Source organism: Mangrovibacterium sp. (assembly GCF_041596335.1).
In the GTDB taxonomy this organism is placed as follows: domain Bacteria; phylum Bacteroidota; class Bacteroidia; order Bacteroidales; family Prolixibacteraceae; genus Mangrovibacterium.
The window spans coordinates 115,343-173,013 of the sequence record NZ_JBFHIT010000004.1 but is presented as its reverse complement, the minus strand read 5'-3'; the positions used below and the strand labels follow the sequence as shown (position 1 = coordinate 173,013).

Here is a 57,671-nt window from a genome sequence, read left to right as displayed (position 1 = left end):
TTTTATAGGTTGCCAACATTACTTTCTTTCCAAAAGGCTTAACAATATCACCAAGTTCCGCCAGTCTTCCCGGTCCGTAAACTAATTTGGTGGTGAAATTCCATTCAAAATTATTCATCCGATCTTCTAATTAATTTTCGTATCTCTCATTATTTAAAGGAAACAATATCAGGATTCCTCATGCATTTAACTTGCTCTATCCGATCATGCTTCCATTCGTCCGCCGATGCTATGGAGCCGTTTTTCATCAAATTCCTGCCAGGCAAAGAACTTCGTTTTTGTGTTCTGAAACAAAAAGGTCTGAGATTCGCCTAAATCGAAAGCTAACTCAAAAGCTTCTCCAGTCAGGAACAACCACTCCGGCGGCGAAATTACGATCATTTTCGTCCAACGAGTAGATTGATGGAGTTAAAATGAAAAATACGGACAAAAATTAATCACCGAACCTTGCAAGCTTCAATTGTTGATCAATAAAGAACAGGCACTAACTCAGCCTATTTCGCCGGTTGTCCTGCAATGGTCTAAAACGCCGCTCCTACTCTTTTCTGCAAAGTTGCCATCTTTTTATAAGCAGAATTTCTGCTTATAAATATCGAAGGCCAGTGTCATCGGGCGTTCTGAATGATTTCCAGAGCTGATTTATGAGGTCTTCCTGCAGCCCGTTCGAAATCTGAATTCACATTAAAAGCATTGTTTTTCATTCCCTCGTAAATTCCACCGATTATGGTTCCTAAAAACTCGCCTAATTCTGCTTTCCGATCCTTTAGATAGTCGTCTACTGTTGCCGCACGATAGACCAATTTGGTTCCGTAAACCTCGTTTAAAAGCCCGGCAAGCTGTTCCTGGGTAATTGGCTCGCCTACCAAATTATATAGCTGACCGTTATGTTTATCTTCGATCAGCATTTTCGAATAGGCATGCGCCAATTCCGACCTGCTGGTATATGCACATAAACCAGAACCGGCACAATTGTAAATTTCGCCCTTTGCGATATAATTGTCGATGTACTCCAAATCGGGTTCAATGTAGATTCCATTACGTCCAATCACCCAATTCAGTCCCGAATTTTGTACATCGTTTTCTGTTTGCCGGTTGCTACTTACAACCGGGCTAAAGGCGTTTTTCTCGCTGTCGCCAACAATACTGGTATAAAAAAGTTTCTTTACCCCGTTGGCTTTTGCTCCTTCAATCACATTCCGGTGCTGCAAAATACGTTTTCCCGGTTGATCCATGCTCGAAACGATCAGCACGGCATCAATTCCTTTCAGTGCTGCATCAAAATCCTCCCGATTGTTATAATCCCCTTTTCGAATTTCAACCCCTAAAAATTCTGCTTTGTGAGGTGTTCGTGCAATTCCAATTACATTGCCGGCGCCTAAATCGGCTATAAGTTGCTTGACAATTGCCGACCCCAATTGTCCGTTTGCTGCTGTTACTGCTACTTTCATATCAATTATTGCTGTTTTAACTTCTGAAAACTACTTCTTCACCCACAACGAATTCACAAAATAGTCGCGTTTATCGGTAAACTGACTTTCGACCCCAAAGCCATGTTCTGCTGCGATGCGTTCAATCGTTGATTGATCGAATTTGCGTGAAAGTTCCATAAATATCGGTTCCCATTTGTCAAAATGAATTCGCTCATTTAAATCAGCTATGTAAACTGACTGAACCACAGTTGAAACAAGAAAACTTTTCGCGGCTCCGGTTTGCGGGTCATATACCGCCTGATGTTCAAAATTTTCAGGGTTGAAATTGGCGTTCAATTCTCTGTTTATCCGAATCAGATGATTTAGGTTGAAACGTCTGGTGTGCCCATGTGGATCGCTGTACGCTTTCATAATTACTTCGGGCGACTTTTTCAGGTCGAAACCAACGAGCAGTTTATCTCCCTTGTGGCAAAGGGTTGAGAGCTGACTAAAAAAACGGTCGATTTCATCGTCCGAAAAATTGCCAATGTTCGACCCCAGAAAAAGGAATACCTTTCGTAGCCCGGAGTAGCCATTCAGTTTTTCGACTTCCTGAAAATAATCTCCGGTTTTGGGAGATACATTCAGAACCGGCAATTCACTTTTCAAGCTGTTTAGCAGGTCTACATTGGCTTTATGACTGATATCGATAGGGATGTATCTGAAATCGACTGCGTTATTTACCAAAAACTGTAATAGAATCTTCGTTTTCAGTCCGTCTCCAGAGCCCAATTCAATCAAATCAAATGCCTGAACACCTTCGTGAAACGATTCAGAAATCTGTTTCCGGTAGGTTGTAAATATTTCAAATTCGCAATCGGTAAGATAGTATTCAGGCATTTGCATAATATCCTGAAATATTGCACTGCCGGCATCGTCGTAGAAGTACTTCGACAATAAATACTTAGGATCTGCAGTCAGACCTCTTAAGGTATCGGTTGCCAATTCATAATTGAGAATTTGTTGTTTCATCGGGCCTGTTTTTTTCTCGCGCAACGGAGCAACAATGCAGCCTATTATTATTCAATACGCATCTCCGTTTCTACCTAATCGGTATGGCGAGATATTTTCATTTGTAAGCTGAAGTGAGCATATTTTCGGGAATACCTGTTTCAAACGGATTATCAGGATCGTTACTCCACTCGAACCAACCGCCATCGAACACCGAAACCCGCGGCCAACCCATAAGCCAGGCATTGAACCACGCTTCGCTGCCACGCCATCCGGTGCCGCAATAAAAGGCCAAATGCTTGTCTGGTGTAATTCCAACCGCGTCCCAAATTGCGGCAACTTCCTGTGCTTCGCGAATGGTGTGGTCGGTATTTCTGTAATTCTCCATGTGGTAAGCATCGGAACCGCAATTTCCGAAAATGGCTCCCGGAATTCGTCCTGTTTTCTCGATATAATTGTATCCACTGACTTCACCGATATACTCGGGCCAGCTTCGTACACAAACAATATCAGCGTCATTGGATTTTATCATTTCTTTAGCCTCGGAGATGTCAACAATTATGGATGGATTAACCGGTATCCGGACACCAAAATCTGACACCGGTATTTTCGGAACATCATCGGTATCGACTGCATATCCGGCATCTTCCCACGATTGGAAACCACCGTTTAGCACGCGCACATCTTTAACTCCGGCGTACATCATGATCATGGCATTACGGATGGCGCCAATATCGCCTGCTGCACTTCCCGGAAACTCGTCATCATTATCAGGAAACATAAATTTCCCATATAAGACGACGGTTGTATCCGACGTAATTCCATGTTTTTCAAGGGCTTCTTTCAGCTCAGCGGGCGATCTTCTGTTCCAGGTTTCCGGAGCTTCAAGCGCCAGTGTGTCTATATCAATCGCACCCGGAATATGCCCTGACAAGTAGGCATCGCGATTGCGGTAATGCGTATGACAGATTACAACTTTTTGCCCCTCTATTTCAGTCGGCAAATTTCCCGAAACAACTTGGTTTACCCAACTTGCCGGTACCAGGTTTTTAAAATTTGGAAGGAAATCGATTGGCAAATCAGGGTTCGATGCCCATTCATCCACAAAATGATTATAAACACTAAGATGTGAATAACCAGCCTGTGAGAAACGAAGCGCCACCTTTTCGGCTTCTACTTGTGAATAGCCATACAAAACAAGATCATGCTCCGGTAAAACTCCTTTCGATCGGACAATTTCAATCCAATCGATATAATCAGCCCACTTGGCAGACAAGCTTTTTGCTCCTTTTATATGTCCGCCGCGATGTTCGTTCTCCAGTCGCCATCCATTGTAGGCATCCACTGGCCTAACATCGATGACTTTGGTCTTGTCGTTCGCTAAACGCAATTGTAATTCGTTCGTTGTTATCTCGTTGATTTTTCTCATGCAATCAGATTTATAGTGGTGTGCATACTTATCAGGTTATTTTCGCAATGCGATAACTTACACTTCCGTATAAAAAATGACTCACTAACGAAAGGTAATACTGAGAAGTGTTCACTTCGTGAAATAGTCCTGTTAACCAAATGTTTAATTCGCGGAATACCATCTGTTGACAGTTCCGGAACCATTTTGATTACAGGCTGCCAGGTACAAATAGAACTCTATTTTCCGAACCCTTTGCACAGCTGAATGGCATAGCTATTCATATAATTCCGACCGGTAGCCGTTACCATCGTTTTGGCAATTTCCATTAAGGCATCTGCTTTCAGGTTAATTATTTCGTTGTCATTGTTGTTTAGAGCAAGCAGATAATCACACAATTGAGCCGACCATTGAAAATCACCGGTTTCGAATGCCTCAATTGCAATCGCCCGAAGTTTATCTTTTCCCCCGGCCATTTTAGCCATTCGTTCAGCTTCCGGCTTCGGAGCGAGCTTATTCAGGTTTACCGGGTTCCCATCGAACCAGCCGAGGTACCCTTCAAAAATAGCACGTACAGCCCAATCAACACGTCCGTAATACTCGACCAGGTAAGGCTTCGACGCCAAGTTTTCCGGTAGTTTCACAGACTCAACCAACTGGTCGGGTGTCAGTCCTTTGTTCATGCCCTCAATGGTTTTGTCGAACACAAATTTTATGGCATCGCGGTAATTGCTGAGGGTTTCTTTTACATTTTCGTTACCAACTACCGGACGGGTATGACCGGGCAGTAAATAGTCAACTTCTTCGCTCAGCATTTTATCGATGCTTTCGTACCAGCTTTGCACATCGCGGTATTGCGAACCACGGATGGTATAAAGATTTGGGAATGATTTGTAATAGCTGTCGCCGCAAAAGAGGATTTTTTCTTCGGGCATGTAAACATACATGTTGTCGTAGGTTTCGCCAGTGGCGGCAACGAGCTCAAATTTCACACCATCAATTTCAATGAGTTTTCGTTCCTCTGTAAAGAAATGCGTGATAGTGAAAGCTGCTGTTTCTTTTCCACGGGTAAACATTGTTTCTTGCTTATTGGGGCGTGCAGCAACTCCATTGTTAATATGAATGGAATCGGGAAGAATAACCCCGGCTTGCCGTGCGCCGCGAACATTTCCATAAGTTAAACCGGCTTCTTTTGCCACATTTGCTTCGATGCTAAAACCGCCATTCTCGTCTTGAGTCGTCTTTCGTCCCCAAACCTGAGGATTGCTTCCTTCGTTTAAAAAAGCCTGAATTCCCCCATAATGGTCGCCATGCCCGTGGGTAATAATAATCCCTGTTATAGGTTTGTCGGTTATTTCGCGAAACTTCAAACGAAGTGTTTCCATCCGGACTGGTGACATACCGGCATCCACGATGATAATTCCGGTCTCGCCTTCAATCATAGCAATGTTACTTACGTCGTAACCAACGGCAAACCAAACGTTTTTGTCAAATTTGAATATTTCAGGAACAAACTCGTTGTTCTGCTCTTTTAGGAGACGGGTGGCCTCTGTATCGTGTTGCGCAACAACTCGTCCCAGACTTATAACAGAAACCAGAATAAGTACTAAAGTGATTCTTTTCACGGTGTTATATTTAAATCCATTTCTTGTTCACAGCAAAAGTATTGCACATTAGCGACCTGCAAAAGGTAGATCTGAAACCAGAAATGGTAAATCATGCCCTTTTCCGGTGGTGGTTTGTTTCGGAAGTGAAAATCCGGTTTCGTCCCCAACAGAGGAGCTTCGCCACTATGCAGCTGTTACCGAACAATCACACTTATCGAATCATGTGAGGTTGCCATGAAATAGCCCAGAACATCGGAGCCAAAGTTTGATTGAGGATTATACGGCGTAGATGAACCTCCCATCTCTGAACCTGAAATATCATTTAGCTGATTAAAATAGGTGTAAGAATCCTCGTCGATCGAGTACAATTTTACGAACACCCGATCGTTTTGTTCGAATTCAATCCGAAATGGTGAATACTCTACCACCTTATCGGTGGTATAATAACTATCTTTCAGGTAAATGTAATTGTCGGCGTACAAGGTATCGTTTATCCAAAATTTGATGAGATAGTAATTATCAGTCTCCGGATCATCGCTGAAATTGATCGTTAACTCATAGTTACTCGTTGTTTCACCCGGACGTTTGGCTTCCTGCTCTTCGAAGCTTACGGAATAGATTTTTGATGGAGCCATCAGCCGGGTCGCCGCCTGATAGGTACTCCCGGATTCTTCAACGCTTATGCGATAGTCCTCATTCACCTTTCCCTTTAAAATTTCGCCTTTGTACAAACCATCTCCGTAATAATTCAGTTTTTCTGACCTTCCTGATTGATCGTATAAAACAACGGTTGCATCTTCGGCATAAGTGGTCTGGTCGGTTGCAAAATAATCGGTCGTATAACTGAGTCTGATCCAGGCAACCGAATCTTTTTCGATTAAACCTTCAGCAACCAATTTAGGAGATGCACTATTTAAATCGATTTCAATTACCTCCTCGCACGAAGCGGAAAGGAACGCAAAAACAATCAGCGCCAGGTATTTCAGGCTTGTATACTGTTGTGTCAATTTTTTCATCTTTTATAGATTGTAGATGGATGATAATTTAATGGCATTTTCGTGGCAGTTTGTAACGCACAGGTTACAGCCAATGCACGACTCAGGATGGATGACAAATGACTTTGCCCTTCCTTTGATTTTTGTTTTTAGCCGACCTAAAAACGGTAACTGCCTATTCTCATCGTCAGTAATTTCGCGAATTGAAAAAACACCGTTTGGACATACGCGGGTGCATGCAGCATCACCATCGCATTTTATGGTGTCGATCGTTGGATAATATTTGGTATTCATGCCGAGTCGTTTTAAAATTTGAAATTCCAGGTTACTGCCGGCACAATGCCAAATAAGCTTAATTTAACTGCTTCGGTGGTTCCGGGAACTGTTTCACTTTCCTCGAAATTAATGGTATAGGCATTTTTCTGGTTATACAGGTTATAGAAGGAGAAGTCCCAGCTCGATTCATATTTTTTCGTTTTCTTCCCTTTCAAATGAAAGTTTAAATCGAGGCGATGATAGTCGGGCATCCGGTAGCCATTTCGCTCCGTATAATAGGGCAAGATTTGACCATCGTACTCATATTTTCCGCTGGGAAAAGTAACCGCGTTACCGGTATAGTAGACCCATGAAGTAGATACCGACCAGCGTTGATTGATTTGATAGTTCGCGACAATTGAAAAATCGTGTGTTTTATCGTATTTAGACGGATACCAGTCAGAATCGTTAATTCCGTCAATCCTGTTTTCGGTACGTGCAAGGGTGTAGCTAAACCATCCGTTCAACCGTCCAGCCTTTTTCTTCAGATAAAATTCGGCACCATAGCTTCGTCCGGTACCGGATAGAATATTGGCTTCAATATTTTCATTCAGCAATACATCCGTTCCGTCTTCGTAGTCGAGCACGTTCTGCATGTCCTTGTAGTATCCTTCCACCGAAAATTCATAGGTATTGTCGTTAAAGTTGCGGAAATACCCAACCGCATACTGCGAGGCGATGGTTGGTTTAATGTTTTGTGTACTTGGCATCCAGGTATCGGTTGGCTGCCCCGAAGTACTGTTCGACAATAGATGAAGATATTGTGCCATCCGGTTAAATGAAGCTTTTACAGAACTACTGCTGCCTAACAGATAATTCAATGAGATTCGTGGTTCGAACGATAGGTAAGTTTCCATCAATTCTCCGCTTTCATAAAAAGTCGAATCAATTTTCACGTTATTCTCATCATATTGATTGCTCCAACCGGCTCCCAGCTGGTTAAACATCGACAACCGGGCTCCGTATTCAGCAGAAAGCCGATCCGTCAATTTTTGATTATTTGAAAGGTACAAAGCACTTTCGATTGCCTGTTTCTTCTCCAGAATAATTTCGTCACTTTCAACATTGTCAAACAACAATTTGCCCGGGTTGAAAGTATGATAGGTTGAACTGAATCCGAATCGCAAGGTATTTTTAGGGTTTGAATACCAGGTAAAATCCTGTTTCAATCCGAAATCCTCAATGCCTGAACTCATTTCAATATCATCATCCACATTAAATCCATAATCATAATTACTGTATATGGCAGTGGTATTCGAGAACAACTTGCTGCTAAACAAATGGTTCCATCGAATGGTGCCGGTTGAATTCCCCCAACTCATTCCCACATCTTCAAATCCGAAATCATCCTTCCCGAAATATCCCGAAAGGTAAACGCGGTTATTGTCGTTAATAGTGTAATTGAGTTTAGCATTCAGATCGTAGAAATAGAGCGTCATTCCATTGTCAAAAAAGCCAGCTGCTTTGCCAATCAAATCGGCATAGCTTCGACGCCCCGATACAATGAATGACATCCTGTCCTTGATGATTGGCCCTTCGAGTGTAAGCCGCGACGAGATCAGCCCAATCCCCCCTGATGCCGAGAAATTCTGATTGTTCCCGTCTTTCATGGTAATGTCCAGAACCGATGATGCCCGACCTCCATACTGCGAAGGAATGCCGCCTTTGTAAACCGCCATATTTTTTAACGCATCGGAATTGAAGACGGAGAAAAAACCCATCAGGTGCGACGAACTATAAACCGGAGCTTCATCGAGCAGAATCAGGTTTTGATCGATCGATCCGCCACGAACAGTAAACCCACTGCCGCCTTCAGAAGCGGCACTGATCCCTGGTAGCAGCTGAATGGTCTTCAGCACATCTTTCTCGCCTAAAAGCACCGGAATGGTTTCCAGCTCTTTAACATCCAGTCGCTCCACCCCCATGTCTGTCGAGCTTACATTCCGGTCTTTTTTAACTGAAGTAACCACAACTTCCGCCAGGTCGGTTTCGGCGGGTATAAGTTTAAAACTACGACTGACATTTTCGCCCAGATCGATTTTGCTTGAGATGGACCTGTAGCCAACATAAGTGATCTGAATTTCGCGCGTCCCGCTTGGTAGTGTGAGCGAATAAAACCCGTAGTTGTTCGTAATTGTGCCGGTTGTTGTTCCCTGTTCATAAATCGTCGCTCCAACTAAATCTTCGCCGGTTGAGGCATCGGTAATTTTACCGCTAATTGTATATTTTTCTTGCGCTCGTGTTTGTGCAAAAAACAATAGAAAGAGAATGGGCAAACAGATTCTAAGCACTGTTTTTTCTGAAATCATGGTATTATTTTTCAATGAGTATGAGCGTTTATATGGTTTTTCAAAAATGGGAACTATTTCGATAGTCGCATGCATTTCTAAATTATTTTGCGTCCTGTTATTTCGTGGCGACAATCGGAGCCTTTTTCAGCCACCTTTTATTGTCAATTTCATCCAGCATAAAATCTGTCAGCTGATTAACATCGACGGCCATCCCCAGAAACTTATTCTCATCAACCGTAAACGCTCCATCAACGACTTCTTTTATCATTGGCGGGCGAATATTAGTCCAATTCAAACCACTCTCAAATAACAATTTAAGCTCCTTATCTTTAATATTAACAGTTGTTCTAGAGGTCGTTTTCAGCATCACACGCATCAGTTTTCGTGCTAATGGCAAATTCTCGTTCGGCAACACGATTCCGGCTCCGGAGATACTAATCAAACGAAACTGGTGATTGGCTTCCATTTGCTCGATCATATAAGCCATCGAGTTGATGTAGTTAGTTTCATCGGTGGCAGTTACCCCATTGCTGAGGGGTGGACCAATCGTTGACAGAATTGCAACCGAATCCTCCAATGCTTGCTTTAGTTTTCCTTTATCGAAATAGTTGCCCTCGATTACTTCTACTTGTGGTGTAAGACCCTTCAATTTATGGCTGTTGCGAACTAAAACCTTGACTTTATATCCCCTGCCGATGGCTTTTGCCAAGAGATTATTGCCCACCAAACCTGTGGCTCCCAAAATGGTTATCTGATTCATTTCTAACCTGTTTTAATTGATGTGTGCAAAGATGAAATGAACGCGACAAGCGGAAAAGGTTAATTGTAGCAATTGGATGGTAAATCTATAACCTAGGCCAATGTATTTCGAAATTCCACGGGGGTTATGTTGGTGTGTTTCTTAAAATATTTAAGAAAGTTGGTTGGTTCATCAAACCCAAGTTTAAAAGCGATTTCCTTTACTGAAAGCGAAGTGGAAACCAACATTCGTTTGGCTTCAAGAATCACATACCTGTCGATAAATGATTTTGCTGTAACGTTTGCAATTTCATTACAAACTTCATTCAGATGTTTATAGGAGATCGACAATTCAGATGCATATGCTTTGGCATCGCGGGTCTTTGAGAAATGTTCTTCGAGTAGCTGTTTAAAATGGCTAAAGAAATCCAGGTTTTTGTTGTCAATTGAAACCACCGTTGAACGATTGTTTTCTTCATTCAGTTTCAGCAGGTAAATACTGATTATTGAACCTACGATATTGGGCAGCGATGGTGAATTGCTTTTTAACTCCTCATTCAACACACGCAGAATAATGTGGTTGTGATACGGATTGGAGATTTTCTCCTGTCGGAGAAAATAGTTGTACAGATGGTTAATCTGAGCAATGGTTGACTGAGCCATATATTTTTGCATAAACGCTTCAGTAAAAAGTACCAAATAACCTTTGTATTTCGAAAATTCATCGAAAGCATGTATCTGTCCTTTTGACATCACCATAACATCTCCGGCACGCAAGGTGTGAATTTTGAAATCGACAATATGATTTACTTCTCCCTCGGTTATAATCAGGATAACGAAAAAACCCAGGCGGTGCGGTTGATACGGATTATGATCTCTGGGTTTCGCAATCGCCGACATCAAGTCCTCAAGAGCAACAAACTCAAAATCATTTACCTGAGTTGTCTTCTCGCTTCTAAATTGTACTTCCGGAATGCTTTTCATTAAATCATCGGGGTTTCGTTCACGTACGGCATATAAAATTGAAATCTAGTATAAAAATTGGGAAATAAAAACTTCTAATCCTCTACTGATCGGTATTCGCGCTGAAATTGTAAATCAATTTCGGCTGCTATAAATTGCAACGATGCAAAAATGAGGTCATTCAACCCAATTTGGACATTATTTTACTCATCTAAAATCTCAATTCATTCATTATTTTTCTGGCTTCATGCACTTTTTTATCGCCTTTCATACAATCCTAATCTACTTTAGCGCCCCAGAATAGAAAATAGATAACAAGAAAATAGATAGAAATTATGAAGGGACATTTAGTTAGTTTAGGAATCTTGCTGAGCCTCATTGCCATGATGACCTCGTGCAAACAGAAAACAACCGTGGAAGCAAAGCCGCGCATGGTGAAGGTAGCCAAAGTCAACCCGACAGAATCTAATGAAAGTTTAAGTTTCAGCGGGCAGATTAAGGAAAACCGGGAAATAAACTCGGCCTTCAAAGTGGGCGGTCAGCTTCTCAAATTAAAAGTAAATGAAGGAGATAAAGTTTTAGCCGGTCAGGTAATCGCGGAGATTGATCCGCGTGACTACCAGATTCGTCTGGATGGGGCTAAAGCTCAATACCATCAGGCTAAAGGAGAATATGAACGGTACCAACAGCTATTCGACAAAAACAAATTGCCTGTAAACACGCTCGAACGACTGGAAGCTGGCTATCTGGCCGCTAAAAGTCAGTACGAAGCTGCCGAAAATGCCATGAAAGACACGCGATTGACTGCCCCATTCAGCGGGTATGTTTCAAAAAGACATGTCGAAAACTACGAAAACGTAGGTTCCGGACAGGCTATTGTTTCCCTGATTGATCTTGACAATCTGGAAATTCGTTTTAACATCCCGGGTAGCTTGTTGGCTACCGTTCAAAAGGCCTCCGATTTTTACTGCGACTTCAACGTAAACGGTGAAAAAAGAGTAGCCGCCAAATTGCTTTCGGTGAATCAAAAATCGAATGAAACCGACCAATATGAAGTTCGCATCCAGCCTAATGTAAGCGGACAACACCTGAAACCCGGCATGACAGCCCGCATCACCGTGGTTGCCGAACGTGCGCAACAGCAGGCAATCACCATCCCGCTGGCCGCTGTTTATTATACCAACGAGAAACCGCACATCTGGACTGTAGATGCCAACGCTCTGGTAACCAAAAGCCAACCGGTAGAATTGGGCAACCTGCTCAACGATGGACTGGTTGAAATAAAGACCGGAATTTCGGGAAACGAGCTGGTCGTAATCGCCGGTGTAAACAGCCTGGTTGAAAACCAGCAAGTGAAGATATTGGGTCTGTAATCCTCTGAAAATTCATCTATGTTAGAAAATATACTATCCAAAAAAGCGGTATTATACTTCGTCTTTTTTGCTCTGATCGTAGGAGGAATTATGTCCTTCGACGCACTGCCAAAGCTGGAGGACCCTGAGATCCCGATTAAGGCAGCTGTAGTAACTACCGTTTACCCCGGCGCTAGTGCCGAAGAGGTGGAAAAAGAAGTAACTGATGTGCTTGAAAAAGCCATTCAGCGGCTGGAAAATATCGACTTTCTCGAGTCGAAATCCACGCCGGGAATGTCGCAAATTACTATTAATATCAAGTCCGGTGTTAAAACGGCCGACCTTCCCCAATTATGGGATCACCTGCGCCGGAAAGTGAACGATACCAGCAGCAGTCTGCCGCAAGGTGCCTACGCTCCAATCGTAAACGACGATTTCGGCGATGTGTCCGGTATTTTCTTCGCTATTACCAACGATGGGTACGACGAGCTGGAATTTAGACGCAAAGTGAACGACATCAAACAACGTTTATTGGGCATAAAAGGCGTAAAACGGATTGAAGAATATGGTGCGACACAGGAAGTGATCAACATCAAATTCAACAACGATTATTTTGCCACAATCGGCATCAACCCGGGAATGTTCTTCCAGTTTTTTAACGATCAGGGAACCTTGGTTAATGCCGGCAATGTTCATACCGGCGACGAACGTATTCGCCTGACCATTGGCAACAAATTTCAAAGTCTGGAGGAAATACGGAATTTCGAGGTGAAACTGCCTGATGGCAACCGCTATCGTCTGGGCGATATTGCCACCATTGAACGGGAAAAACAAGATCCGTATTACACAAAATTAAAGTATAACAACAAGGAGGCGATGAGCCTTGCCCTTTCCATGGAGAAAGGCGGCAATATTCTGAAACTGGGAGAAGTGATTGAAGCCGAGATGGCGCTGATACAACAGGATTTGCCTGTGGGTATCGATATGCATCCGGTTTTTTACCAACACGTTAAAGTGGATGAATCAATCAACAACTTCCTAATCAACCTGATTGAATCGGTATTGATTGTGATTGTGGTATTGCTGATTGCTATGGGATTCCGGGCCGGACTTCTGATCGCCAGCGGACTTCTGTTTACCATTCTGGCCACCTTCATTTTAATGAACATGGTTGGCGTGGAAATTCACCGGGTTTCGTTGGCTGCCATTATTATTGCCATGGGAATGTTGGTTGACAATGCCATTGTGGTTGCCGACGGCATATTGATCGACCTGGAACGTGGAATGAACCGTTCGAAGGCATTTCTCAATACGGCTAAAAAATCGGGCACACCGTTGCTTGGCGCTACCCTGGTTGCTATTCTGGCGTTTATGCCACTGGCCTTTAACACAACCGGAGCCGGTGAGTTCCTTCGCCCGCTGTTTTATGTATTAGCTATTTCGTTGTTTGTCAGCTGGATTCTGGCGATGATTCAAACCCCCTTTATGGCCCAGTTCTTTTACCGGGAGAAGAAGGATGGCGAAGAGAACGAAAAAGATCATCTTGCCAGTCCGTTCTACCAAGGCATCAAAAAAGCTGTGCAATTCTTGTTGTGGCATAAATCAGTTACGGCAGCTATGGTTACCGTCGTGTTTGTTGCAACCATCTGGGCATTCAGCTTTGCCAAAATGGACTTCTTCCCGGTAGCAACTTCCGATCAGTTTTTGCTGGAATACCGATTGCCCGAGGGAAAAGATATTTCAGCGGTAGAAAAAGACCTGAGCGATATCTACCAGGAAATTAGCCAATGGGATGAAATTGACTATATCGTAACATCAATGGGTGCCACTCCGGCTCGCTACACACTAATGCGCCCCGTGGCATCGCTGAGCCCATCGTACGGTGAGTTGATTATTGCCTTGAAAGACAAAGAATACGATTTCGACGTACGAGCCCGCCTACAGGATCATGTTCGCGAAAACTACCCTCAGGCCGAAGCCCGCGTGCGTCCGTACCAGGCCATTGGTGGTGACTACAAAATTGAAGTGAAATTTTCGGGTCCCGACGACCAGGTTTTAAGAAAACTTGCGGTTCAGGCTGAAAGCATCATGAAAGCCAGTGAGAACACTGATTTTGTGACCAACGACTGGCGCAACGAAGAAAAAATTCTGACCCCCTACTACTCTCAGGAAAAGGCACGTGGACTTATGATTAACCGCTCTGATGTGGCGAATGCTCTGGCCGTTGCATCAACCGGCGCACCCGTTGGCGTATTTTACGATGGCGAGTACCAGCTGCCAATCATGCTGAAGCTCGATCAAACGCTGAACGATGACATGAGCCTGCTGCCAACCCTGCCGGTATGGTCGGCCAATGCCGCGTCGAGTGTAACGCTTGCGCAACTGACAGATTCCATCGAAATTCAGTGGAATAATTCGATCGTCAGACGCTACGATGGCCAACGCGCCATTAAGGCGCAGTGCGAACCAAAAACCGATATCACGGCAACCGAAGTTTTGGCCGAGCTCCGTCCGGCAATCGATGAGATACCTTTACCAACGGGATACACCCGCGAATGGCTGGGCGAATTTAAGTCGAGCAACGAAGCAAACGCCGGGTTGGCAGAAAACTTTCCGCTGGCTATGCTGCTGATGATTATCATTGTGGTTGCTCTGTTTAATAATTTCCGGCAGCCCATTATCATCTTTATGATTATGCCATTGGCTTTTGTAGGAGTGGCAATTGGGGTACTGGTTACGAATACGAGCTTCGGGTTCTTCAGCATCGTAGGTACGCTTGGTTTATTGGGGATGATGATTAAGAACGCGGTAGTTCTGCTCGATGAAATCAACATACAGCTCGAAGAAGGTAAAAACCAGCTGCACGCTATTGTTGACGCTACCGTATCGCGTGTTCGCCCGGTAGTGATGGCCTCGCTGACAACCATCCTGGGGATGTTGCCGCTGTTGTGGGACGAGATGTTTAGCTCCATGTCTATCGCCATCATGTTTGGTCTGCTTTTCGGTACTCTGATCACCCTGTTGGTGGTTCCGGTGCTCTACGCGCTGTTTTACCGAATCGACACCAGACAATTACATCATACAGAGGAATAATCAGCTTTCCTTTCATACTATTTAATCGAATTCACCGTCGCTTTTAGGGTGACGGTGATTCTTAAACCGATTTTAAATGAAACGATACATCATCATATTTCTCCTGCTAATTGGCCTACAATCACAAGGCCAGCGCGTTTTAACGTTGCAAGAATGCAGGGATTTAGCAATCGACTACAACAAGAGCCTGCAAATGGCAGGAGTTGACGCGCAAAAGGCACAGGCTAACCAAAAGTTAGCTCGTACAGCCTACCTCCCTGCCCTCGACGGAACCGCTTCGGCAACTTATTTGCCTTCGTTGGATGACATCGAAATTCCGGGCATGTTTCTCCCAACCGCTGATGCCGATGGCAATACCACCGGCGACAGCGAAGCTTACTTCCCCGGACTAAGCCTTAACACCGAAAAACTGAGTTTGTACCAGGCTCAGCTGGCTCTCACGATTCCGATTTATGCCGGAGGGCAAATCCGAAACGCCAATAAAATGGCCGATCTGGGAGTGAATATGTCGCAAAACGCGCTTGAACTCGAACGCGACAGAGTCATCCAATCAACCGATGAAGCTTTTTGGCAATTGGTAGCTCTGGAAGAAAACATCAAAGTGGCAAAAATTTATGTCGCCATGATGGATAGCCTTGAGGATCAACTCACGACCATGTACGAACTCGGACTTAGTCCGAAAAGTGAACAGCTAAAAGTATCTGTTCAGAAAAATGATGCAGAACTTGCCCTCTTGCGTGCAAACAACGGTCTTTCAATCTTAAAAATGCGTCTTTGCCAGCTTATGGGATTGCCCTTGCAAGAAGACATCCGTCTGGATGGACAGCTCGCCGAAAACATGCCATTGCCGAACATGGACAATGCGTGGGCGAAAGCCTCGATAAACCGCAAGGAACTCCTGATCATGGAAGACCAGATCAAAATTGCAGAACTCAGCAAGCAAAATACAGCAGGCGAATACAAGCCAACGGTTGGTGCGCAAATCAGTTACAGTTACCTTAACAGCCCCAACCTTGATTTCGACAGCTGGAATACGATGGCTGTCGCTCAGGTGTCGCTACCGGTTTTTCACTGGAAAGAACGCAAGCACAAACTGGCTGCTGCCAGCCTCGACCAGGAAAAAACAAAGCTTGAGTACGACAATTCACGAGAGCTTATTCAACTGGAAGTCAGCAACCTGACCATTAGAGTTCAGGAAGCCTACCAAACCATTGTGCTGGCGCAAAAGTCGTGCGCACAGGCACAGGAAAGCCTTGAAGAAGTTGCGTTAAGCTATGAAGCCGGCCTGAATACAACTACCGACCTGCTGAACGCACAGGCAGCCTGGCAACGCGCCGAATCGAATAAAGTTGAAGCTTTGACTAATTTGGAAATAGCGAAAACGGCCTATCAAAAGGGTATCGGAATGCTGAATTCAATTTCGGCTTCAAACTAAAAAAGCTTAAACAAAGCGGGCGGATTGGAAAAACCATTTTGCCCGCTTACATTTGAAACTGAAACACCAATGAAATGAATAATTGCAGAATATCGGTGCATTTTGGAAGCAGAATTTTGATCGAGGTGCTGTTGGGCACAATCGTAAACCTGTTTTTGGTACTAGTTCTTAAACTGAAACCTCACAATTCGGTCGTAGCCTACTTTTTCTCCATTGGCATGTTCATTTTCATTAGTGAAGGGATTTTTATCTTCGACAGAATGGTAGGCAACCGCCTTCCATGGCATACGCACACGAGGAAAAGAGTTATCTGGCTTTTCCTGTTCACCATTCCATGGCTGGTGCTCGCAAAACTGCTGGCTTCTTTTCTGGTGCCATTTTTACTACCCGATGCACTTATGGTAACACCGCTTGTGCACGCTGGAGGCCTTATGATCGGAGTATTAATTGTATTCATTTTTGTTGTTATGCTAATCGCCTACAACTACCACCAAAGTCTAAGCAGTTTCACCATCGAAAATGAGCGGCTCAAGCAACAGCAACTGGAAATGAGTTACCTGTCGTTGCAGGATAAAATGAATCCGCACTTTCTTTTTAATAGTTTGAGTACACTGATTGCCATTATTCGGCAAGACCGGGAAGCAGCCATCGCTTTCACCGAAAACCTCTCGGATGTTTACCGCTACGTACTGCTCACGAAAGATACGCTGCTGGTGCACGTTTCAAAGGAGATTGAGTTTATCAGCACCTTTGTCGACCTGCATCGCGAGCGCCTTGGCGATGGGTTGCAGCTGCAAGTTTCACCTTGCCACAGCAAGTATATGGTACCACCGTTAAGCCTGCAAATACTGGTCGAAAATGCCATTAAACACAATATTGCCAGCGATGGCTCGCCCTTACACATCAACATCTATTGTACCGAAAAACACCTTATTGTTGAAAACAACCTTCAACTTAAACAATCGTCTTATTCTACCAAAACCGGTTTAAAGAATCTGATTGATCGGTATCAATTATTAACAACAATGCCCGTTGAAATTGAAAATGAAAACGAAAAATTCATTGTCAGGCTACCATTACTAACCGGAGAAATAAAGGAATAGCTATGATACACAAGACTTTTATCATCGTTGAAGATGAAATCCGAAGTGGCGAAATGCTTCGGGATTTGTTTCTGGAATTGCGACCCGAATGGAAAATGCTGGCCCATCTGAAATCGATTGAAGAAACGGTTGACTGGTTTAACAGCCACGAACAGCCCGATCTGGTTTTCATGGACATTGAACTTGCCGACGGGAACTGCTTCAACATTTTCAGCGAAATTAAAATTACTTGCGGCATCATCTTCACAACGGCATACAGCGAGTTCGCGCTCAAAGCCTTCGAACAAAACAGCATCGACTATCTGCTTAAACCCATTAAAGCCCGCGAACTGGAACGTGCCATTCTTAAGCTGGAGCAATTGCTGGAATTCATCGAACAGCAGTCGAACCAGTTTTTCGACTACCAGCATCTGGCCAAACTCCTGTCGAAACCAACAGTTTACCGCCAGCGATTTATGATCTCGCGAAACGATTCGTTCATGAAACTGGATGTGAAGGATGTCGCCCACTTTGTTTCCGACAATCGCGTAACCACAGCGGTAACCTTCGACAACAAGCACCATATTATCAGCCAATCGCTCGACAAAACCGAGCAGGAGCTCGACCCGGTTATGTTCTTCAGAGCCAACCGACAAACGATTCTAAACATCGAAGCAGTGGATCAGTTTGAAAGCTACTTTGGAGGCAAACTTGCTGTTCGGCTAAAAACCGATCCTAAAGAAAAGATTATCATCAGCCAAGCCAAAGCGGCTGCCTTTAAGAGCTGGATAAACAGCTGATAAATGAAAGCTGAAAACCCACAATAACCGGTGCGTTTTTCAGCTTTTTTGCTTCGCCGAATGTGGGTTGAAGCAACACATTGGTATCGAAAAACTTTCCGATTGTATTCCTACCCGTCAGAATAGAGCTAACTGCCGCCTTCGAAATTGTACGATTAGCGGAAAACGCGGTAATAAAATTGGTTTCCATACGAGTTGCACTGCCAATAATTGGTACTAGAGCAGTAAATTACCTATTTTAGCCACAAATTAACCGATAATAATACAATGCAAACAGAATCGATTAGTCAACTTTTTGAAATTCATATTGAAGAGCTTGAATCATGGGAGAAACGGCCAAGAAAAAACAACTTCTTTGAAATTGTTTATGTAGAAAGAGGATCCGGTTCGCAGTGTATAAATCAGCACAAGTTTGAATATAATCAGGGAAACATTTTCTTCCTTCCCCCCTTGGATTGTCATTCGTTTAAAATTAATGAGCCTTCAAAATTTTACTTTATTCGCTTTACCGACCACTACTTTTTATCGAACGACCGATTGGCCGATTATAATGCCTGGTTTGACAAAATTGCCTACATCATCGCCAACTATAATAAAGTTCCGGGCGACATTATTTCGACAGAACGGGAGAGGCAATTTATCGTCAACAATATAAAACTGATCTATCAGGAATACCTTGCCCGCGATAGTTACTCCGACTCGATAATTACCGGAGCAGTGGCCTCTATTTTGAACATTCTCGCCCGCAGCATTGAGAAAAAATACGTCGACCACGCCAATAATACGGATAATCGTTTTGGCGAAATAGTACGCTACATCAACACACATATTTCCGACAGCAATAAACTCAGCATCCCTGCTTTGGCCGATAAATTCGGTATTTCTAAGACCTATTTCTCTGAGTATTTTAAAAAGCAGGCTGGTCAAAGCCTAGCCGAATATATTTTAAAATCGAAATTGCGACTGGTAGAAACCAAGGTACTGCATACCGATCTGTCGTTGAAAGAAATTGCCTGGCAATTAAATTTTACCGACAGCAGCCATTTAGCTCGCTCGTTTAAGAAGGTTTATGGCATGACCGTTAAAGAATTTAAGAATAGTGGACAGGTTTGTGGTTCATAATGCATCATAGCCCGTCGTATGGATATGCCGGAAAATCGGTGCGGCCAGTTGCGAGCAACGCAACTAGTCTCTGAATTTCAAACAGTTGCATAGGTTAATTTATTGTTTTGCATCCTATAGCCGACTGTATTTTCCTTTTGTTATTCCAGGTTTCGATCCCGCCGAATACCGTCAAAAATTTGCGTCCCACTCTCCCGACCGTACTCGTTATCTATTGCTTTTGCTGTTCTGCAATAGCTAACTCTCTTGCACTTACACCACAAAACCGATTGGTGAACCAAACCATAAGCTTAATTCATTCGGAGAATGCGAGCGCAATACTGAAAGAGATAAACTTTTCTGCTTGTTTTTTTGTTTAAATATCAACTCAAATCATTAAACACTGAAAAGTTTGCCTAATCAGAACAGTCATCGTGGATTACCGGACAAATTATTGCAGTCGATGGTGGAATATCCAGTATAAATCTTTAAAAATGCAGACCATGTTTAGTTTTTTTAAGAAGAAATCGAAAATTGAAGTTTTGGACAAAAAGTATCAAGACTTACTTGAGGAATCGTACAAGCTGTCAACCACCAATCGAAAAGCCAGCGATGAGAAAGTTGCGGAAGCAAATCTGATTCTACAGGAAATAGAACGGCTACAGGCTGAAAAAAAAGCTTGAAATGACAATGATACATTCGGCAATCGTGGATTATTTATTGGTGAAATAAAAAACTGTTTCTTTGCTCAAAACAGCTATATGTTCACTGTTACAAGTAACAAAATAGCCCTGAAACAAATATAACCATGGACAATTTCCAGTTGAATCATGTTGTCAAACAACCTTCTCCTTGTGGCTGTTTTTAAGGGCTGAATACAGTTTTTCACACCATCTGAAAGAGATATGTTTTTGCCATGAACCTCAATAAATTCGAACCCGGTCGGATTATCGCCGGAGCATGAAGTCTATAAAACAAAAACACCAAGTAACTCGCATGGACTTTTTATTCCCATAGTCATCCAGTTACTCCGTTTCAAACCGGTAATTCTCCGATGGACTATGGCATTCTTTCATCAGCTCCAGCATTTCAGCTGCAACTTCAGGGTACTGTTCAGCCACATTATCCGATTCCGTCAGATCTTCATCCAGTTTGTACAGTTCGATGGGAGTTCTGTCATAATCCGTGTGTACATTTAAACGAACTGCTTTCCAGTTTCCTTTGCGTAAAGCTTGTCTGCCTCCGCGTTCGTAAAATTCCCAGTACAAATGGTTGTGTGTGGGCTGTTCTTTCCCTAAAAGTTCGGGTAAAAATGAAATGCCGTCGATAGCTTCTGGAGTTTCTTGTTTGGCCAGAGCAGCAATGGTTGGCAGTACATCCCAAAAGGCAGAAATATGATCGGTTTCGCAACCGGCTTCAATTGTACCTGGCCAGCTCACAATCATTGGCACACGCACTCCCCCTTCGTACAGATCTCGCTTAATTCCTCGCAATCCACCTGAGCTGTTAAAAAAGTCCGGGTCGGCGCCCCCTTCGGCATGTGGCCCATTGTCCGACGAGAAGATAATAATCGTGTTTTCAGCAATGCCCATCTCTTTCACTTTGGCAACGATCTCTCCCACTTGGTCATCCAACAAATTAATCATGGCTGCAAAAGCCGCATGACATTCTGTTTGCGATCCATAGCCTCCGGTTTTATACCCTTTTCCTTCGTCCTTTCCGGCATATTCCTTTTCAGGAAGCAGTTTTCCGCGGTACTTTGCCAAGTAGGTTTCTGGTGCAAACAATTCAGCATGAGGAATTATTGATGGATAATACATGAAAAAAGGTTGGTCCTTGTTTTCCTCCAGAAATTCCATGGCTTTTTTATGAATCAGTTCGGGCGCATACTGGTTTTGATCTTGCCCGGCGTTTCCTTCCAAGATAATTTTTTCGCTATTGTGCCAAAGATGGTAGGGATAGTAATTGTGCGCCAGGGCCTGATTTAGGTAACCGAAAAATTCGTCGAAGCCCTGATTGTTGGGTGCCCCCTCAGAGCCGGGATAACCGAGTCCCCATTTGCCAAACATTCCGGTTACATAGCCGGCGCTTTTCAACACTTCGGCTATCGTTATTTCAGATGCTATAAGTGGGAAATCGCCCTTATTGCCCGGCACTCCCTTGTTTCCGCGGCTAAAAGCATGGCCGGTGTGCTTTCCGGTCATCAGTGATCCGCGCGACGGAGCACAAACGGTACTGCCCGAATAGTGGTTGGTAAAACGAATGCCTTCCTGCGCCAAACGATCGATATTGGGTGTTTTAAACTTTGTTTGCCCGTAGCAGCTTAAATCGCCGTACCCCATATCATCGGCGAGGATGTAGATGATATTTGGTTGCTTCGGCTCGCTCTTTTCAGCTTGTGCACTTGTTGACGATTTACATGCGACAAGCGCCATGGCTGCGATGATTGGGTACAGATTAGAAATTTTCATCATTTTAAAGTGCTTTTATGATACATTTTGTGCCCGACAACCATGGCGAGCTAAACTCAACTTCAATGTTTCCGTTCATTCCTGTGGCCTGAATATAAGCAATTAACTTTCCTTTATATACTCGTTGCACATGATCGGTGTAATCGCCCATATCACGGTCGTTACCGGCTTCAAGTCCTAATAGTTTGCCAGGGCCGCTAATGGTGCAGGTAATTTCGTTATCGGCAAGAACCACCGGAATTCCGGCTGCATCGACAATGCTGATTTCCACCTGTGCCACCCCTTTGTTGCGGTCAATTGTTTCCGTATCCGGCTGGCTTACGATTGCATGTGGTCTTTCTGATGTTTTAATTTCTGATTGAACGACCTCATTCCCGGAGTCGTCCAAACCAACCAACTCCAGCGTTCCGGCTTCAAATGGTATTTCCCATAAAAATACGCCTGTTTCCTTATTGTACTCCAGTGGCCCGCCAACTTGCTTCCCGTTTACCAGTAATTTTGCTTTGGGTGAATTTGTGAAACCGAGGATTTTAACCGGTTCCCCCTTTTCGTAATTCCAAACCGGCCATGCCTCACGTATCAGGTTTTTAACATCGCCGTTCCTTGTCGATGTTCCAACGTAAGCAACCGGTTCTTCGTTCCACAGAGCACTTCGAAAATGGCCCCGCGGCTTTACAAAACCTGCATAATTTAGCAGGCCACCATTTCCTCCGCGTGCGGGCCAGGCGCCCGATTCACCCAAATAGTCAATCCCGGTCCAAAGGAACTGCGCGGAAATAAAATCATTGTTTTTCACCGCATTCCAGGCCTCCATATTATGCCCGTTTTCACTTCCGTAAATTACCCGATCGGGATAGGTTTCGTGATCCAGATGGTATCTATTTTCGGTGTAATTGTATCCGGCAATATCCAGACATCCAGGATATTCGGTTTCGTTCGACATGATTACCCCGGCCAGGGCAGCAGTTACCGGACGCGATGTATCGTGTTTGCGAACCTCCGAGGAAAGACGCTTGGCAATATCTCCCAATCGCTCAGCTTTCGGATGATCAGTCAGGTAGCCACCGTACACCTTCTGGTTTATTCTTCCGTGCTCCAACACCGGATGTGAATACGGATCGTTCGGGTAGTCCACTTCGTTGCCAATGCTCCACATGATGATCGACGGATGGTTGCGGTCGCGTTTCACCATGTCGGCTAAATCGCGGCTGCTCCACGCTTCAAAAAAATCGTACGAACCTTCGTAGCCCGGTTCGCCTTTGTTCCATCCGGTTATCCACTTTCGTTTCGGAAATTCCCATTCATCAAAAGCCTCATCCATCACCAACAGGCCAAGCTCGTCGCACAAATCGTACACATCGGGCGCTTGCGGGTTGTGGCTCATTCGAATGGCGTTACAGCCCAGTTCTTTCAGGGTTTTCAATCTACGTTTCCAAACTTCTTTGGGCACGGCACTTCCCAAACAACCGGCATCATGATGAATGCAAACGCCTTTTATTTTCATTCCTTCCCCGTTCAACGAAAAGCCCGTATTGGCATCAAAATGAATGCTTCGAATTCCTACCGCTGTTTTTGTTCGATCGATGATTTTTCCATCACGTTCAATTTGCGTTTCCAACAGGTACAGATTTGGATTACCCAAGTCCCATAACACCGGATTTTTTACCGTCAACTCCGATATTCCATTGGCTAACGAATTCGGTTGAACCTGAATAGTTTCTTTCGAACGGGCTATTTCCTGACCTTTCGAATCAATCAGGAAACTCACCAGTTGCAACTTCTGAGTTTCGGCTGATTCGTTTTTCACCTCCATCTTTACCTGAACAGTCGCCTTTTTTTCGCTCACCAGCGGTGTAGTATAGCTTACCCCCCACTGATTGAAATGAACTTTGCCGGAAGTGATTAGGTAGACGTCGCGGTAAATACCAGAGCCGGTGTACCAGCGCGAATCGGCAGACAGGCTGTGGTCTGCTTTTACTGCCACAACATTGTTTTCGGAGCGATTAATGAACGGTGTAATATCGTAACAAAACGAAATGTAACCGTTGGGACGGTTCCCCGCCAGTTGACCGTTAATGTAAACCTCGCTGCGGTTGTAAACCCCCTCGAAATACAGGTAGGCGTTTTTATCTGCCGGAAGATTTGAAAAATCGAGTGTTTTGCGATACCATCCAATTCCACCGGGCAAGTAACCGGTACAACTGGACAACGAAGGACTGAGCTGAGCTTCAATACTCCAATCGTGGGGCAAATCAAGCTTTCGCCATTTTTCGTGACTGAAATCCGCAGTTTCTGCCTTGTCAGGATTGCTGAGCGTAAAATACCAATCGTTGTTCAACAACTGACTTTCGCCAAAGCCGGTTTGGGCACCCGACTGAAGATGAAACATGGCGCACATAATTAGTGCGAATAAGCCAGGTTTTAGTCGATTCAAAGTATGGTGAAATTTATTCATTATTAGTGGTTTAATTGATATGTTGATCTTTAAAATCAGTTTTAAAAAAGTCAACCCAATTCGTTCGGATTAGTCAACTACTTATTTTCGGGTTGAGTTAGCAAATAGCTTCTGTCGTACAATTGAAGTTGACGTTTCTTCCAAACGGCACCTTCAAGAAATACAGGATGAGGTTGAGCCACATCCCAGTGGCCCAGTTTTTTCAACAAAGATTCTGTAATGTCGATGTTTTGCAGTGCCACATTGTTCTGTTCCGAAATATCCGTTGAAAGGTCGAAAAGCAACGGCAAACGGTCGGGCAAACGAACTAACTTCCAGTTTCCCTCGCGAATGGCAGCGCTGATGGTGAAGCGCCAATTGATGGTTTGGTGAGGTTGGCCGCTTTTTTCATTCAACAAAAACGGCATAAGATTTACACCATCAAACTGAACGTTTTCGGTTACCGTTCCTCCGGCCAGTTCAAAAAAGCTGGCCGCCAGATCGAGCGACCACACCGGATTTTCGTAGCTCGTACCGGCAGGCAATTCGCCTTTCCATTGCATAATAAACGGAACATGAATGCCACCTTCGAGCAGGATTCCTTTTTGGCCGTTAAACGGCGCGTTGATCGATTCATTCTGATCGCAGGGGCCACCATTGTCGCTTAGGAAAACCACCAGGGTATTTTCAGCTAATCCTTGTTCATTCAGTGCTTGCATGATGCGGCCAACATTTACATCCAGCCGATGAACCATCGCACAATAGTTTCGTCGTTTAGCCTCTTTTATATGGTCGAAAAGACGCAAATCGTCCGCAGTTGCCTGCATTGGAGCGTGGGGAGCATTAAAGGAAGCAAGTAAAAAAAACGGCTCCTTTTTATGCCTTTCTATAAATTGAATACATTCGCTTCCCTTGTCGTCGGTGATGTAAGTTAGTGGCTCGGGCGTTTTATAATTACACTCAATCGGGCACTCGTAGCCCTCACCATCCGGCTTCGACACAAAATAGTCGTGCCCGCCACCGGTGTATCCCCAATATTCGTCGAACCCTCTTTTTAGTGGGTGAAATTGAGCCCGATTGCCCAAATGCCATTTTCCGATCAGTCCGGTTGTGTATCCTAAACTTTTGAGCCGGCTTGCAATTGTTGTTTCTGTGAGTGGAAGACCATTGTATTGTTCATCAAAACCGGGTTGAACTTCGGCCAAATTATTGTCGTGCCCAAAGCTAACCTGATTTCTGCCGGTGATAATTCCGGCACGCGAGGGGCTGCAAACCGGGCCCGAGACATAGCCATTGGTAAAGTTCACTCCTTGCTGAGCCAGGCGATCGATGTTAGGCGTAGGAATTTGGGAGCTTCCGTTTAAGCTCAAATCGCCAAAGCCCAAATCATCGGCTAAAATGATTATAAAATTGGGCTTTGGTTGTTGGGCTTTGGTTGTTGTGACTGAAGCTACAATCACAACAACCAATAGAATTATATATTTTTCAATCCTCATTTTATTCATTCACACGATAGGGTTGAATGGTATAACCATAGCTATATTCATGTGGTAAAAGCTGATAAATTAAATGTGGTTCGTCGCCCCAGCTGTTATCGCCACCAACACCCATCATTCCGTAGTCGATGTTCAGATAGATTTCACCGCGCTTTTTAAGGTCGAACTGGTGCTGCATATAGTCTTTTTTATCCACCTCGTTGTTGTAGTCGCTTTTCTTATAATACTGCGCGCCAAAACACAAAACATCATCGCCGGTTATCGTCATTCCAACTTTATCGTTCTGGAATTTCACCCAGCGAACATCAGTACGATATCCGTTTTCCTGCGGGCGGATGTAGGGGAAATAAAGGCCATCAACCGTATTTTCGTAGATACCTACGAATGCGGACGATTTACGGTCAACATAGTTTTCCCATGGGCCGCGTCCGTACCACTCCACATTTTTTAGCGAGGCATCGATTACCAGTTCGTTACCAACTCGCGGAATGTTTGGCTTTTTCACGTTCGGCGCATGTACGATTGAATTTTTCACTTCGATAACTCCAGAAGCAAGAACATGATATTCGGTGAAATACGTCAGGTTGACTTTAGGCAATTGCTTTTCAATTTTCACAATCACTTTTCCTGCAGCAACTTTCTCCACCTCAAATTTTTCAACGGTTGAATTCTCATTGGCAACTTTCCAAACTCCCCGGTTCTTCACCATGCCATAACCGTAGTCGTTGTCGGTTGGCACACGCCAGAAATCAGGTTTTGGGCCTTGCGAAATCAACGTCTGTTCCTGAAATCTTAAGTGTTGAATCGTTCCTTCCGCCTTGCTGAACGTCACCATCGTTTCGCCGGCTATTATCGAAATCTCCGAATCGTTTTCGGTTACTTGCAATTCGCCCGCGTTTTCACCGGCCGGTTTTGCTTTGCCGGTTTTCAACAGAACTTGTTCGGCAGCAACTATATGTCCGGTGGGCAGCAAGTCGCTCGCTTCTTTTTGTTTGAAATAGAAATTGACGAAATACTCGCGTCCGTCATTTTTAACGGCACTCAGGGCAATCTCAACATCCTTTTTCGTTTGCGGCTCAACACTCAACGAACCAACTACTTTTGTTTCAATTATTTTACCATCAGCCAGAATTTCGTAGCTGAAATCGTATTCGTTCAGGTTTGAAAAGAAGAATTTATTGTGAATTGCGAAAAGGCCTTTTTCGACATCGACTGCTGCCACACTTACATTCTGATACACTTTTTTCACCTCGTAAATGTGCGGATTTGGCTTGCGATCGGGGCCAACCAACCCGTTTAAGCAGAAGTTGTTGTCGTTGCGCGAACCTTCAGGTTCCAAATCGCCACCATAGGCATAATAGTCTTCGCCGGCATCATTTTTGGCAGCAATTCCCTGGTCAACCCAGTCCCAGATAAAACCACCCTGAAGGGCCGGATATTTCTCGATCGTTTCCCAGTAATCTTTCAAATTACCGACACTATTTCCCATGGCATGAGCGTATTCGCACAAGATTGCAGGGCGATAAATTCCGGGTTGCAGCGCGTAGTTTTCCAGTTCCCACTTGGTAGCATACATGGGGCAAAAAATGTCGGTATGATTTCGCAAACTGGCTTGTTCAAACTGAACCGGACGGTAATCGTTGGCCTTCAACCAGGCATACCCGGCTTCAAAATTACAACCATCACCCGCTTCGTTTCCGAGTGACCAAACAATGACCGAAGGATGGTTTTTATCGCGCTGATACATGCGTTTTATCCGGTCGAGGTGGGTGAGCTCCCATTCGGGCAGATCGGCAATATGAGGCAATTTATATGGTGCTTGCTGAGCCGCTCCCATTCCGTGCGACTCAATATTCGCTTCGTTGCAAATATAAATTCCGTACTGGTCGCAAAGCTGATAAAAATAGGGATCGGACGGATAATGGCAGGTGCGAACCGAGTTGATGTTGAACTGTTTCATCAGTCGAATGTCTTCTTCCATTCGTTCGCGAGTGATGTAGTGCCCGGTAATTGGGTCGTGCTCGTGACGGTTGACACCTTTCACCAAAACAGCTTTACCGTTTACCAACAACTGACCGTTTTTGATTTCAGATGTGCGGAATCCCACTTTCGAGCTGTGCACTTCCAATGTTTCACCCTTTTTGTTTTTTAGGGTGATGAATAAATCATAAAGGTTTGGATGCTCTGCCGACCATTTCTTAACGTTTGCAATTTCGGCGTTAACCGAACCGACACCTTTCCCATCTTTCAACTTTAAAACAACGATGCCTCCAAACTCTTCCGTTTCATTCTTCAGCAAGTAGTCGACACTTACCGTTTCAGTTTTCCCTGCCGCTGATTCAATTTCAGTTTCGAGATTAAAAACGCCATTGGTATACTTTTCATCGAGCGAGGCGATAACTTTATAGTCGCGAACCCGAACAGCCGGCGTCGAATACAGGTAAACATCGCGTTCGATACCACTAATTCGCCAAAAGTCCTGACACTCGAGAAACGAGCCATCCGACCAGCGATAAACCTCAACAGCAAGCGTGTTTTTACCTGCCTTCAAGTATTTCGAGATATTCCACTCTGCAGGTGTTTTTGAGCCCTGACTGTATCCCACTTTTTCGCCATTCACCCAAATGTACATAGCCGATTTTACCGCACCAAAATGAATAAATACCTGACGGTTTTCCCATCCTTCGGGAACCGTGAAGGTTTGGCGGTATGATCCTACCGGATTATAATCATCCGAGATGTAATCCATAAACGGAGGTTCGGGCCGCTTGTTGGGTGAAAAATCGAACGGATGATTCATATACATGGGAATCCCGTGACCCTGCAACTCCCAGTTTCCGGGTACTTTTATGGTTCCCCATTTCGAATCATCGAAATTAGTGGTGTAAAAATCCAAGGGGCGATCTGCCGGTTTACGTACCCAATTAAATTTCCAGTCGCCGTTTAACGATTCATAGAACTTTGATTCCTGTAAGTCGAAAGTGCCTGCAGCCTCCTCATTTTCGAAAGGCACAGAACACACCCGCGGGTCTTCTTTATTAATTCCAACGACTGCAGGATTCTTCCAATCTTGAGCATTTAGATTAGAAAAGAACAGCATGCAGATCAGTAAAATAGTTCCAATTTTAGCCATGATTAATACGTTTTATTCGCTGTATTTATTCAATAATTATTTTTTGACTCAGTTGTTTGTCCTGCATTGTGAGCTGAACGATGTACACTCCCGGAGTTAAGCCGGCAACACTAATTTCGTTTGTATCGACCTCAATATTTTGAGCCATTTTACCATTCAAATTAAAAATACGAGGTTGCGACGACTGGTAGTCCGGATGTAAGTAGACCTTGCCATTTTTCACCCGGGTTGGAAAAACGATATAGTCGTTTTTCTCAATATCAATTGACGAAGTTGTTGTTCCCACATTAAAAATGAAGCAGTTCAAGCTTTGCGAAGCAATATCGGTCTGAAACGCATTGGTTTGCGCAGAGACATTTTCAGAAGAACCCGTTATTGGGCTGTTAGCGGTCCAGTAGGTTTTACTGACTTCACCGGCAATCTTATCGTTTGAAATTGAAACAGGAACAGCACTGTAGTCAATTGTACCATTGTTGATTACCCACACTACGACTTTATCGTCCAGTCGGAAGGCCATAGTGTACACATCAGACATCGAGTTCACAGAGGAAGTTATATATCTGCTGTCCAATATGTTATTCGCGAACTGTTTCATGATGTAGTAGCCACGCATTGGGGCACCTGTGCCACCCCATGGGAAATAGATGGCTCGGGTTTCTTTGTTTATACCTCGCGACCAGATTTCGAAAAATATTTCTCCCTTTAAACCCGATTTATACATCACACATTTTTCGACATAGGCAGCCAATGGTGAAGTAATCTCCGGTTCAACACCTGATGTTGGACCTCCATAGCCACCGCCGGTTTCGTCGTCATAAGCCGCTTTGCCTAAATTTGTAGAGGCGGTAATAAACGCACTCCACTTTGTTTCATCTTCTTTTTGATAATTGTGCGTACAAAACGCGTAATAAAGGTCTTTAGATCCCAGCGTCGCAATGTCGGCCAGTTGCTTGATCCCCTGACTTAAACTCCAGTAGCCCTGATCGATAATGAGTGGTTTTTCAATTTGGCGGGCATCCAGTTCGCTGTTCAGTTTCAGGATTACTTCTTTTGCAACCGCAGCAGTTACGTAACTACTCCACTCTTTTACAATTGACAAGTACGAAATAGGCAAACCTTGCTGGCTCATGTACTCCACATAATCGGCCAGAAAAATGCCATATTTATCGGTATCAATTGCTTTGGTTTTGTAGTTGCAAAACCAATCGGGAAGATTATTATTGTCGCCATACCCGTCGTAATCGGTTCGGGGGGTCGCAAAAAACCTGATCGCCGGATTGCTTTCCTTGACCATTTTCATGGACAGGATTTGCTTGGCATAGAAATCCCAATTTTTGGTGCCTTCCTCCAGTTCCTGATTTTTATCGAACTGCACCCGGCAAACATTAAAAGCGATGTCTTTAAATGCCCAGTCTACTATTTCTTCTTTATTCTTAGCACTTTGAATGGCATTTGAGCTTCGTTCCATATCGCCGCCCATCATGTCGATGGTCTGTTTATAGTCAGTCGCATCGATCGTCACCGACTGTGCGCCGGCAAGCATCGGGAACATAAAAGCGATGTAAATCCAGCTTAAGTATTTAGGTTGAAGTATTTTCATCTCGGTTCTTGTTTTTTCATTCTTCCCTGAATTCAATTCCGACACTTACCGTGTACATTCGGATTCGAATAAATTAGTTGTTCTATTCGGCCTTAAATTTATCGGTCCGAAACGGACGAGCCGGCAAACCGGCGGCATTGACCAGATTAACATTGGGCATTGCCGAGAAAGCATATCTCACATACGTTGGAGCTGTCAGCTCACTTGAAGTCAAAACCACTTTTTCACCCTTTATTGTAGCTGTGGCACGCACCCATTTTCCGGACACACCGGCCATCCAAAATGCTTTTGGCAAGTCACCATCCGTGGTTTTTAAGCCTTTGGCATTTTCATAGGCAATGACGATTGAGTTCCGCTTAATCGACACTTTTTTCAGCAGCGGACCATCGGACAAGCCTTTGTATCCCAGTGTAGATTTACCCGCCAGCAAGGCCAGACGCTGCCCAACAGGTAATTTATCCTTAGGGTGAATGTTGGTTTTATCTCCCAGGTCGATCGTTGTAGCAATTGCCGTATTAGGCAGTTCCAACGCTTTACATTGCGATTCGCGCATCCACGCCCACGAAAGAGCTTCCGGACTTTCCATTAAGCTGTCGGTTAATTCGAGAGGTTGCAACTGGTTGCCATAGCCCGGCAACATCACGCCCAGAAAATGCAAATCAGGTTGATTCCACTCGTTTCGCATACGCTCGATCCACAAAGGCAACGTTTCGCCATACTGCAACATATCATCAATATTTTTGGCATTGGCTTCGCCCTGGTACCAGACGATCCCCCGGCAGGCATAGGGTGCAAAAGGTTTCATCATGGCATTGTAGATGATGTTGGGCTGCGTGCGCAATAAGATATCGCCGGGAGTCGACCGTTGCTCCACCGCCAGGATGCTGTCGATTTTAGCCTTTTTCACCTCGTCGGCATCAAATTCGGCCATTATTTTTTTGAAATGAGGCAGCTTTTCAGTCATATCACGCGGCATCCAGCCTTCGATAGAAGAACTTCCCCAACAGGTTAGAATAATGCCAACCGGAACATCGGCTTCAGCTTCCAGAAAGTAAGCAAACGAAAAAGCGACTGCACTCTCCGGAACTTCATCAACCCATTGGCCATCAATGTATTTTTGCTCTTCGAAAGCAACTGTTCGCTTAAATTTAAACGTGCGAATATTCTTTGCTTTAGCTTCCAGTTCGGCAACTTCGGGAATCCCCTTAAAGCCCATTTGCATATTCGACTGCCCCGAACAGATCCATACGTCACCAATCATTACATCGGTAAATGCCAGCGACTCATCGCCCGAAATCACCGAAAAGCTGAAAGGGCCACCCGCTTTTTGTTTGGGAAGTGTTGCCTTCCATTCGCCAACGGAATTGGTTGGTGCAGTCGCGATGTAGTTTCCCAGCTTTACGGATACTGAAGAACCGGGGACAGCCTCGCCCCACACCTGAATTGGCTGGTCGCGTTGCAATACCATGTGCTCGGTAAACGGCGACCCCAGACGAAGGTTGCCGGCAAACACTTGCGCTACCAGCAATAAAAATACGGCTAAAAGCAGCCCTCTCCTTTTCACGATAATACTCCTTCCCAGCCTTTATTCCTAATTTCCTGACCAACTTCGCGGAGCACTTTTACATCTTCGGGGTGCATTTCGCCCGAAGGAAGCGACCCGGTGTTCAACAAAAGATTCGCCGGATAACTATCCGCTTTTTTCAACATGGCAATCACCTCCTCTTTGGTTTTGTGTTTTCCATCTTGCTCCGAAGCATATCCCCATTTATTACGTTGTAAATGATCGCACAACTCAAGGGGCTTCTCCGGTCGACCATCCGACTCATATTTACGTTCCGGTGCCAAAAAGTCCTCTGTTCCCAACAATCCCTGCTTGTACGACACTAACATGTGTGGCTGCTTGGCATGAATCATATCGTACAACTCCTGACACTTAAACAACGACCGGTCGCCTGACAGCGGCACACCAATACCATCCAGCCAAATAGCACCAACACCGGGAAACATCGTTAGCAATTCGTCGACCTGATTGTACATATACTCGAGATAGACCTCCAGCTTGTTCTCATCGCCATATTTATAGTAAGGCTCCTGTGTGTCGTATTGCGGCCGGGCATTACCACCCCAATCTCCATTGTTGGGCGCATGTGGATGGCGCCAGTCGCGGCCGTGAGAATAATACAGGTACAAGCCCAATCCTTTCTTGTTACATTGCTCGTAAAGCTCTGCAATCAGGTCGCGTTTAGCTGGTGAATTTGTACTTTTAAAATCGGTAAATTTTGTATCCCACAAGCAGAAACTATCGTGGTGACGAGTGGTAATATTGATATATTTCATTTCGGCCTCCAAAGCCAAATCGGTAATGAAATCAGCATCGAATTTTTCGGCGGTAAACTGATCGGCTAACTTTGCATAGTCGGCCACGTGCATTTTATCTGACAATTGCACCCACTCTCCACGTCCGGGGATCGAGTATAAACCGTAATGAATAAACATCCCGTAACGGGCGTTTCTGAACCATTCTATTGCGGCCTTGCGCGGGTCCTGAAGGTAGAGGTCTTTATCATTGTTTAAAAAAGCTGGAATATAAGCTTGCGATTTTCCCATACACCCCGGAAGCAGCAAAGTTCCTGCTCCGGCAGCGGCTACTAATTGTAAAAAGTTTCTTCTATCCATGTCTTATTGATTTTTCTTCTATTTGGTTTAATTCATTTGTATTCGCTTTCAACATGATTCATAGAATCTGAAAACACTCATCATCGGTTGACTTAAATTCTAGAACCCGTTGCAGTAAACCTTACCGCTTGTTCTGATTAGTTTGCCATCAGACTTGCTGTAGCTCACCCGATAAAGAAACAGGCCTCGTTGTTGGCAGGGACTCCAGCCAATTTCCATATTGTTGGATGTAAAGATGTGCTGCCCCTGAATCGTGTATATATCTAACTGATAGCTAATGACATTGGCAACATAGTTCAATGGAAGAAATTGGGCTCCTGAATTTTCCAGCAAACCTGGAAAGATTAATTCTGACACTGCCACCGGTGTTTCGTTAATGGCAGTAACGGTAGATTCATTACCGACCCGACCTTTTTCAATATCAGTAAACGTAAACTTTACGGTATTGTCGACAAGCCCTGTTGACACCATGCGTACTTCTCCCGCTGAATTAACCTGTAAGCGGGGCATCGACGTATTGTCCAAGGTTGTTGACAGGAAAAAGGTATCATCGTCATTTCTAGTCAAACTCCATTTAGCCTGGGTTCCGGTTGAGCTCCGTCCTGTCATGTCTGCAAAATCGCTACGGTCTGTCCTGATTCGGGGATCTGCCACACTTCCGATGCAGTCGATGTAATAGTAACCTTCGTTTGTCGATTCCTTCACTGTCCACTGCACCTGATAATCGGTCGCTGAAGTTGAAGTTGTAAAGGCATTGGTGCCATCGGCTCCCAATCTCAAGTTCCATTCCGGACAATCGATAAAGTATCGGGCGTCAGGATCAGGAAACGAAACATCAGTGTCGTTGACGGAAACATCAAATTCAAGGCTGTTTCCGCAACCACTTTCATCGATAAAAGTAGCAGTGTACACACCTTCATCAGTCTTGTTAACATCAGAAATGGTAATTTGGCGTGAACCGGATGTGTATCCGTTCGGGCCACTCCAGATCCATGAACCGGTAGACGAAGTTTGGGGTCCGAGCTCCAGATAACTTCCCTCATCCAAATTTAATGTTGTCCCTGTGAACCAGTTCTCCTTGTCAATTCGGTAATACGATGTTAATGAAGGAGAATTTGTGCACGATAGTGCCAATGTCATCACCAGGTGATTTATGTCGCCTTCCGGGCTGGTGTACGATGCCACATATTCGCCCGTATTGTTTGCGTCGATATTATCAATTGAAATTTCGCGCGTTGTTGCAGTAAAATCATTCGGCCCGCTCCAACTCCAGGTACCACTTTCAGGCATTGGAGCAAAGTTTATTTTACTTCCTGCACTTGCCACAACACTGGTTTTTTCGACCCAGTCACCACCGTCAATTTGAGATCCCGGTGTGAGAGCTGGCATGTTCTTCAGATAAATTGCCATGTGTTCTTTCCCTGAATTACCGATTGCACCGGTTGTCAGATCGATGGTGTTCCAAATATTGTACATTACCAACCCATCGACTCCGGCTGCCACAGCTACCTCAAGTCGTGATCCGGTGGTGTAAACATCATTATGGTTTACTTCCGAATCCCAAACAGGCAAGTTTTTTGCTTTGGCAACGGCTATAAAATCATCCCAGTTTTCGTGATTAAAACCCAAATTATGGGTTCCTGCAATCGTTATGTCGTCGGCAATAGTTGTTTCTTCCAATACACGAGTACTTGCCGGAATTCCCCACGCACAGGGTCCAATGAGTTCAGCGCCATTTACCTGACCTTTCAAGCTGGAATAAATAAGATTCATTTGACTTGCACTCCAGGCTCCTCCCGGAGCTCCGTCCTCATTGAAGGGATTGATCCATTTGCAAGAATATTCCGCTGCAAAGTCCTTTATCCTGTTGATTAGAACAGCTGTTTTCTCGCTATCATCCTTTACTGAACTGAGGTCTCCATTCAAAATACCAATCGCTATTCGCTGTCCTCCACTGGATTGAGCCGGATTGGCAAAAATTGGAAATCCTTCGGCCACCGCCAGACTATAGAAATAATCGAACATGGGTTTATTGGGATCCATTCCTTCTGCAAAAATTGGGACCCGTATGCCATTCACGCCCAAATTCTTCAAGCCTTTTATTAGGTTTTGGGCCTGCTCCTGTGTTGTTATTTTATCTTGAATGAAAGCCTGTTTTACGTCGCCCAGTACATAATCCATATCGTTCGTATAGATTGTAGTTTGAGCATTGGCGCTTAAAAAGAATACAGTGGCAAAAATGATTGAAATAATTCGGTTCATTCTTTATTCGTTTGATATTGGTATCTATTCGAAAAAGTTAGGTTGAAACGCGTTACGATTAGTCGTTTAAAAACAGCTCGATAACCGGAATTTCAACGTTTGGTTTATTAACCGGCAAAATCAGATTCAACGCTTTAGCATCTAATTCGTCTTTGCCCCATGCGCCGTGGCGTTTACCTACTTTAATCTCTGAACCATCATGTAAAAACTGTGCATATTTCACTTTATCAGCAAAACCCGGCATCACAAAATTCTGTAACGGATAGTCTAACAAATGAACATAAAGACGATTCGTTTTCGGATTGTAAGTGAGTAACGAATTAGCCGGAGTCTGAAGAACGTCCGGAGCTTGTGTACACCCATAAATGGCGCGACTATTAAATTTCATCCACTCTCCCATCCCTTCAAGACGCTCGTCAGCGCGGTAATCAAACATCCCACGTGCAGTAGGGCCTACATTCAGCAATACATTTCCACCTTTGCTCACCGATTCAATCAGCAATGTCAACAGTTGCTTATTATCCTTCCAGGTGTTTTCGTCGCGATGGTAGCCCCACGAACCGGAAAAAGTCTGGCAGGTTTCCCAAGGAATACGAACGCCGTTTTCTTCGGGCCACTTATCCACTTTGAACTGCTCGGGAGTTGTAAAATCCCATCCCCCCTGGTAGTCTTTCAAGTCCAGGCGGTCGTTTACCAAAATTCCGGGTTGAAGTTTGCGAACCATCTTCAGCAACTCAACCGATCCCCAGTCGTCTTTATCTTTTCCGAACTCGCCCGGATAGGAGAAATCCAACCAAAGAATATCTACTTTCCCGTAATTGGTAAGCAATTCTTCAACCTGATTTTTCATGTACTGCCGATAAATTCCCATATCACGATCCTTGTTCAGCTCGTTATATTCTTCTTTCGATTTCGCGCTCTGCGGGTGACGGCTATCAATGGTAAACTCAGGATGGTGCCAATCGATGATTGAATAATAGAATCCAATACCCAACCCTTCGGCACGGAAAGCATCAACCCATTCTTTCAGAATATCCTTTCCATACGGGGTATTCATAATATCATAATCAGTTTGCTTTGAATCGAACATACAGAAGCCTTCGTGGTGCTTGGTGGTGATCACAGCATATTTCATCCCTGCAGCTTTTGCTTTTTTAGCCCACTCTGTTGGATTGAAAAGATCCGGATTGAACATCTCGAAATATTTTTGATAATCCTGATCAGATATCCGTTCCCTTTTCTTCACCCACTCGTGGCGGGCCGGTTGCGCATATAATCCCCAATGAATAAACATACCAAAACGAGCTTCGGTCCACCAAGCCATCCGTTCTGTTTTTTCCTCTTCAGTTTCGTTCCATATTTTCTTTTGCTGCGCATTGGTCCTTGTGAAAAGCAGGCCTATTAGGCAAAGTACAAGTAGTTTTTTCATTGGATTTTATTTTTATAAGTTATTGATTATAATCTCGTTATAATTCAGCCATATTATATCACAGCCAGGCAATTGACTATTCGCCCACCATGTCGGTTTAGTTATTCTTTCTCCTTTTAATCGCCAGCTCCCTTGTTTGCAATGGGAACTCATCATGATCAGTTCTTGCGCTGTTCAATAGTTCAAGCATCTCCTTTAGCTTTTCAGGTTCTTGCTGTGAAAGGTTTACAGATTCGCTTATATCTGTCGAAAGGTTATATAACTCAGGGGCACTTTCGAGCCTCCACACCAACTTCCAGTCATTTTTTCGGATAGCCTGAATGGGGCCATGCATTTCGTTGAACTCCCAGTATAAGTATTCGTGCGTTTGCTGCTTGGCATGATCTCCCATAAATTCCGGAACCATTGAAATTCCATTGATGTCCGTATTTGAAGGCGCAACACCGGCCAATTCGCAGGCTGTTGGCAGAAAATCCCAAAACGCGGAAATGAGCGTACTGGTAGAACCGGCCGGAATTTTTCCGGGATACCGGGCAATAAACGGAACGCGTATGCCGCCCTCGTATAATTCGCGTTTGCCACCCCGTAATTCGCCGTTGCTGTTAAAAAATTTATCTTGTTTTTCGTATTCCGGGCCATTATCACTGGTAAAAATCACAATCGTGTTGTCGTCAATTCCAAGCTCTTTAAGCTTAGCAAACAGCCGTCCTAGATCTTTGTCCATACGCGAAATCATCCCCGCGTAGGTTGTGTTTCCTTCCTCGTCGTTTTTGTAATGGCCGGTAGTATTCATTTTTCGTTTAGGCCATCCCAAATCCAGGTAGGGTTCTTTCGACTCTTCGGGAACGGTTAATTCCAAATGCGGAATGGTTAGTGCCAAATACAGGAAGAATGGGTGATCCTTTTCCCGTTCAACATAGCTAAGAGCCTCGTTAACAAATATGTCGTGGGTATATTTCCCCTGCTTCAGTTCAAATTTGTTGCCTTCGAGAATAAAAGGCTCGTTGTTGCGATAAAGTGTATCCCAATAGTAGTGATGGGCTTCTCCGTGAGTTTTGTATCCCAGGAAATAGTCAAAGCCATGGTTTGATGGCATGTTCCCCTCGGCTTTTCCTTCCGAAAGTCCCCATTTCCCGATTATAGCCGTGTTGTAGCCAGCACCTTTGAGTTCATTGGCTACCGTTAGTTCGTTTGCTTTAAGGTTAACCGGAGCGCCACTTTGTGTCCAAGCAGGATTCCCCCGCACCGAAGCATGTCCCTGATCGTAGCCGGTTAACAAACTTGCCCGGGATGGCATACAAACGGTTGAACCTGAATAGTGATTGGTGAAGATCACTCCTTCGGCCGCCATCTGATCCAAATTTGGAGTGCGGGTATTTGTTTGGCCGTAACAACCTAAATCGCCATACCCCAAATCGTCGGCCATTATAAAAATGATGTTGGGCTTCTCCTTCTGTGCTGAAGTTCCGGCAGCACCAATTAAAATTGCTGATAGAGCGAGAAACGATCTTTTTACCGTATTCATATCGAAATTTAGTCTACTTGAATCATTAAAATATTCGGAGCACTTTCTCCGGTCGTATGCAGTTCAATATAATTTGCGCCTGCTTTCAGGCTTTGAACGGTCGTTACTTGTTGCCAATCAGAGCTCCAGGAACCAGTCGGCTTAAAGCTGAGTGTCGCAACTTTTTTAGTATTGATAATCAGATCCATTGGGCGCATTGATTGCGGATCCATATTCGCATAGCTTAGTTTTAGGGTGAAAAGTCCGGCACTGCCGTCATTTTCCTGATACCAGATAATTTTGCCTTCGCCACTTTTAAAGTCGAGGTATTTTTCATCATTTGTACCTTCTACAGAAGCTCCTGTAAAGTCGGCATCAACAGCCCGCATTCCCGCCGCACGATCGTTTGCAGTTCGGGCGCTTTTTTCTTCCTCCCAGCAAAGTCCCAAATCCTTATCAAACCGCTCGGTCATCGTCAGGATTATTTCACCATTTTGCACAACAATTGCCTTCACCGTTGTTCCCAATTCTACCGTAAAAGGCCCACTGTATAACTTGCTTTTTGTTGTCGCGTCTGTGCCATCCACCGTGTAGAATATTTGTACAAGTTCGGTATTGGGATCACCAACCAGCGTTAGTTTTTTAACATCAATGAATACCTTATTTGAAGTGATGAACTGTTTTTCTCCGAGAATAGCACCGGCTGTAATGCCAACGTTTTGAGCTTTTTCTCCCAATTTCAGGAAGGTTCTTGTTAAGCCCATAAAAGCTTTGCGGTAATTCACGCCGACATTCGGTGTGGTGTCAACTGGGTCGCCATTTTCCAGCGAAATTAGTTTAGCATTTCCGTCAATATGGTAATAAATCGTGTTTTCGCCATAGGGATAAACTACGCCGGCAGCATCGGTCACCGCAGTGGTAACAATGGCTGTGTTATCCTTTAAAATATTGAAATGAACAGAATCGTTCGTCAGCTGAATTCCGGCAGGGCTGCCAGCAGTGCGGTGCACCATACGTACAACTTCATTCCCATTTTTGAAGCCTATGGCCTCAATTGTTCCGGCTTCCCAGGGAACCATCCATTCGCATTGCATTTCGTCCCATTTCGTGCCCGGTTTGTCTTTCCCCATTGATTCTCCGTTCAGAAACAACTCCACTTCGTCGCAATTCGAATACACCCAAACCGGAATTTCGGTTCCTTCTTTAAGCGTTGGGTGAGTCCAGTGCGGCAGAATATGAACCATCGGTTTTTCGGTCCATTGGCTTTGGTAGAAATAAAACAGATCTTTTTCAAAGCCGGCAACATCAAGCGCTCCACCCATGAATAAGCGGAACGGCCATCCACCATGCACATATCCGGCTTCGCCGAAATAGTCGAACCCTGTCCATCGGAAATGCCCGCTGTACCAAGGTAGGTCGCGCATCAACTCCCAATTTTTACGAGCCGAAATACGAACCGTAGCATTATCATACGACGAATTGAAATGTTGTTTTCCGTTCACCCACTTATCCTGCGCAGCCCATTCGTATTGAAAGACTTCCGTTTCGGTAAGGTCAGGCAGCTCAAACGGTTGTTGTCCTTTATTGGGGTAGCCATCGCGAAACCAGGTTTTTGTACGGTAATAACCACGAGTTTGCCAGGTATGCGGTGCCTCTGTTGCAACAAAGGGTTTATCCGGTCTTTCTTTACTATAAAACCCTTGCTTTTCGCTTCCCCCGTTTACACCAAAAACATCCATAAACTCGGAGGCACTATGACCGGAAGTAACCAAACGGGTAGGATCCAATTGGTGACATTTCGCAACCAGACTTTCGGCAATCTCGCCATCGGTTTCGTTACCTACGCTGTAAATGATTATTGAAGAATAATTCCGGTTTCGCTTTATCCATTCCGTCAAATCCGCTTCCCACCATTCATCAAAGGCCTGAGCACCGTAGTCCATTTTTGCTTTCCGTTTCCATCCGTCAAAAATTTCATCCATTACAAGAAATCCCATTTCGTCGCATAGCTCGTAAAACATGGGAGGTGCCGGATTATGAGCCGTTCGAATGGCATTTACACCCATTTCTTTCAGCAAGGCCAACTTCCACCTTAAAAGAGGTTTTGTCCACGCCCCGCCAACCGGGCCACCTTCGTAGTGTTCGCAAACGCCCAGCAACTTAGTTTGTTCCCCGTTTAGCCAAAAGCCGGAGTCGGTTTTCCATTCAATCTGTCTGATTCCGTATTTCGTTTCAACCACATCAAGCAGGTTGCGTCCTTCCCACAAGCGACTCGTAATTATGTACAAATAAGGTGTTTCAGGACTCCACAAGTTTGGGTTCTCCAGCGAGAGCTCCTGAACAGACTGACATACGGTATCATTTTCCCAGTTTAAAGTGGCGCGTGAAACGTCGAGCGTTTTACCCGACGGGTTGGTGATCGTGGTCTCTAAACTTAATTTTTTCTTTTTTGATGAGCTACTCAATAGCTCGGTCGCTATTTTCAGATTCGCTTTTTGGGATGTGGCAATTGGTGAAGTGATCGCGATACCATTGGGTGCAATCCGATGATTGCCGGTAGCCACTAAGCGAACAGGCGCATAAATACCGCACGGATGATACCATCGGGCGGAGGGTTCTTTGGAATTGTCGACTCGCACCGCGATGCAGTTGTTGCCCGAAATGAGGTAGTCCGATAAATCGTAACGAAATGAAATGTAACCATAAGGTCGTTTGCCCAGATAGTGACCGTTAATCCACACTTCGCTGTTCATGTACACGCCATCGAATTCAATCGTCACAAGTTTGCTGAGCCATTCGGCGGGAACATCGAAGCTTTTTCGGTACCATCCAATTCCACCATCAAAATATCCGCCCTGCTCACTTTGCGCACCATCTTTCGAAACACCTCCCTCGTGTGCCCAATCATGCGGAATAGAGAGGTTCTTCCAACCGGTGTCATCAAAATCCACTTTTGAAGCAGTTGGCAAATCTTGCAAACTAAACCTCCACCCAGCATTGAAATCAATGCTCATTCGTTGTGCATAGAGGGCATGGCCTACCAACAAATTTGCCGCGAATACCAATATGATCGTCAATCTTTTCATTTACATCGGGTTTATTCTTCCGTCACCTGCTTCGCCAACCGCAATTATGGAAGATCGTTTAATTCAGTTCTGTATTTTGAAATTTGTTCCTGATTCCAGTGCGAATCGAAATCGGGATTTAGCTGATTTGGTATTGGCGCATTTGTCTCTTCGCACCAATTATCCATCAATATTTTTAGTTCATCCGCTTTTCCAGGATGCTCATTTACAAGGTTTTCCTTTTCTCCCGAATCTGTTTTCAGGTTATACAGCTCATAATCGTCATCTTCATAAAAATGAAGCAATTTCCAATCGCCATATCGCACCGATGTGCCCGGCCGTGTTCGGAATAAGGGGTCCCGGTTACAGCCCGATGTTTTTGAATATGCCTGCAGATAAACCGGGAAGTGAAAAAAGATCGGGCGTTCATCCAACTCTTCGCCATCAATCAGCAAGTTTTTAAGGCTTGTTCCATCCATGGGCTGGTTGCCCGGAATGTCGGCGCCAATGATGTCCTTAAACGTTGGAAAGAAGTCCAAATGAACAACCGGAACATCGGTTATCCGGTGAGAGATCATTCCCGGCCAGCGGACAATGAGAGGCACCCGGATGCCTCCTTCGTAATACGACCCTTTGCCAGCGCGCAGAGGCGTTTGTTTGCTAACTGCAAAAATTCCCCCATTATCGGAGGTAAATACCAAAAGGGTATTTGAAAGCTCTAATTCATCCAGCTTATCCAGCACTCTGCCGACATTAAAATCCATGGTTTCAATCATGGCTGCATAATCCGGTCGGTTATGATTGTTGTTGCCCGCTTTTTGCCGGTACTTTTCTACGATAGCCTGCTTGCCCTGAATTGGCGTATGCACGGTATAAAAGGGCAGGTACAAAAAAAACGGGTTATTTTTATTGTTCTCGATAAACGTAATGGCCTCACCGGTAATACGGTCGGTCAGGTATTCACCTTCGGGGGCCTCAATTTCAGGATAGACATAGGGCGCGAAATAGCTTTTTGGATGCCCCCAGCGACCTCCACCTATATTCACATCAAATCCCTGCGTACCAGGATCTTCGCCAATATGCCATTTACCAAAGTGTCCGGTTACATAGCCGGCATCTTTAAACATTTCGGCCAGGGTATAAACACTATCGTTTATAAAATCGGTGTTTTCAATTGGAATTAGTTTTCTGCTCTTCGCGTTTCCCCTGTCGGATGGAGAAACGGTATAAACGCCGGTTCGGGGAGCACTCATCCCGGACATTAAAGCAGCACGGCTTGGAGCGCAATTAGCAGCACCGGCATAGGCGTTCGTAAACACCATGCCGTTGCCTGCCAACCGAGCAATATTGGGTGTTTCATAGTAGTTGCTTCCCATATACCCCAGGTCGCTCCATCCCAGGTCGTCAACCATAATAAAAACCACATTCGGCTTCTCTGTATTCTTTTTCCGGGTCGACTCAGCTAACTGGCCGCAACCAGAAACGGGCACCAGGAGACCGAACGCAAACAGTTTTAACAGGGATCTACACACTACCATGATTCACAAATTAAACGTATATAGCCAGATATATTTCGCAGCTTTTGCTCGCTATTGCCGGCACAATGCTACATTCCCGACAAGGTTTGCGCTTCAAAAGCAAAGGTTTCAGATTCTGTTCTGGCAGTCTTCATATACTCTTTCATCTTCGCAACAACTTCCGGATGCTCTGCAGCGACATTATTTTCCTCGCCCTCATCAACTAGAAGATTGTATAATTCGAATGGTTTATCCTGCTTTTTCACGTCATAAATAACGCCTTTCCAATCGCCCATTCTAACTGCCAAACGGCCACCCAGCTCATGAAATTCCCAATACAGGAATTCATGTTTTTGCTGCTTTTCGTTTTGTCCCAGAAGCTCCGGCAAAAACGACAGACCATCAGTTGCACTGTCCAGCTCAATTCCCGCGAGTTCGGCACAAGTAGGCATTACGTCCCAAAATGCTGAAACATGATCACTTACTCCCGGCTTAATTTTTCCGGGCCAGTAGGCGATAAAAGGCACACGAATTCCGCCTTCGTACAAGTCTCTTTTGAATCCTTTTAAATTGCCATTGCTATTAAAAAACTCAGGATCGGCTCCACCTTCCTCGTGTGGGCCATTGTCGCTCGAAAACATGACAATCGTATTTTCAGCAATTCCCAATTCTTCCAGTTTTTCTATGATCTGACCGACGTAAGCATCTACTCTGGAGTTCATGGAAGCAAAAGTAGCTCTGGGCTTCGGTTGCGAACAATATTTCCAGATGTTTAGATTAGGGCCGTAGTCGCCGTCGGCCGGCCCTTCGTACGGTGTTTCCTCAAACTTATCGTCGAACTTTTGATAAATTGAATCGTTGGGCGAAATTAACTCAGCATGAGGCAACACAATTGGCACATAAGCAAAGAATGTGTTACTTTTATTTTTCTCAATAAACTCTAATGTTGCCTTCTGAATTTCATCCTGCGCATAGGTAACCGTGCTCTTCCAATCGTTACCGGCCATTTGTACTTTCTCCTGATTATGCCAGAGGTAAGGCGGATAATAGCGATGAGCCATTCGTTGGCAATTGTAACCATAGAACTCATCAAATCCCTGGTTGTTTGGATCTCCTTCAGACCCCGGGAAACCCAAGCCCCATTTTCCAAAAGCACCGGTTGTGTAACCGGCCTGTTTCATCAACTTGGCTATGGTGAGGGTGTTGGCAGGCATCGGATGCTGCCCTTCGGGTTTTACCTCCAAATTGCCCCGAACAGGCGTATGACCTGTATGTTCGCCGGTTAACAACGACGAGCGAGATGGTGCACAAACAGTTGACCCGGCATAGTGCTGGGTAAACCGAATACCATTCGCTGCCATTTTATCGATATTAGGCGTTTGGTATTCTTGCTGTCCGTAGCAGCTCAAATCACCATATCCCATATCATCGGCCAAAATGTAGATGATATTGGGTTTGGAAGATGATAAATCATTTTCTTGATTTCCCTTTGGCGTTGGTTGACAAGCTGAAGCAGCGATTACAACACAAAGGCTCAAAGGCTTAACTAACATATTCTTATCCATGAATCATTGTTTAGGCGGCGATTAAAATGCAGGAGAAAATGAATTTCTCCTGCACCTATAAATCTTAATATTTAGTTCCCATTACCACTCTTCGAATCGAAGATCCAATTCAGGAGCCTGGCGAAGAATTAATGTATCCTTTACCTGATAGGTTGTTCCTGATTTAGTAAGATTTACATCCAGATAGAATGTCGTTTCATCTTCAAGGTAAGTACAATCGTAGCTATTAATCACCACATCAGACGAAGCTAGTTCTACCGAATTATCGCTATTGATTGTTAATTCCATATTACCTGAAATATCGTTTCCGAATTTATCGGCAGAAACTACATTTACGGCTTCAGTTGTTAACTGCTTTACCGCATTTTGACTCAAATTTTCATTGTAAAATAGCGTCGTATCTGTTGGATTGCCATTTATATCCAAAGTATACTGTACTCCTTTAGAGTAATAATATCCTGAATATTGGCTGATATACTTTACAACCAGAATCGTAATATCTTTCGACAATATCGTTGCTGTTTCCAAACCACTTCCGGGAATGCTATCTACTGTGGCATTGGTAATTCGCAACGGAATAGCATAAGTATTTGCAAGTGATAATGGATCGGAGGTAAACGCATCTCTATTCAACGTAACATATACCGTTCGCATATGGTCTTTTATAATATCGAAATTAGACACATTACCCAGTGTGTAATACTCTTCTGGCAAAGCTATAAACCCTGAAGCTTCAGGAATAACATCCAAAAGAGTTGGGTCAACTTCAAAATCCACACTATAACTACCATCGTCGGTACGCATTCCCCCTAAGGCGACTCCCACTTCAAACTGCATCTCATCGCGGGCAACAATTGTACGCAATGGTTTTTGCGTACTAAAATAGGCTGACGTATAGTCGAAATCATTCACATAATCCTCGTATTTTTCACAAGAAACCATTGTGGCGAATAGAAGAAGGGATGCAAATATCAATTTATATGTATTCATAACTCTCTGTATTTAATTGATTTAAATCTATCTAAAGCGATCTTACCACCCTTTGTTATTTTCCAAATAGGGATTTTTAGCCATCTCGTCATATGGTAGCGGGTGGTAGTAATAGCGATCAGAATCAAAGCTGCGTTTTTCTACTTCAATAAAACCGGCCGGGTTTGCCGGATCTGTGCCTTCGAAGGTGTATACTCCTGTTTCATCCTGAGTTACACTCATTCCGCGTACGGTCTCGGCTAACGGAAGCAACCAACGACGCAGGTCGAAATAACGGTGATTCTCGAAAGCAAACTCCAAACGGCGTTCGTTTTGAATTAATGCTCTAAAATCGCTTTTATCTGCCACTTGTGAATCAAGGTATGGATCTGAAGCTCCTAAACCAATTGACTTAGTTCTGGTATTTTTAATAATGTCGTAGGCAGACTGACTACATCCAGGAACAATACCGGTTGGTCCCGCTGCTTCGTTTGAAGCTTCAGCAAGATTGTAGAACGCTTCCGCACCACGAATAATTGGGTAGATATGCTCTGCATTTAATTTCTGATTGATGTCAGAAAGCATAGCAGCCTTATCAGAAATCCACTTGCGCAGGTAGTATCCAGTGCGCGTTCCGCGGTAATCAGCCCCTTCAGAATCTAATCCTTTACGATAAATCACGGTGTCGGAAACGATCGTAATAACTTCGACCATATTACCGAAACCATCATCCACTTCTGTTGTATCAGCGTCCAATACAAAGTATTCTGCAATTGTTTCAGCAGCTTCCATACCTCTACCGCCATCCTCAACAGATACACCATTGTAAATTACAGTATTGCGGAGACGTGGGTCACGACCTGCAAACGGATTCTGAGGATCATAGCCAGAAGCCGGGTCGGCAATCGGATACCCATTGGACATTGGAAATGCGTCAACCAGATTTTGCGAAGGGTTGGTACGACCATCACCCCAAAACGCAGGCGGTAAATTTCTGCTTTCCAACGAGTTATTATTGTGATATCTGCGAAACAGGTAGTCACTGGGAGTCGTTGACAGGTCAGGTGTTGTAACTAAATTGTAAGTAAGTGCACTGTAGCTAATACCAGCCTTATCAATCGCATCCTGGCTTAGTATGGCAGCACGCTCCCATTTTTCCTGAACGTCGACACCTCCATTGTAAGCAGGACTTGCAGCAAAGGTAGCTACGCGGCTCTTCAATACATAAGCAGCTGCAGCTGTGGCACGACCGATATGAGCTTTACCTAAAATTACATCATCTCCGGTATAAGCCATCGGGAGAATAGAGATAGCGCTGTCGCAGTCTTCTAAAATTTGCAGCACACACTCTTCGTAAGTATTACGAGGCATATTCAAAACTTCGTCCTTCTGATCTTCGTCCACAAATTCAGTGACGATTGGATATCCAAGCACCTCACCTGATTCTGTAACACCTCCATAAACTCTGAGCAACTCCATTCCCCAATATGCACGCAGGAAATAAGACTCGCCCATCAATCTGGTGCGTTCTATCGCATCCTTAGCATCATCAGAAATCCACCATTTCACGGTAGCCGTGTCTGCTGATTTTTCCTGAAATAAATGGATCCATTGGAAACTGGAATAAGCAGCATCCCAAATCCCAATCGGGTTACTGGTACTTGACATTTTACCACCTCCAAGGTCGTAAATATTTGAGCTATATTGGTTGGTAACCGCATCGCCCGTAGCTGCATCAAGGAAGTCGCCATCGTAATGATCTATCTGACCGGGAATAGCTCCATAGGCATTCGTTAAAAATCCTTCAACCGGTCCAGGAAGTGTATAAGCGAATTCATCACCATAAGGCGAATCCACTTTAGGATCCAGATAGTCGTCGCAAGCAGCCAACGAGCAAACTAAAGCGAGCGATCCAAGTATATATCTAATCTTTTTCATTTTGTTTTCCTTTTTCAATATTTATCAATTAGAAAGAAATAGACACTCCACCTGTTAACATGCGAATGACAGGATAATTAGACACTCCGGCATTGGGTGCTTCAGGGTCTAAGTCTTTAATGTCAGAAAGCACTAACAGGTTGTTACCCCGCACATAAAACTTCGTTTTCTTTACTGTGCTTCCGGGTGCAAACTCAAGCGTATAGCTAAGTTCCACGTTTTTCAAGCGGAAAAAGTCGCCACGTTGCATCCAGAAATCAGAACTCACGGTATTGTTAGCGCCAGTAGTAGTTGTTAAACCTGGCTGAGTACCATTGGGGTTACGAGAAATATGATAAGCATCATTGGCTAACACGGAGTACTTACTTTCGCCATTGTTGCGGTAGTAAGTATTGCTTAGCGTTTCCATTGAACCCAATGAGGCCGTACCTAAAGCATACAATCCCCAATTTTTATATTTCAATTCTACGTCTAATCCTAAAAAAGTAGTTGGAGTATTCAGGCCAAGCTCTACTTTATCCAGATCATCAATCATACCATCACCGTTCTGATCTTTATAGGCAATATCGCCTTCGCCATAAGGGCCAAACATTTGTGTTGGCGCTCCGGTTATCTCAACATCTTTACCAAATAAGCCTAATGCCTCGTAGCCCATCATCACACTTGTCGGACGACCTTCAGTGGTGCGATCAGCTGAATACGCTACTTCATCTTTTACTTTATAGTTGTTTTTTGAATAAGTAAGATTAGCGCCTACACGGTATGAAAAATCACCGACAGCATTTCTGTAATCGATATCCAACTCGATACCGTTGTTGGCAACTTCTTCATAATTTGTGTAGTATTTGAACGGACCAAACATCGAGGCATATTGCTCATCAACCTGGTCAATCATATCGTAACGGTACTCGTTAAAGTAGTTCACTTCAAAAGACAATTGACGGTTAAAAGCCAACCCTTCAATACCAACGTTGATCTCGCGGGATTTTTCCCACTCTAAATCGGGGTTCCCCCATGAGTCCAGTGAAACTTTACCCGGTGAGTCACCTGAGTTTTTTTCACCGAATGACTGCGAACCATTACCGCTCCAACGGTTTTCATACAGATAATGGGCAGTAGCAACATCGTAACCAAGAATACCGAAGCTGGCTTTTGCTTTTAAATAATCGAACACATCACCAGACATGAATGATTCCTCAGACAAGATCCAGGCGGCACCGATAGCAGGTGACAAGAAATGACGGTTTCCCTCCATGAAACGATTGCTTCCCATGTATGCAAGAGTTCCTTCAAGAATGTACTTATTGTCAATCGCATAATTAGCTCTTAAAAACAGATTGTCGTTTTCAATATTCTGTGATGAACCTGCAACTTCTTTTAGGTAGTAGAAATAGCCAGCGGAGGCATTCAACAATCCTGCTCCAATTTCTTTTTCATAACCAACTTTTGCATTCATTGCAGTTGTTCTAAGCGTACTCTTAGAGTTAAGGTTGTATTGTGTATCAGTTACTCCAGCTCTTGCCAATTGAAAATTGACTAAAGGCGAACCATCTTCAGTAAGTGTAGTATAGTCTGCAACAGGAATATATGTTGCTGCTTTAGGAGCTATTACCTGACTACCGAAGAAGTAATTGTCAAACGAAAGTGAAACGCTGGCCTCAAGACCTTCGGTAAAATCACCAAGATCGAAATTAAAACCAGTGGTCATTTGCTGGTTAATATACTGTTCATTCGTATTACCCTGGTTTTCCATACTAGCCAACAAGTTGGCAGCATACATGTAGCTGGCGCCATAAGCAGGTACTCCGTCTTTAGTTGGCTCAATATACTCTTCGCCAATTAGAAAAGGATATTCATTAGGGCGGTGAGAGCTAAGCGCACTGAAAGTAGATGAATGATCTAAACCACTATATTTCCACGAATCCATAATGGCCGACATATTGATAAAAGAAGAGATGTCGTTTGTAATATCCATATCCAGATTAATCCGAATATTAAATCTGTCCTGGCGAGGATCGGTTCCAACTTTTTGCAAACCGCCGTATCCCATGTATCCGGCCATAAAAGCATATTGGGCATTTTTATTCCCCCCCGACACATTTAAGGTGGCTTTATTGTAGGTGGTATAATCACGCAAGAAATAATCGTAATAATCTGCATTCGGATACAGAAGGTCGTTTTCACCGGTACTGTTTTTATAATTCGCAATATCCTCACTTGTATAACGAGGAGTCAGACCATCATTTGCCCGAGCTTCATTATAAAGAACAGCATACTCAGCTGAATTAAGAAACTTAGGCATGCGCGATGTTAAACCGACTCCAAATTCCACCTTAGAATCAATTACACGTTTGTGCGCTTCTCCTCTGCGTGTGGTTAACAAAATTGCACCATTAGCAGCACGGGAACCATAAAGTATTTTGGCTGTTGCGTCCTTTAAAATTTCGATGGTTTCAACCTCTTCCGGGTTAATGTCGTCAAATCCGCGTTCGATTCCATCTACGATGAAAATTGGTCCGTTCGTATCGTTGCGCGATAATCCCCGCACATATACTGAGGCTGCGTTGTTGGCCATCCCGCCGGCATTCATAATGACATTGAGTCCGGCAGCCATCCCCTGAAGCGAATTCCTCAATAGAGGATCTGCATAGCGTTCCAGATCACGACCTTCAATCTTAGAAACAGCTCCAACTAAACTGCGTTGACTCACCTGGTGCTCCAAAGGCAAATTAACCATGTCGTTAGCTCCCATTTTGACTGGAATCTCGTCCATTAAAATCTTTGCCATAACGGGCTCTTTTGATAAATCCCAGTAGATAGGTGCAAAACCTTCCGCTTCGATTAGTATTACCGTACCTTGTTTGGCTTGTGTAGTGAATTTCCCTTCAGCGTTCGACAGTACGACCACCGCTCCTTCATTCGCATGAACAGTCGCGCCGCTTATAGCATTTCCCGAGGCATCTTCCACAACAGAACTCACCTCTATAAGTTTGGCTTTATTTTTCTGAGCCATTGTACTTCCATACGGAAATACAAGCATCAGAGCTAACAAAACCACATTTAAATATTTTAAAAATCTTTTTGTTTTCATATTATTTAATATTGCATTATTGATAAAGCATTCATTATAAAATGATGTTTTACCATCCCGGGTTTTGTTGAATATTATATAAACGATCCATATGGGATTGAGGAATAGGATACCAGTAGTTTCTTAGTGAATAACCACGTGACTCAGTCTGGATATCTACTACCTCATATTCGAAAGTCCAGTTTTCCTGATTCGTTGTACCGTCAGTCGCCACAAGTGTTGCACTCATCCCTTTGATCGGATATGTTTCACTAAACACTTCGTCAAACAGCATCCAACGGCGCAAATCGAACCAACGGTGGTACTCGAAACTCAACTCAATACGACGTTCATTACGTATTCTCTCGCGGAATGCTTCTTTAGAACCAGGAGTAATAATAGCTGGCATACCGGCTTTTGCTCTTACTTTGTTTATACATTCCAATGCGGTATAACCTGTTGCGCCTGTAACAGAACCTGTAGGACCTGCCACTTCGTTTAAGGCTTCGGCTAAATCTAACCATACACCGGTAGTGCGAATAAATTCGGCATTGTAGTGGTACGTACCAAAACCATCGGGATTAGAACCGATCTGACCGTAAGCCTCGGGCCACCAAAATTTCTTAAACATATAGCCGGTTGGGATGGTCTTACTGTAAGACGAGTAAGCGTTATCCATTCCCCATCCACTACCCAGGTCAGCACTCGCTCTCCAGGGTTCGAAATAGTAAGGACTGTGTACTGGTGCTTTCTTGTTGTAAGCAGGTAAATCATGCGTTCCAACATGACCGACTTTTCCCCACTGACGACCAGCATAAATTATGAAGTTGTAAAAACGGGGATCACGATCCATATAAGGTTTAGCGGCATGTTCCGGGTTGTTCCAGTCGAAAGCGGTACCATCAGCCATTTCGAACGCATCAACAAAATTTTGAGTAGGCATGCTACACGAGAAACCCCAAGATCCGGAACGACCAGAAACACGAAGGCTTTGATAAAGCATCGAAAGATCGGCCTCACGGTCACGGGCATTACCTCCGGCAGATAAGCCATTGCTACTCCGACAGAATAGTGACTCTTTGCCAATGTAGTTTGTATGATAGAAAATCTCCGTATAAAGGCTATCTCTTTCTTTCTCAGACAACCCTGTTGGATCAAACATCATTTTAGATGGACGATTCGTTTTAATATAATCTAAAGCAGCAGCAGAGTACTGAGCAGCCCGGGTAGCCCAATCGATATCATAATCGTCTCGTTCGATTGTCTCATCAACACTATTTTGCATTAACGGACTGGCAGCGTAAAGTGCAACCATCCCCTTTAGGGCATGAGCCGAACACTTTTCCACACGTCCCTGGTTCACATCAGGCCATTCGTGAGGCAATAAACCAATCGCCATATCCAGGTCACTAATAATATCTTCCGAACATTTTTTGTAGGATTGACGAGGTAAGTCAAGCTCCTCACCTCCGGCATATACTTTATCGACAGCTGGCATTCCACCTACGCGGCGAATCCACTCAAAGTAATACCAGGCACGGAAGAAATAAGCTTGCCCCATCAACCAGTTTTTCTGGTCCTGATTGGCACCAATTTCTGGTATCGACTCAATATTGTCGATCAGGTTGTTGGCTATACGCAAACAGAACGAAGCGTTGTAAATGGGCAAACCGGAGCCAGTCGCGTTATCGCCATTCTGATTGGTACTATTCCAACCGACTTCTTGCATGCCACTCTTATTATACCAGTCTCCCAAATTAAAGGCAGCATTGGGGCTTTGTGTACAGGCATTGTCGGTAATCGTTTCAATTTGGTAAATCCCCATACCACCGGCTGTCGCTCCGGAAAAATCATATAAGGCCCGGTAGCAATTGTCCAGGTAGCTCTGAGCCGTGTAGTAAGTTTCGTACACATCTTCTTCACTAAAATCCTGAGATGGTACCATGTCCAAATATTCTTCACAAGCGACAAGTGAAGCCAGTAAAAGGACAAACATTAATTTATATATTCGTTTCATCTGTTAAATATTAAAAGTTAAGCAATGACAATCGTTAAAACGCAGCTCTAATACCCAGGTTGTAACGTCTCACCATTGGGAACACACCTAAAGTAGTTGCCTCCGGATCTAAACGTTTATCCAGATCTGTGAACGTCAGCAAGTTATTTCCATTCACATATAGCTGTAGCTTACTCATTTTAAATCTGTCCAAAGCTTTCTTATTAAAGCTATAACTAACCTCGACATTCTTCAAACGCCAGTATGAAGCATCGCGATAAGAATAAGTACTTGTTTTTTGGCTGTAGCCGTTATATTGAGCAGTATGTAATGCAGGCTTAGAAGCATTCGCTTGATTATCTACGGTCCAACGTTCGGTAACATCAGGCCCTGCCGAATAAATACCGGCATCACCACTTAAATTATCGTAAAGAATAAAATCCGGGACGACCTTGCTTACATTGGAAACGCCATAAAACCGCATACTCATTGCCCATCCTTTATAGGATATACCACCTGCAAGGGTAAAGGTATTCAAGGGGTATTTCACGTTTTTGGTCACCACGTTATCATCGCTGGTAATCACTCCGTCGGCGTTATAATCGACATAGAGTTGATCGCCGGGCACTAACTTTGATTGCTCTGCGAAACTGGTTGCCGTGGTATAATTATAGATATCATCCAAACTAGTGTAGTAACCATTGTTAATATAGGCTGAGGTCCAGCTAATCGGTTTACCTGCTTGTTTCAAGTGGTCGGCAGTATTTACTCCATCGTTACGATAAACAATACGGTTTTCGTTGAAGGAAGCATTACCGCTTACCCAATAGCTCAAGTTTTCGCTTATTCGGTCATTCCATTTCAGTTCCACTTCAAGTCCGCGGTTTTTGGTCTCTCCCATATTGCCGGTTGCTGTGCTTCCGGTAGGCAAATACCATAGTGGAGCCCAAACGTCCATTAAGATATCCTCACGTTTTTCATTGTATAAATCCAATGTTCCGGTAATCTTATCAATTAAACCGAATTCAAACCCTAAGTTCTGCTTAATTGAAGTTTCCCAGGTAGCTAAGTCATTTGCTGCATCTCCCTCGCGATAAAGAGGTGACTGTACATTCGTTTCTGTGTCACCAAAGTATACACCACCACGCCAAAAGTTACCGCTTGAGGCAGCACTGTAACTCTGAAGATATAAGAAGCGTTGAGTACCATCCAACCCTGAAGTACCATAAGAATAACGCACTTTCAGGTTGTCCAGCCACTCACCGGCAAATTGTTTCACCATTGGTTCTTCTGAGATACGCCATCCAAGAGATCCTGAATAAAAGAAACCAAAGCGAAGTCCGGGAGCAAACGCTTCCGATCCATTATAGGAACCGTTTGTCTCTAATAAGTAACGATCCTTGTAACCATAAGTCACACGACCGACCCAGTCCTCTTGACGATACTGCACTTCATAAGTCGCAGGCTTACTTTCGCGACGACTAAACAAGGCCAAACCTGTTACTCTATGATCACCAAAGGTGCGTTCGTAGTTTAAGGCTGCCTCGTAGTAAATTTTCTTATTATAGCTTTTAAAGCTGTCATACGAAGCAGAAACAGGTCCGATACGCGACTCATCGCCAGGCCAACGTGCTTCGTTCAGCAATGGTAAAGTCCCGTCGTCATTCGGATTTGCATAGTCGTAAGAACGACTGTATAAAATAGCATTGGAAGAGAACGACCAACCTCCCGCGGTTATGGAAGATTCCCAGTTTGAATCACTCGTATACGAGAAAGAACCTTTTGCACTCAAACCTTTCGTAATAAAATCTAACTGCTGGTTCAATTTAAAATCCAAAAATCCCTGGAAGTATTTGTATTCACGTTCACCACCTGTGTTGAGTGCAACGAGTGGGTTACCACCACCACCCTGGTCGGCGGCATAGGTACCATCTGACCATGTAGCAGGATATTGGTTACGGCTTGCCGTGTAAAGACCGTTGAAAAACTGCTCTTGTCCATAACCATCTTCGCCGCCACCATCGATACGGTAACCCGGCTGATGGCGGTAGCCTAATTTCCCGGCCATATTAGCGGAGAAAACTGTTGATTTTGTTAAATTAAGGTCGAGATTGACACGCCAGTTATAGCGTCGATAGCTAAACGAAGGGTCAAAATCGGCGTTCTCCTGGCCTTTATATACATCACCATCGTTAAGATAGCCCAACGATGCAAAGTATTTCATAAAGTTAGTACCACCACTCACGTTTACGTTGTACTGCTGCTGGTAACCTACTTTCCTCATAATCAGATCCCACCAATTAACTTCCGGGAAGTAATCATTGTTAGGGCCATAATTGCCGGTAGCATAGGCATTTTCCCAAGCTGCAATCTTATACTCAGGGATTAACTCATCCCACAACTGGTCGTTGGCCACTGCCTCGTTCCACATCTGCATAGATGTGATATAATCGGCATACTCAGGAGATGCTGTTGGTTGTTTCAATCCAAAATTTGCTGAAAAGCTAACTTTGGGCTTTGAAATGGTACCACGTTTAGTAGTAATCAAAATAACACCGTTAGCACCAAGTACCCCAAATACAGCAGTTGCTGAAGCATCTTTTAATACCGATACACTTTCGATTTCATTTGGATCCACATCATCCATATCACGCTCTACTCCATCCACCAAAACCAAAGGGGTATTCCCCTGCCACGAGGCCATTCCCCGTATGAGGATACTACCTGCATCAGCTCCCGGTTTACCAGTACCGCTTGAGATAGAAGTTACACCAGGCATCATACCTTGCAAAGCTTCGGTGACAGTATTAACACTACCCACCTTTAAAAGCTCTTCTCCCTTTGTCTGAGAAATGGCAGCTACCGAAGAAGCCTTCTGTTGCGTACCATAACCAACAACCAATACCTGATCCAGTTCTGTAGTCTCACTCTCCAATTCGATGCTTAATTCTACACGTCCGTTTACCGGAACTTCCTGGGTGATATAACCAATAAATGTTACCACCAGAACTGCATCTTTATCTACAGTTAAAAAAAACTTTCCATCAAAGTCTGTAGTCGTACCGACTATCTCTGCGGATTTTGTTCCTTTTACCACCACCGATGCTCCGGGAAGTCCGCCCTGATCATCATAAACTGTACCCCGAACAGATATTTTCTGGGCCCAGCTAGCGGTAGCTATGAGAAACAATAACATTAACATTCCAATTTTTTGCATAGCCATCATTAGGTTTAAAAATTAATCTTTAATTAGGTTTCTTTACACATTTTAACAAATCTAGCTATTGCGTACCCATTAAGATCAGATATTTGATTCAATCAATCCCACTTATCATTCACACCCACTAGAATCTATATATCAACCCATTACACAAACCAATGACTAATTACTCATACTATTTGAATGATTTAACCGACAAAAAATCGCAATAAATGATCCTGCGAATCAATTAATGGCAGATCGAATTGTTAACAAACCGCACCGTTTAAAACATGAGGGTAGGCAATGGGAAAGCTGGAACCAAAAGAGCAGTTCTTTTTTATCTGTTTAAACAGAGAACTAGACTAGGGAAAAGAGGTGGCCTCCGTAGAGACCAACTGTTGGATTATAAAGAAGTGTGTACACTACGATTCTCGCTGAAAACATTAAGCGGCATTTAAGGAAGAAATTGTGCCGGTTGACTTGCTTTCAGAATACTTGCTCCATCTGCAAACAGGCAACAGCTTTTTCGAAACAAATCAAAACAAATTTCAGAAATCCAATTGAATGGCTATTTCTCTGGAGTCAACCGGTCGCCAGTTTGATAGGCTGTGGGAGTTACGCCGTACATTTTTTTAAAGCACGACCCAAAATAGCTTAAGTCGTTGAAGCCGCAGTTGTAAGCCACTTCCGAAACGGTAAATGCTTTGTTTTTTAGCAATTGCGCTGCTCGTCGGAGCCTGATATTGCGGATAAATTCGTTTGGCGATACCCCGATCAGGGTTCGCATTTTACGATATAACATTGAACTACTGGCGTTAAGTTCCTCTGCCAGCAGTTTCACCGAAAAATCCGCATCGCCGATGTACTTTTCAACAATCGACTTAGCCTTCAGAATAAAATCCTCATCGAGCGGAGTTATGCTAACATTCTCGGGTTCAAAGATCTGATTCGATTTAAACTGCCTCATGATGGCTTGCCGCTGTTTCAGAAGCACTTGAATCCGAAGCATCAACAATTTAATTTGTACCGGCTTTTCGAGATAAGCATCGGCCCCGGCTTCGTATCCGGCAAGTTTCTGCTCTTCGCCAACACGGGCAGTGAGCAATATGACTGGAATGTGGCTAAACTGAATATCGGATTTTATTTTTCGGCATAATTCTCGTCCCGACAAAAGGGGCATTCGAACATCGGAAATGATCAGATCAATATCTTTTTCACGGGCAATTTCGAGCGCGGCCTGACCATCAGCTGCTTCATGAACAATAAAATATTCGGATAAGGCCACCCGCAGTGTCTTCCGAAAATCATCGTTATCCTCAGCAAGCAATATAGCCGGCTTAGACCTGCTTCCATCTTCGCTCAAGAAATGATCATATCCTGTTTCATTTTCTTCCTCATTGCCGGGAATCTCCATAATTTCCTCCGGCAATATCGAATTCATTTCATTGATGGACGTATCGTCACCGGAAGAATAGATCGGCAAGCTGATTATGAAACCTGTCCCCTCTCCTTCAATACTTTCAACCTGTATTGATCCGCCTAACGCATCAACCAAACTTTTAGTGAGATTGAGTCCGATGCCAATTCCCGGACTGCTTTTTTCATTGGCAACCCTGTAAAACCGGTTGAACAGATTGGGCAGCGCATCCCGCGAGATACCAATTCCGCTATCTTTCACTCCAATCTCAAACATTTTCTCATTCAGTGATGCTGTCTTCAGGCTGACACTTACATTTCCGCC

General features: G+C 44.1%; 36 protein-coding genes (2 of these 36 running past the window's edge). 7 read left to right on the top strand and 29 right to left on the bottom strand.

From position 1 onward, the window contains the following. The 10 genes from ABZD21_RS03065 to ABZD21_RS03020 form a co-directional block, all read right to left on the bottom strand. Positions 1-118, bottom strand: the beginning of a protein-coding gene (locus ABZD21_RS03065) for an iron-containing alcohol dehydrogenase (protein ID WP_372772824.1). Its footprint begins 1,070 nt before the window's first position; 118 of the gene's 1,188 nt are visible here — the first part of the coding sequence; it begins with the start codon at positions 116-118; its stop codon lies beyond the left edge, outside the window. 487 nt (positions 119-605) lie between these two features. Continuing rightward, complete coding sequence (locus ABZD21_RS03060) at positions 606-1,448, bottom strand: SDR family oxidoreductase (RefSeq protein WP_372772823.1); 843 nt, start codon at positions 1,446-1,448, stop codon at positions 606-608. A 30-nt stretch (positions 1,449-1,478) separates the two neighbouring features. Continuing rightward, a complete protein-coding gene (locus ABZD21_RS03055; RefSeq protein ID WP_372772821.1) occupies positions 1,479-2,441 on the bottom strand; it encodes an L-histidine N(alpha)-methyltransferase in 963 nt (320 codons plus the stop codon). A gap of 97 nt (positions 2,442-2,538) precedes the next feature. Next, positions 2,539-3,849 carry a rhodanese-like domain-containing protein gene (locus ABZD21_RS03050; RefSeq protein WP_372772820.1) on the bottom strand — a complete coding sequence of 437 codons (1,311 nt, stop codon included), beginning with the start codon at positions 3,847-3,849 and terminating at the stop codon, positions 2,539-2,541. Between the two features lie 218 nt (positions 3,850-4,067). After that, complete coding sequence (locus ABZD21_RS03045; RefSeq protein WP_372772819.1) at positions 4,068-5,453, bottom strand: alkyl sulfatase dimerization domain-containing protein; 1,386 nt, start codon at positions 5,451-5,453, stop codon at positions 4,068-4,070. Between the two features lie 176 nt (positions 5,454-5,629). Continuing rightward, positions 5,630-6,451 carry a DUF4249 domain-containing protein gene (locus ABZD21_RS03040; protein ID WP_372772818.1) on the bottom strand — a complete coding sequence of 274 codons (822 nt, stop codon included), beginning with the start codon at positions 6,449-6,451 and terminating at the stop codon, positions 5,630-5,632. A 3-nt stretch (positions 6,452-6,454) separates the two neighbouring features. After that, a complete protein-coding gene (locus ABZD21_RS03035; RefSeq protein ID WP_372772817.1) occupies positions 6,455-6,724 on the bottom strand; it encodes a ferredoxin family protein in 270 nt (89 codons plus the stop codon). Positions 6,725-6,735: 11 nt separating this feature from the next. Continuing rightward, positions 6,736-9,054, bottom strand: coding sequence for a carboxypeptidase-like regulatory domain-containing protein (locus ABZD21_RS03030; protein WP_372772816.1), 2,319 nt, complete (start codon positions 9,052-9,054; stop codon positions 6,736-6,738). A 97-nt stretch (positions 9,055-9,151) separates the two neighbouring features. After that, positions 9,152-9,796, bottom strand: coding sequence for an NAD(P)-dependent oxidoreductase (locus ABZD21_RS03025; protein WP_372772814.1), 645 nt, complete (start codon positions 9,794-9,796; stop codon positions 9,152-9,154). A gap of 92 nt (positions 9,797-9,888) precedes the next feature. Then, positions 9,889-10,758: a helix-turn-helix transcriptional regulator gene (locus ABZD21_RS03020; protein WP_372772813.1), complete on the bottom strand. Its 870-nt coding sequence runs from the start codon at positions 10,756-10,758 to the stop codon at positions 9,889-9,891. Positions 10,759-11,072: 314 nt separating this feature from the next. Between ABZD21_RS03020 and ABZD21_RS03015 the strand changes: the two genes are divergently transcribed. The 7 genes from ABZD21_RS03015 (at position 11,073) to ABZD21_RS02985 (ending at position 20,283) form a co-directional block, all read left to right on the top strand. Next, on the top strand, positions 11,073-12,110 hold the full coding sequence (locus ABZD21_RS03015; RefSeq protein WP_372772811.1) for an efflux RND transporter periplasmic adaptor subunit: 1,038 nt from the start codon (positions 11,073-11,075) through the stop codon (positions 12,108-12,110). Positions 12,111-12,128: 18 nt separating this feature from the next. Then, positions 12,129-15,182, top strand: coding sequence for an efflux RND transporter permease subunit (locus ABZD21_RS03010; RefSeq protein WP_372772810.1), 3,054 nt, complete (start codon positions 12,129-12,131; stop codon positions 15,180-15,182). A 76-nt stretch (positions 15,183-15,258) separates the two neighbouring features. Beyond that, positions 15,259-16,617 carry a TolC family protein gene (locus ABZD21_RS03005; protein WP_372772809.1) on the top strand — a complete coding sequence of 453 codons (1,359 nt, stop codon included), beginning with the start codon at positions 15,259-15,261 and terminating at the stop codon, positions 16,615-16,617. Between the two features lie 74 nt (positions 16,618-16,691). Then, a complete protein-coding gene (locus tag ABZD21_RS03000; protein WP_372772807.1) occupies positions 16,692-17,720 on the top strand; it encodes a sensor histidine kinase in 1,029 nt (342 codons plus the stop codon). A 2-nt stretch (positions 17,721-17,722) separates the two neighbouring features. Continuing rightward, on the top strand, positions 17,723-18,499 hold the full coding sequence (locus ABZD21_RS02995) for a LytR/AlgR family response regulator transcription factor (protein ID WP_372772805.1): 777 nt from the start codon (positions 17,723-17,725) through the stop codon (positions 18,497-18,499). Between the two features lie 267 nt (positions 18,500-18,766). After that, positions 18,767-19,621: an AraC family transcriptional regulator gene (locus ABZD21_RS02990; protein WP_372772804.1), complete on the top strand. Its 855-nt coding sequence runs from the start codon at positions 18,767-18,769 to the stop codon at positions 19,619-19,621. A gap of 482 nt (positions 19,622-20,103) precedes the next feature. Beyond that, positions 20,104-20,283: a Lacal_2735 family protein gene (locus tag ABZD21_RS02985; protein WP_372772803.1), complete on the top strand. Its 180-nt coding sequence runs from the start codon at positions 20,104-20,106 to the stop codon at positions 20,281-20,283. 342 nt (positions 20,284-20,625) lie between these two features. Here the strand turns inward: ABZD21_RS02985 and ABZD21_RS02980 are convergent, their stop codons facing one another. The 19 genes from ABZD21_RS02980 to ABZD21_RS02890 all read right to left on the bottom strand — a co-directional run. Beyond that, on the bottom strand, positions 20,626-22,074 hold the full coding sequence (locus ABZD21_RS02980; RefSeq protein ID WP_372772802.1) for an arylsulfatase: 1,449 nt from the start codon (positions 22,072-22,074) through the stop codon (positions 20,626-20,628). A gap of 1 nt (position 22,075) precedes the next feature. Continuing rightward, positions 22,076-24,526: a glycoside hydrolase family 2 TIM barrel-domain containing protein gene (locus tag ABZD21_RS02975; RefSeq protein WP_372772800.1), complete on the bottom strand. Its 2,451-nt coding sequence runs from the start codon at positions 24,524-24,526 to the stop codon at positions 22,076-22,078. Between the two features lie 77 nt (positions 24,527-24,603). Further along, positions 24,604-26,010, bottom strand: coding sequence for a sulfatase-like hydrolase/transferase (locus ABZD21_RS02970; RefSeq protein ID WP_372772799.1), 1,407 nt, complete (start codon positions 26,008-26,010; stop codon positions 24,604-24,606). Then, positions 26,003-29,134: a glycoside hydrolase family 2 TIM barrel-domain containing protein gene (locus ABZD21_RS02965; RefSeq protein ID WP_372772797.1), complete on the bottom strand. Its 3,132-nt coding sequence runs from the start codon at positions 29,132-29,134 to the stop codon at positions 26,003-26,005. The genes ABZD21_RS02970 and ABZD21_RS02965 overlap by 8 nt, the downstream gene beginning before the upstream one ends. Before the next feature lie 25 nt (positions 29,135-29,159). Further along, a complete protein-coding gene (locus ABZD21_RS02960) occupies positions 29,160-30,734 on the bottom strand; it encodes a T9SS type A sorting domain-containing protein (protein ID WP_372772795.1) in 1,575 nt (524 codons plus the stop codon). A gap of 82 nt (positions 30,735-30,816) precedes the next feature. Then, a complete protein-coding gene (locus ABZD21_RS02955) occupies positions 30,817-32,298 on the bottom strand; it encodes a sialate O-acetylesterase (protein WP_372772794.1) in 1,482 nt (493 codons plus the stop codon). Beyond that, positions 32,295-33,413 carry an alpha-L-fucosidase gene (locus ABZD21_RS02950; RefSeq protein WP_372772793.1) on the bottom strand — a complete coding sequence of 373 codons (1,119 nt, stop codon included), beginning with the start codon at positions 33,411-33,413 and terminating at the stop codon, positions 32,295-32,297. The genes ABZD21_RS02955 and ABZD21_RS02950 overlap by 4 nt, the downstream gene beginning before the upstream one ends. Positions 33,414-33,512: 99 nt before the next feature. Beyond that, complete coding sequence (locus ABZD21_RS02945; RefSeq protein WP_372772791.1) at positions 33,513-35,675, bottom strand: hypothetical protein; 2,163 nt, start codon at positions 35,673-35,675, stop codon at positions 33,513-33,515. Positions 35,676-35,733: 58 nt separating this feature from the next. After that, on the bottom strand, positions 35,734-37,104 hold the full coding sequence (locus ABZD21_RS02940) for an alpha-L-fucosidase (RefSeq protein ID WP_372772790.1): 1,371 nt from the start codon (positions 37,102-37,104) through the stop codon (positions 35,734-35,736). Positions 37,105-37,201: 97 nt separating this feature from the next. After that, positions 37,202-38,629 (bottom strand): arylsulfatase, encoded by a 1,428-nt coding sequence (locus ABZD21_RS02935; protein WP_372772789.1) that lies wholly within the window; start codon positions 38,627-38,629, stop codon positions 37,202-37,204. Positions 38,630-38,637: 8 nt separating this feature from the next. Further along, positions 38,638-41,694: a sugar-binding domain-containing protein gene (locus ABZD21_RS02930; protein ID WP_372772788.1), complete on the bottom strand. Its 3,057-nt coding sequence runs from the start codon at positions 41,692-41,694 to the stop codon at positions 38,638-38,640. A gap of 44 nt (positions 41,695-41,738) precedes the next feature. Continuing rightward, the gene (locus ABZD21_RS02925) at positions 41,739-43,211 is read right to left on the bottom strand and encodes a sulfatase (RefSeq protein ID WP_372772786.1); all 1,473 of its coding nucleotides are present in this window, start codon (positions 43,209-43,211) and stop codon (positions 41,739-41,741) included. Between the two features lie 68 nt (positions 43,212-43,279). Beyond that, on the bottom strand, positions 43,280-44,755 hold the full coding sequence (locus ABZD21_RS02920) for an arylsulfatase (protein ID WP_372772785.1): 1,476 nt from the start codon (positions 44,753-44,755) through the stop codon (positions 43,280-43,282). An 81-nt stretch (positions 44,756-44,836) separates the two neighbouring features. After that, positions 44,837-45,745, bottom strand: coding sequence for a hypothetical protein (locus ABZD21_RS02915; RefSeq protein ID WP_372772783.1), 909 nt, complete (start codon positions 45,743-45,745; stop codon positions 44,837-44,839). 42 nt (positions 45,746-45,787) lie between these two features. Further along, positions 45,788-47,662 (bottom strand): RagB/SusD family nutrient uptake outer membrane protein, encoded by a 1,875-nt coding sequence (locus ABZD21_RS02910; protein ID WP_372772782.1) that lies wholly within the window; start codon positions 47,660-47,662, stop codon positions 45,788-45,790. A 28-nt stretch (positions 47,663-47,690) separates the two neighbouring features. Then, positions 47,691-50,753, bottom strand: coding sequence for a SusC/RagA family TonB-linked outer membrane protein (locus ABZD21_RS02905; RefSeq protein ID WP_372772781.1), 3,063 nt, complete (start codon positions 50,751-50,753; stop codon positions 47,691-47,693). Positions 50,754-50,802: 49 nt separating this feature from the next. Then, positions 50,803-52,749, bottom strand: coding sequence for a RagB/SusD family nutrient uptake outer membrane protein (locus ABZD21_RS02900; protein ID WP_372772779.1), 1,947 nt, complete (start codon positions 52,747-52,749; stop codon positions 50,803-50,805). Positions 52,750-52,783: 34 nt separating this feature from the next. Continuing rightward, a complete protein-coding gene (locus ABZD21_RS02895) occupies positions 52,784-55,945 on the bottom strand; it encodes a SusC/RagA family TonB-linked outer membrane protein (protein WP_372772777.1) in 3,162 nt (1,053 codons plus the stop codon). A gap of 553 nt (positions 55,946-56,498) precedes the next feature. Next, on the bottom strand, positions 56,499-57,671 hold the 3' portion of the coding sequence (locus ABZD21_RS02890; protein ID WP_372772776.1) for a two-component regulator propeller domain-containing protein. Its footprint extends 2,916 nt past the window's final position; 1,173 of the gene's 4,089 nt are visible here — the last part of the coding sequence; its start codon lies off the right edge, out of view; it ends in the stop codon at positions 56,499-56,501.

Coding starts and splice junctions, on each gene's coding strand:
- ABZD21_RS02990 (WP_372772804.1), top strand. CDS start 18,767: ATGCAAACAGAATCGATTAGTCAACTTTTTGAAATTCATATTGAAGAG.
- ABZD21_RS02950 (WP_372772793.1), bottom strand. CDS start 33,413: ATGGATAGAAGAAACTTTTTACAATTAGTAGCCGCTGCCGGAGCAGGA.
- ABZD21_RS02920 (WP_372772785.1), bottom strand. CDS start 44,755: ATGGATAAGAATATGTTAGTTAAGCCTTTGAGCCTTTGTGTTGTAATC.
- ABZD21_RS03030 (WP_372772816.1), bottom strand. CDS start 9,054: ATGATTTCAGAAAAAACAGTGCTTAGAATCTGTTTGCCCATTCTCTTT.
- ABZD21_RS02925 (WP_372772786.1), bottom strand. CDS start 43,211: ATGGTAGTGTGTAGATCCCTGTTAAAACTGTTTGCGTTCGGTCTCCTG.
- ABZD21_RS02995 (WP_372772805.1), top strand. CDS start 17,723: ATGATACACAAGACTTTTATCATCGTTGAAGATGAAATCCGAAGTGGC.
- ABZD21_RS03060 (WP_372772823.1), bottom strand. CDS start 1,448: ATGAAAGTAGCAGTAACAGCAGCAAACGGACAATTGGGGTCGGCAATT.
- ABZD21_RS02965 (WP_372772797.1), bottom strand. CDS start 29,134: ATGGCTAAAATTGGAACTATTTTACTGATCTGCATGCTGTTCTTTTCT.
- ABZD21_RS02970 (WP_372772799.1), bottom strand. CDS start 26,010: ATGAATAAAATGAGGATTGAAAAATATATAATTCTATTGGTTGTTGTG.
- ABZD21_RS02910 (WP_372772782.1), bottom strand. CDS start 47,662: ATGAAAAAGATTAGATATATACTTGGATCGCTCGCTTTAGTTTGCTCG.
- ABZD21_RS03020 (WP_372772813.1), bottom strand. CDS start 10,758: ATGAAAAGCATTCCGGAAGTACAATTTAGAAGCGAGAAGACAACTCAG.
- ABZD21_RS02895 (WP_372772777.1), bottom strand. CDS start 55,945: ATGCAAAAAATTGGAATGTTAATGTTATTGTTTCTCATAGCTACCGCT.
- ABZD21_RS02900 (WP_372772779.1), bottom strand. CDS start 52,749: ATGAAACGAATATATAAATTAATGTTTGTCCTTTTACTGGCTTCACTT.
- ABZD21_RS03000 (WP_372772807.1), top strand. CDS start 16,692: ATGAATAATTGCAGAATATCGGTGCATTTTGGAAGCAGAATTTTGATC.
- ABZD21_RS02905 (WP_372772781.1), bottom strand. CDS start 50,753: ATGAAAACAAAAAGATTTTTAAAATATTTAAATGTGGTTTTGTTAGCT.
- ABZD21_RS03040 (WP_372772818.1), bottom strand. CDS start 6,451: ATGAAAAAATTGACACAACAGTATACAAGCCTGAAATACCTGGCGCTG.
- ABZD21_RS03055 (WP_372772821.1), bottom strand. CDS start 2,441: ATGAAACAACAAATTCTCAATTATGAATTGGCAACCGATACCTTAAGA.
- ABZD21_RS03050 (WP_372772820.1), bottom strand. CDS start 3,849: ATGAGAAAAATCAACGAGATAACAACGAACGAATTACAATTGCGTTTA.
- ABZD21_RS02935 (WP_372772789.1), bottom strand. CDS start 38,629: ATGAATACGGTAAAAAGATCGTTTCTCGCTCTATCAGCAATTTTAATT.
- ABZD21_RS02985 (WP_372772803.1), top strand. CDS start 20,104: ATGTTTAGTTTTTTTAAGAAGAAATCGAAAATTGAAGTTTTGGACAAA.
- ABZD21_RS02975 (WP_372772800.1), bottom strand. CDS start 24,526: ATGAATAAATTTCACCATACTTTGAATCGACTAAAACCTGGCTTATTC.
- ABZD21_RS03035 (WP_372772817.1), bottom strand. CDS start 6,724: ATGAATACCAAATATTATCCAACGATCGACACCATAAAATGCGATGGT.
- ABZD21_RS02945 (WP_372772791.1), bottom strand. CDS start 35,675: ATGAACCGAATTATTTCAATCATTTTTGCCACTGTATTCTTTTTAAGC.
- ABZD21_RS02930 (WP_372772788.1), bottom strand. CDS start 41,694: ATGAAAAGATTGACGATCATATTGGTATTCGCGGCAAATTTGTTGGTA.
- ABZD21_RS02980 (WP_372772802.1), bottom strand. CDS start 22,074: ATGATGAAAATTTCTAATCTGTACCCAATCATCGCAGCCATGGCGCTT.
- ABZD21_RS02960 (WP_372772795.1), bottom strand. CDS start 30,734: ATGAAAATACTTCAACCTAAATACTTAAGCTGGATTTACATCGCTTTT.
- ABZD21_RS03005 (WP_372772809.1), top strand. CDS start 15,259: ATGAAACGATACATCATCATATTTCTCCTGCTAATTGGCCTACAATCA.
- ABZD21_RS03010 (WP_372772810.1), top strand. CDS start 12,129: ATGTTAGAAAATATACTATCCAAAAAAGCGGTATTATACTTCGTCTTT.
- ABZD21_RS03025 (WP_372772814.1), bottom strand. CDS start 9,796: ATGAATCAGATAACCATTTTGGGAGCCACAGGTTTGGTGGGCAATAAT.
- ABZD21_RS03015 (WP_372772811.1), top strand. CDS start 11,073: ATGAAGGGACATTTAGTTAGTTTAGGAATCTTGCTGAGCCTCATTGCC.
- ABZD21_RS02915 (WP_372772783.1), bottom strand. CDS start 45,745: ATGAATACATATAAATTGATATTTGCATCCCTTCTTCTATTCGCCACA.
- ABZD21_RS02940 (WP_372772790.1), bottom strand. CDS start 37,104: ATGAAAAAACTACTTGTACTTTGCCTAATAGGCCTGCTTTTCACAAGG.